Origin of the sequence: Streptomyces sp. NPDC059900, assembly GCF_050270335.1 — a bacterium.
GTDB lineage: Bacteria > Actinomycetota > Actinomycetes > Streptomycetales > Streptomycetaceae > Streptomyces.
Genome location: NZ_JBNNJZ010000019.1, coordinates 1 through 42,531 on the forward strand (window position 1 = coordinate 1; position 42,531 = coordinate 42,531).

General features: G+C 70.8%; 33 protein-coding genes and 2 pseudogenes. 11 read left to right on the plus strand and 24 right to left on the minus strand.

From position 1 onward, the window contains the following. Positions 1–252: 252 nt before the first annotated feature. The 3 genes and pseudogenes from ACQKIP_RS05465 to ACQKIP_RS05475 all read left to right on the plus strand — a co-directional run. A complete protein-coding gene (locus ACQKIP_RS05465) occupies positions 253–489 on the plus strand; it encodes a type II toxin-antitoxin system prevent-host-death family antitoxin (protein ID WP_365866935.1) in 237 nt (78 codons plus the stop codon). A 196-nt stretch (positions 490–685) separates the two neighbouring features. Then, positions 686–1,057, plus strand: a complete 372-nt coding sequence (locus tag ACQKIP_RS05470) for a hypothetical protein (protein ID WP_365866937.1) — start codon at positions 686–688, stop codon at positions 1,055–1,057. Continuing rightward, positions 1,048–1,519, plus strand: a pseudogene (locus ACQKIP_RS05475) (nucleotidyl transferase AbiEii/AbiGii toxin family protein); the annotation flags it as partial. The gene ACQKIP_RS05470 and the pseudogene ACQKIP_RS05475, both read left to right, overlap by 10 nt. Before the next feature lie 451 nt (positions 1,520–1,970). Here ACQKIP_RS05475 and ACQKIP_RS05480 read toward each other — a convergent pair. Continuing rightward, positions 1,971–2,483, minus strand: coding sequence for an ATP-binding protein (locus tag ACQKIP_RS05480; protein WP_365866939.1), 513 nt, complete (start codon positions 2,481–2,483; stop codon positions 1,971–1,973). Then, positions 2,480–2,851 carry a hypothetical protein gene (locus tag ACQKIP_RS05485; protein ID WP_365866941.1) on the minus strand — a complete coding sequence of 124 codons (372 nt, stop codon included), beginning with the start codon at positions 2,849–2,851 and terminating at the stop codon, positions 2,480–2,482. Before ACQKIP_RS05485 ends, ACQKIP_RS05480 begins: the two co-directional genes overlap by 4 nt. 534 nt (positions 2,852–3,385) lie before the next feature. Between ACQKIP_RS05485 and ACQKIP_RS05490 the strand changes: the two genes are divergently transcribed. Both ACQKIP_RS05490 and ACQKIP_RS05495 read left to right on the plus strand, forming a co-directional pair. Next, the gene (locus ACQKIP_RS05490; protein ID WP_365866951.1) at positions 3,386–4,219 is read left to right on the plus strand and encodes a helix-turn-helix domain-containing protein; all 834 of its coding nucleotides are present in this window, start codon (positions 3,386–3,388) and stop codon (positions 4,217–4,219) included. Then, positions 4,216–4,440, plus strand: a complete 225-nt coding sequence (locus tag ACQKIP_RS05495) for a DUF397 domain-containing protein (protein ID WP_365866943.1) — start codon at positions 4,216–4,218, stop codon at positions 4,438–4,440. The genes ACQKIP_RS05490 and ACQKIP_RS05495 overlap by 4 nt, the downstream gene beginning before the upstream one ends. A 648-nt stretch (positions 4,441–5,088) precedes the next feature. Here the strand turns inward: ACQKIP_RS05495 and ACQKIP_RS05500 are convergent. After that, a complete protein-coding gene (locus ACQKIP_RS05500; RefSeq protein ID WP_365866945.1) occupies positions 5,089–5,931 on the minus strand; it encodes a SpdA protein in 843 nt (280 codons plus the stop codon). Between the two features lie 852 nt (positions 5,932–6,783). Between ACQKIP_RS05500 and ACQKIP_RS05505 the strand changes: the two genes are divergently transcribed. Then, a complete protein-coding gene (locus ACQKIP_RS05505) occupies positions 6,784–7,638 on the plus strand; it encodes a hypothetical protein (protein ID WP_365866947.1) in 855 nt (284 codons plus the stop codon). On the opposite strand, the gene ACQKIP_RS05510 is transcribed toward ACQKIP_RS05505, so the two are convergent. The 5 genes from ACQKIP_RS05510 to ACQKIP_RS05530 form a co-directional block, all read right to left on the minus strand. Next, positions 7,568–7,954, minus strand: a complete 387-nt coding sequence (locus tag ACQKIP_RS05510) for a hypothetical protein (RefSeq protein WP_427742239.1) — start codon at positions 7,952–7,954, stop codon at positions 7,568–7,570. The genes ACQKIP_RS05505 and ACQKIP_RS05510 overlap by 71 nt on opposite strands. 171 nt (positions 7,955–8,125) lie before the next feature. After that, on the minus strand, positions 8,126–8,320 hold the full coding sequence (locus tag ACQKIP_RS05515) for a hypothetical protein (RefSeq protein ID WP_365866393.1): 195 nt from the start codon (positions 8,318–8,320) through the stop codon (positions 8,126–8,128). A gap of 173 nt (positions 8,321–8,493) precedes the next feature. Next, positions 8,494–9,282, minus strand: coding sequence for a hypothetical protein (locus tag ACQKIP_RS05520; RefSeq protein ID WP_365866395.1), 789 nt, complete (start codon positions 9,280–9,282; stop codon positions 8,494–8,496). Positions 9,283–10,008: 726 nt separating this feature from the next. Beyond that, positions 10,009–10,155 carry a hypothetical protein gene (locus ACQKIP_RS05525; RefSeq protein WP_365866396.1) on the minus strand — a complete coding sequence of 49 codons (147 nt, stop codon included), beginning with the start codon at positions 10,153–10,155 and terminating at the stop codon, positions 10,009–10,011. A gap of 129 nt (positions 10,156–10,284) precedes the next feature. Further along, positions 10,285–11,637, minus strand: coding sequence for an erythromycin esterase family protein (locus ACQKIP_RS05530; RefSeq protein WP_365866398.1), 1,353 nt, complete (start codon positions 11,635–11,637; stop codon positions 10,285–10,287). Between the two features lie 122 nt (positions 11,638–11,759). On the opposite strand from ACQKIP_RS05530, the gene ACQKIP_RS05535 reads away from it, so the two are divergent. Continuing rightward, complete coding sequence (locus ACQKIP_RS05535; protein WP_365866400.1) at positions 11,760–12,350, plus strand: TetR/AcrR family transcriptional regulator; 591 nt, start codon at positions 11,760–11,762, stop codon at positions 12,348–12,350. Positions 12,351–12,560: 210 nt separating this feature from the next. On the opposite strand, the gene ACQKIP_RS05540 is transcribed toward ACQKIP_RS05535, so the two are convergent. Beyond that, a complete protein-coding gene (locus ACQKIP_RS05540; protein ID WP_365866401.1) occupies positions 12,561–13,226 on the minus strand; it encodes an ankyrin repeat domain-containing protein in 666 nt (221 codons plus the stop codon). Between the two features lie 225 nt (positions 13,227–13,451). Continuing rightward, positions 13,452–14,225 carry a hypothetical protein gene (locus ACQKIP_RS05545; protein WP_365866402.1) on the minus strand — a complete coding sequence of 258 codons (774 nt, stop codon included), beginning with the start codon at positions 14,223–14,225 and terminating at the stop codon, positions 13,452–13,454. Positions 14,226–14,754: 529 nt separating this feature from the next. Between ACQKIP_RS05545 and ACQKIP_RS05550 the strand changes: the two genes are divergently transcribed. Both ACQKIP_RS05550 and ACQKIP_RS05555 read left to right on the plus strand, forming a co-directional pair. Next, complete coding sequence (locus ACQKIP_RS05550; protein WP_365866404.1) at positions 14,755–15,135, plus strand: hypothetical protein; 381 nt, start codon at positions 14,755–14,757, stop codon at positions 15,133–15,135. A 664-nt stretch (positions 15,136–15,799) separates the two neighbouring features. After that, positions 15,800–16,864 carry a helix-turn-helix transcriptional regulator gene (locus ACQKIP_RS05555; RefSeq protein ID WP_365866406.1) on the plus strand — a complete coding sequence of 355 codons (1,065 nt, stop codon included), beginning with the start codon at positions 15,800–15,802 and terminating at the stop codon, positions 16,862–16,864. A gap of 56 nt (positions 16,865–16,920) precedes the next feature. Here the strand turns inward: ACQKIP_RS05555 and ACQKIP_RS05560 are convergent, their stop codons facing one another. The 11 genes from ACQKIP_RS05560 to ACQKIP_RS05610 form a co-directional block, all read right to left on the minus strand. Then, positions 16,921–17,475, minus strand: coding sequence for a hypothetical protein (locus tag ACQKIP_RS05560; protein WP_365866408.1), 555 nt, complete (start codon positions 17,473–17,475; stop codon positions 16,921–16,923). Positions 17,476–17,639: 164 nt separating this feature from the next. Next, a complete protein-coding gene (locus ACQKIP_RS05565; RefSeq protein WP_365866410.1) occupies positions 17,640–17,933 on the minus strand; it encodes a response regulator transcription factor in 294 nt (97 codons plus the stop codon). 47 nt (positions 17,934–17,980) lie between these two features. Further along, the gene (locus tag ACQKIP_RS05570) at positions 17,981–18,142 is read right to left on the minus strand and encodes a hypothetical protein (RefSeq protein ID WP_365866412.1); all 162 of its coding nucleotides are present in this window, start codon (positions 18,140–18,142) and stop codon (positions 17,981–17,983) included. A 188-nt stretch (positions 18,143–18,330) separates the two neighbouring features. After that, positions 18,331–19,833: an AMP-binding protein gene (locus ACQKIP_RS05575; RefSeq protein ID WP_365866413.1), complete on the minus strand. Its 1,503-nt coding sequence runs from the start codon at positions 19,831–19,833 to the stop codon at positions 18,331–18,333. Beyond that, entirely contained in the window at positions 19,830–20,630 is an 801-nt protein-coding gene (locus tag ACQKIP_RS05580; RefSeq protein WP_365866414.1) for a phytanoyl-CoA dioxygenase family protein, read from the minus strand. The genes ACQKIP_RS05575 and ACQKIP_RS05580 overlap by 4 nt, the downstream gene beginning before the upstream one ends. A 103-nt stretch (positions 20,631–20,733) precedes the next feature. Continuing rightward, complete coding sequence (locus tag ACQKIP_RS05585; protein WP_365866416.1) at positions 20,734–21,510, minus strand: 2OG-Fe dioxygenase family protein; 777 nt, start codon at positions 21,508–21,510, stop codon at positions 20,734–20,736. A 92-nt stretch (positions 21,511–21,602) separates the two neighbouring features. Then, positions 21,603–22,592, minus strand: coding sequence for an aspartyl/asparaginyl beta-hydroxylase domain-containing protein (locus ACQKIP_RS05590; protein ID WP_365866418.1), 990 nt, complete (start codon positions 22,590–22,592; stop codon positions 21,603–21,605). A 118-nt stretch (positions 22,593–22,710) separates the two neighbouring features. After that, on the minus strand, positions 22,711–24,045 hold the full coding sequence (locus ACQKIP_RS05595; RefSeq protein ID WP_365866420.1) for an MFS transporter: 1,335 nt from the start codon (positions 24,043–24,045) through the stop codon (positions 22,711–22,713). After that, positions 24,042–28,079 (minus strand): non-ribosomal peptide synthetase, encoded by a 4,038-nt coding sequence (locus ACQKIP_RS05600; RefSeq protein WP_365866421.1) that lies wholly within the window; start codon positions 28,077–28,079, stop codon positions 24,042–24,044. The genes ACQKIP_RS05595 and ACQKIP_RS05600 overlap by 4 nt, the downstream gene beginning before the upstream one ends. 22 nt (positions 28,080–28,101) lie before the next feature. Next, positions 28,102–28,875 (minus strand): thioesterase II family protein, encoded by a 774-nt coding sequence (locus ACQKIP_RS05605; RefSeq protein WP_365866422.1) that lies wholly within the window; start codon positions 28,873–28,875, stop codon positions 28,102–28,104. Positions 28,876–28,878: 3 nt separating this feature from the next. After that, complete coding sequence (locus ACQKIP_RS05610; protein WP_427742245.1) at positions 28,879–29,094, minus strand: MbtH family protein; 216 nt, start codon at positions 29,092–29,094, stop codon at positions 28,879–28,881. Positions 29,095–29,225: 131 nt separating this feature from the next. On the opposite strand from ACQKIP_RS05610, the pseudogene ACQKIP_RS05615 reads away from it, so the two are divergent. After that, a pseudogene (locus tag ACQKIP_RS05615) lies at positions 29,226–30,340 on the plus strand (RNA-guided endonuclease InsQ/TnpB family protein). Between the two features lie 104 nt (positions 30,341–30,444). On the opposite strand, the gene ACQKIP_RS05620 reads toward ACQKIP_RS05615, so the two are convergent. From ACQKIP_RS05620 to ACQKIP_RS05630, 3 genes are read right to left on the minus strand one after another with little or no spacing between them, the layout of a single operon-like run. Continuing rightward, positions 30,445–30,903, minus strand: coding sequence for a response regulator transcription factor (locus tag ACQKIP_RS05620; RefSeq protein ID WP_427742247.1), 459 nt, complete (start codon positions 30,901–30,903; stop codon positions 30,445–30,447). Between the two features lie 58 nt (positions 30,904–30,961). Continuing rightward, the gene (locus tag ACQKIP_RS05625) at positions 30,962–39,013 is read right to left on the minus strand and encodes an amino acid adenylation domain-containing protein (protein WP_365866424.1); all 8,052 of its coding nucleotides are present in this window, start codon (positions 39,011–39,013) and stop codon (positions 30,962–30,964) included. A 2-nt stretch (positions 39,014–39,015) separates the two neighbouring features. Next, positions 39,016–40,839, minus strand: coding sequence for a condensation domain-containing protein (locus tag ACQKIP_RS05630; RefSeq protein WP_365866426.1), 1,824 nt, complete (start codon positions 40,837–40,839; stop codon positions 39,016–39,018). Between the two features lie 233 nt (positions 40,840–41,072). On the opposite strand from ACQKIP_RS05630, the gene ACQKIP_RS05635 reads away from it, so the two are divergent. After that, positions 41,073–42,488, plus strand: coding sequence for a DegT/DnrJ/EryC1/StrS family aminotransferase (locus ACQKIP_RS05635; RefSeq protein ID WP_365866428.1), 1,416 nt, complete (start codon positions 41,073–41,075; stop codon positions 42,486–42,488). Positions 42,489–42,531 lie beyond the last annotated feature (43 nt).

Below are 42,531 nucleotides of genomic sequence, written 5' to 3' on the forward strand. Positions count from 1 at the left end.
CCCGCCGCCGGGGGGGCCACCGTTGGCGGTATCAACGTGCTTTACCTTCTTCTGATGCTGGCCATGAAACCCGGCGGACCCGCACGCCGAGGCACCCGTCACTCCTGACGGGGGCCTCGGCGACGCGCCGGTACCGGGCCCCTGCGCTGCAGGGCAGGGGCCCCTCGAATTCGCCCTTCCGACGGGGCCCTGCTGCGCTCGTTCCATGGGTGTCGAACTTGATCGGATAGGGCACGGTCGGGGACGGCTCCTGTGGCTTCTCCTGGTCGGGGAAGCGCACCGGGTACTCGGGGCGGCCTCGCACGCGGGCAACCGTGCCGGACCGACCACGGCACGCCCGCGGCCGTACTGATCAGCCCCCGGGAACTCGCCGACCTCGAGGACGCCCTCGCGCTCGCCGAATACCGCGCCCGCCAGGCCGCGGGAGAGGTCACCGGGGTCCCCCACGCCGAGGTCCGCGCCCGGCTCGGGCTGGAGCGCACCGCTTGAGCCACACCGTCATCTGGGACGAGCTCACCCTCACGCGGCGGCCTGATGTGGGGACAGCGCGGCTCACGCATGCTCAACACGGGCCGTGCGCCCTTGTCCGCTCCGCCTCGATGGACTGCCCCCGAGCCGGCTGCACGCGCAGCTGAGGCGTGAGGGTGACCGCACCAGGCCTCGCGGGGGGGGGGCACTGAGAGGCATGGCTGCTGCGTCCTCGTCATTTCCGGTTCCCGACGCCTTCGAGCTGCTCTGCGAGCAGTACGCGAAGCGTCTCCCGGCCCGGTTGGCGGACCTGGCGGGCCCCCGGCGCGGCACCGTCGAATTGCCGCTGCACGTGGTCTGGTCGGGCCGCCGCTCCTACACCTTGGACCAGCCCCGGTCGCGGATGGGCATGTACCGCGCCGTCCTGGCCGAAGGACAGCACCAGGACCTGATCAGCCTCCTGAACCGGGACCTGCTGACCGCTCAGTGGCCCACGTTGCGGACACTGATCAGCCGCCCGCTGCGCCACACATGGGAATCGGCCTTCCCGGAACTGGCTGCCGCCGGAACCTCGGCCGCGTGCACCTGAGCGGCCTGCACCGCCGACTCCTGGCCGACGTCGTGGCCATCGGCACGCCCTACCCCTGGTCCTCACCGGCGGCTACGCGGTACAGGCCCACGGCCTGGTCGACCGCCTCAGCCAGGACCTGGACGTGGCGACCGAGAACCCCGCTCTCCCATGGAGGAGATCGCCCGCACGGTCAGCGACGGCCTCATCCGGCGCGGCTGGAGTGTCCGGCAGATCGAGACCAGCCCGCTCTCCGGCCGGCTCATCGCCGCCGACCCGCATACGGGCGAGGAGTGCGAGGTCGACATCCTCAAAGAGGCCTTCTGGTCCCCGCCCGCCATGACCGATCACGGACCGGTCCTCGCCCTCGACGACGTGATCGGCACCGCGGTCCGCGCGCTCGCCGAGCGCGGTGCGGTCCGTGATCTCATCGACGTGCACGCCGCCTCCCACCACCGCACCACCGCCGATCTCGAGACGCTCACGGCCGGGAACACCACCGACGGGAGGCCGCGTCGGCCCGTCCTCGCGGTGCAGCCCCGCGTCGCCTCGAGCACGCCGGGATCCTCGGGCGCCTTGATCTCTGCTGTGTTTTGGCGACCGGTGAGACAGTCCACGCCCGTGATCGTCCAGCCGCCGCCGAGGGCCGGCGTGACGAACTGGCGGGGACCGGGGAACGCGGCGGCGAACGGGCTCAGAAGGACCGCCTGATTGCAGAGTTCGTCCGTCACCGCCGGCGACGAGCTCCATGCTGCAGCAGTGAGGCCCATGTGCTTAAAGGGTCTGCGGGTCGCGAGCAGGCAGCGTCCAGGTCATCTGTTGGAGGGGCGTCCTAACACGCGGCCGCCCGTGCACGGGCATCGTTTCCAGTTCCAGCCGTGAGAAGGGCCGCGCGCAGGCGGACACCAGCTCCGCACAAGGGGTTCTGGCATGGTCAGGGGTGATCTCGGGGAACATTCGTTTCGTCCTGGCTGCTCAGGGCGGCGGGAGGCGCGGGGCTGCCGGGCAGGTCGATGCCTGCTCGCACGGTGGTGCCGCCGGCGTCGTCCCTGCGCTGCTCCCACCGGCTCGCCAGGGCCTCGACGATCAGCAGGCCGCGGCCGTGCTCGGCATCGGGCGCAGCCTGCTGGGCGCGGAGTTGGCGGTGAGGGCCGTGGTCGCCGACGCTGACGGCGGCCTCGTCGTCGGTGAGGATGATCTCGACCGTGATCTCCGGACTCTGCGTGTAGATGACCGCATTGGTGGCCAGCTCGCTGACGATCAACTGCAGATCCGCGCGGACAGCCTCGGCCACGCCCCAGTCGGCGAGGGTCAGGCCGACGTACGCGCGGGCCTGGCCCGGGGCATGCTCGGAGTCTCCGGACAGCCGCAGGCAAGTGGCCAACGCCTGCGAGCGGTCGGCGGGCGGCTCGGCCGCCCGGTCTCCGGGGGCTGCGGAATACCTCACGGGCGCGCCCCCTGTGGCCTCATCGGTACACAGCTGTCCCGGCGGAAGCAGTCCTGCCGATAGAGGGCACAGACCGATCCATCGCGCAGCCACGCCCGCAGCGCGATGCGCTCGGCAGGTGTCCGGGCAATCTCCCGCTCCGCCGGGGCGATGACGCAGTTCACGTCGCCGCGCAGCACCAGCTGCTCCACTGTGCACCAGCCGATCCGCCGACAGCACGGGACAGCGGGCGGAGCCAGGTCGTACACCTCGTCAAGGACCGGCCAGCCGTGCGCCTCGGCCCAGCCGCGGAGATCCATCAGCGTCCGGGCCACTGCCTGCGAGTTGGTGCGGCAGGTGTAGAGCACGCCGCGGGGACGGTCAGGCACCGGAGGCGCCGCTCCCACCAGGGTGGTGACCGGCATCGTGGGCGCAGGTGCGGGGGTTTGGGGCATCGTGCTCAGCTCCAAAGGAGGTGCGGGGTAGGGCCGTTGGGCACAAGCCCCCGGACCGCGTTACCGGGGTGCTGTGCACGGGTGGTTTGCCGCCGTCAGTCGGGCGAGGTACGGCGCAGGTCGTAGCAGAGCCGGTATGCGGACCGCGCTTTCATCGCACTGCACCGGGCCTCAACTACTGTCTTGCATGGCACAGTTGGCCTGCAATGCTGTGTGCAATTTTCACGACGAATGGCATATGCATTCAACGGAGCTCTTGGCTGTGCAAGCTGCACTAGGGGTGGCACACTCTCAACACAGGCAGAGCCACAGGGCACTTGGGGAGGCGCGCACCGCACCCGGGGAGGCTTGAACCCGGCTCCGGGCGGCAAGCGCCCAACTCGATCGGCGCGTGCCTTGGCACGCCGGAGAGGATGAAGCGTGGCCGCACCGAAGGGGCCGACGAGTCGGCGGGTACATCTGGGCAAGGTGCTCGAGAGAATGAGGGAGGACCTTGGCATGCGACGCGACGACGTCGCGGGTGCTTTGGGCTTCTCCCACGAAAAGCTGTGGCGCGTCGAGAGGGGCAGGACCAGCCTCCCCAATCCCACCGACCTGAAGAACCTCCTGGGGCACTACGGGGTAGAGGAACCCGAGGTCGTCGACAGCCTGCTCGTCATTCACCGGGAGTCTCTGCAGGAGGGATGGTGGGTGCCGTACTCCGCCCACCTGCCAAAGGGCATGCGCGAGTACGTCGGCATGGAGACCGATGCCGAATCCATCGCGGCCTGGCAGCCTTCACTCGTCTTCGGGCTGCTCCAGACGGAGGCCTACGCGCGCGAGCTCCTGCTGTCCGCGAAGGGTGTCGACGAGACGACCACCGAGTTCATCGACGCAAACGTCGAGGTCCGGCTGGCTCGCAAGGCCCTGATCACGAAGGATGAGCCGCGCGCGCTGTGGGTCATCCTGGGAGAGGACAGCCTGCGCAGCACGATCGGCAGCCCCGAGGTCATGGCCGACCAGTTCCAGGAGATCAAGCGCCTCGCCGCCCTCGACACGGTCACCGTGCAGATACTGCCCGCCGCGTCCACCGGATACCGCGCCAGCCAGAACTTCGCGCTGCTGGACATGGGCGAGCCGCTCGGAAAGATCGTCCAGGCCGACCAGCCCGGCGGCCAGGCCAGCATCACCGACAAGAAACCAGACGTCGGCAGATACACCCGCAGGTTCGAGGCACTGCGAGCCTCGGCCCTCGCACCCAACGAGACACCGAAATTCATCGATGAGATCCACCGGGACCTGAAACGAAAGTTGGCAACATGAACGGAATCCGCAAGTCCTCTGAACTGGCGCCGGACGACGCCTGGTTCAAGTCCTCCTACAGCAGCGGTGCCGAAGGCAACTGCATAGAGGCCGCCGACATCGCACCCGCAGTGGCCGTCCGCGACTCCAAGGACAAAGGCCCCGCCCTCGTCTTCCAAAAGACGTCCTGGTCCGCCTTCGTCGGCGGCATCCGCGAAGGCAACTTCTGCACTCGCGCGTGACCTTACGCACACGCCGGAAAGCACAGTGGCCCCTTTCAGCGCCGTCGTTGAGGGGGCCACCATCGTCCTACGACCAATCAGTGGGCACAGGTGGCCGCGAGCAGCATGATCCGTCTGGTGACTGCCGAACTGTGGTCCCACCACGGCCGACGGCGCCCGCGCCGTGGGCTTTCCCTCGCGAGCACTCCGCGACCTGCAATTCCACCTCCGCACCGAGCAACAGACGCCCGTATGGAACGCTCCTGGTCGACCAGGGACGCCCAAAGGTGCGGGCTCTGTACGAAAGCTGGGGATGGAAGGTACTCGGTGACCTGCGCCCCCACTTCCCCGACGCGCCCCTCTTCCACGCCATGGTGCTAGACCTCCTCGCACGCTGACCACCTGGTGTTGAGCGTCAGGCAGGGCTCTGGCCCGCTTCCCTCCGGCCTCGGCAAGCCGTAGCCGTCACCCGACTCGAACGATGACGAGGTGCTCGCGAGGCCAGCGCCTGTTCCGGGACAGGGGCCAGGATCGCCGAGACCGCTGTTGCCACCCACCAGAACACCGGCCGCCTCCTCCACGCGACCGGGCTCTCGCAGCCCCATCTGGTCGCAGGAGTCGAGGGGGTGGAGGGGAGCTGTGCACACGCACCCGTCCTGTTGAGCGCGTTCACGACGCTGCTGTGGTCGCGTCTGACGTATGGCGCCAGGATGCCCCGGACGTCTCGGCGCGCACCATGGCCACCAGCATCCGGGACCTGGCGGCGCCGACGTGCAGCCGTTTGCGGAGCGTGTCCGCCGAGATCGGCCGTTGGAATGCTTCCCAGTGCCGGGCATCTTCGCGCCGGGCCCGGTCGAGCAAGTCGTCCCCGCACGCCTCCGGCTCAGCAATGTTCTCTGCGCCCGCGCCCGGGGCGTTGGCAGCCGGAGGGCGGCTGTCGACGGCCATCGTGCCCTGGTCAGCGGTAGCAACTAGCTTCGGCACGCGCTGGATTCCGCCGAGGGTCTGCAGCAGTCCGGGGCCCACCTCGGCCCAGCCGATCAGCAGCAGAGGCCCGACCGCGTCGAAGGCCGCTTTGCCGAACTGGCCCGTAATGAGCGGGTCGGCCACGTTCAGCGCCAGGGTCATCGCGCCGGAGAAGATCAGCAGACGCCGGGCGGGGCGCATTTGTTCGCGTCCGGCGCCGTGCAGCGCCATATGGCGGATGGCCAGCAGCAGGCCCAGCACCGACAGGTCCACGGCCGGAGCCACCAGCGGCGCCACCCAGGGCGGCACGCCCAGGCTCAGGGCCAGGGTCCATACATTGCCGAAGCCAAAAAGGAAGGTCAGTCCTACTACGGTGCCGGCCATGGCGGTCACCGTGCGCACGGTGACGCGCTGCTGGAAAGACCCAGCGTCAGCTGCGGCGAGTGCCATCGCGAGAGGCTCGGTGCGCACGGCAGTGCAGTCGTCGGTGACGGCGGCCGTGTGCACGCCGGCGCGCGGCGCGGGGCGGCGGTGCTCAGACATCATCAGCGGGCGTCCTCTCATCTCGGTCAGTCACGCGCTTGGTCAGGACCAGGTCGGGGCGGAGACTGCGGCGCCGTTCTCGTGCGGCTGTGCGGTTGCCGCCGTGTCGAAGCGGTCGGGGCCGGGCCAGCCGCGTCGCAGTCGGCTCGGTCCGTGCGAGTCCGGGTCCGGACCGGTAGCAGACCGGCCGGCGTGCGCGCCGGTCCGGTCCGGGACTCTGATACCGGGCCCGCACTCGGCTGGTGCCGCGGGATGCGGACCGTGTGAGAGGGAGCAGCCGGCCCGCGGCAGTCCTGCTCGGTCCGGAAGAGGACCCGGCTGTCGCTGCCGGGTCCGTGCCCTGCTCGTTGCCGGGCTGCTCCCCGCTGGGCCGTGCGCACGCGTGCCCTCTCGCGGAGCGGCCCGTTGTGGGTGCCGGCGTCGAGCGTGGCGCATGCCGGCCGGCCCGGTGTCGTCGTGCTCGTGCGCCGAGTGATACGGCTGTGCCATCTGTGGCCTCCACCCTTTTTCTGGTCGGTGCTTCCTCATCTGAAGAGGCCGGAATCGACGCGCATTTTCGACACGGGCCGCAGAAGTCGCGCACTGCCGGCTGTCGTTCGTCCGGTACGCGCCTGCAGCGGATCTCAGAGCGCTCCTGAATGAGCTGCTCAGCCCTGCTACGGCCCGGCCGGGGCAGAGGTCGTGGTCCTCCTCCCCGTCCTCGGCTCCAAGAGCGCCGGCCGGGCAGTTCGCCCTGCCGCAACAGCGGTCTGACAGCCCCTCGGCGGTCGGCCTTAGGTGCCCGCTGGCCCGTGCTTGTCGGCCATGCGGCTTGGTGGAGGGGGCATCGCTTCGGTTCACGGAGGGAGGCGCCTCATGGCTCACGGCCCTCGGGGGTCCAGCGCCTGCGCGGGTCAGCTGGCGCAGGCCCCGTTGCCGCTGGACACCGCCGCGCAGTGCTTTGCCCTGCTGGTCGCCGGCCCCGCGCCGCTCTCCGTGGACGGGCGGGCCTTTGCCGGGCTGCCCGATCGCCTCATCCCCCTCGATGAGCTGCGCAGCCGGCTGATGCGCGGGCGCTGCCCGCCGCGCACCCGCGACGCGGTGTGGAGGCTGCTGATCGAGCGGGCCCGTGCGCAGGGTGCCGCCTGGACACTGGCGTGTGCCGGCATGGCGCTGCCCGCGCTGGCCGGCATCTGCCGGTGGGCCTCCGCAAAGTTCCCCGGGGAATCGTTCGATCTGCAGGGCGAGGTGCTGACGGGCTTTCTGGGGGCGCTGGCCACCATCGATGTGGAGCGTCCGCGTCCGCATGTCCGGCTGCGCTGGGCCGCCTACCGCCGGGCGCTGGCCGCGCTGTACGAGGCGCTGGATGCGCCCGCGCCGGTGGCGCCCGGTTTCCGTTCCGCTCCGCCCAAGCCGCCGTGGGGCCATCCCGACTTCGTGCTGGCCCGCGCGGTCCGGGTCGGAGTCCTGACCCGGACCGAGGCCGACCTGATCGGCCGTACCCGTCTGGAAACGGACTCGGTGGCCGGCTGGGCACGGACCCACGCCAAGCCCGCGGCCACCGTCTACCAGGCCCGCCGCCGCGCCGAACTGCGCCTGCGGGCCTACCTCACCCAGGGCGAACAGCCCGCAGAGCGGGCGGTGTCGGCCCGCACCTCGATCACACGGACAGCCGCCCGCCCACGCAATCGGCACCGAATTTCGGCCCCCGTGTCAAAAAGAGCCGCCTGATGCGGCCTCTTCCCATAGGCGGGCTGCGCATATAGCGGGGCTGCAGCACAGACCCGAGGTTCTGGTACTCCGTGATCTGGAAGTTCTCCTCGAACCCCCGCAGGCCGCGATAGGTCGCGCAGCACGTGCGCACGGTGGCCGTCGGGTAGGCGCAGAAGAGCAGGAACAGCACGCCCCGGTAGGCGTGCCAGCAGGCATAGGGTCCGTACCGCCCCGACGCGGCCGTCCGCGCGCCAAAGCCGCGGCTGTCCGCCACGCGCAGGCGCGCCACGGTGGCGCGGTTGCGGGCGACGTGCGCGCCCGGGGCGACGATCACATTGACTTCGTAGTGATCGCTGGAGGAGTCGGCGGTCAGTTCGCGGAAGTCGGTCAGGGGGACTCCCTGTATGGACGTGACGTCGTGCGCCTCCTCGGCAGGCAGGAAAGAGCTCCTCCCCCCGCGCGTCGGCGAGGGAGGGGCTGTGAGTCGATGGGAGCGGCCCGTCTGTCAGCGGCCGGGCCGGGCAGCGGTACGCCAGTCACCCGGCAGGAAGCCGCCACGGCTGATCCACTCGTCGAGTGCCGCGATGTGTTCCAGGACGTCGATCAGTTCGCCGCTCCAGTCCCGTGCGGGATGCGCGGCGATGGAATCGAGTCCGCCAACGGCACGGCGTAACTGAGCGAGTGCGGCACCGGGATCCATGGAAAATCTCCCTTCACTGGAATCCCGCAAGGGGAACGGAATATTTTCCCGGCGTCACATAAATACGGGGCGCAGAGCGCCCCGAATACCGACCACAGGAGATATTCCCTCATGATTTTCGGCAACAAATAAAGGGCTCCGGATAAGGTTTTCCGGAGCCCTTTGCGCGGCTGCTATGCGGCTTGGCTCACGCGGGCGCCGCGGTAGACAAGCTCATCGCGTGCCGCATCCAGCCGACCGCTCAGGTCGCGCCATTCCAGGACCGCGGCATCCCGCGCGCGCTGCACTTTGGACGAGGAGGTCCGCGGACCGCCGTACAGCGCCTGTGCCACCGTTCCGAACACAGCCGCCAGCCCCAGGTCGTCGGCCCGGCCGGCGACCTGGAGGAGCAGCGCAAGGGTCCGGTAGCCGCTCCCGCTCCCCCAGGCCGCCCGGAAGATCGCGCCGCTGTGGGCGGCCAGACAGGGCGCCAGGGCCAGGGTCTGCAGCGTGTCGGCGTGCGGGAGGCCGCGCAAGACCTGGACCCCATGCCGCGCGTCGACGGCGTCGGGCTTGCCATCCAGCCGGTAGCCGTTGGCTGCGGCAGCGTCCCGAACTGCCCAGTAGCGGATGGCGGTACGGCTGACGACGATGGTTCCCCCGTCGCGTCGCACGTACTGCCAGGCGGCCGGCGCGCGCGAGGCGATCCATTGTGCGGCGACCGCGCAGCGCTGTGTGATCTCCCCGAGTCGTTTGGCAAACCGCAGGACGGCATCCTGCGCCACGTCATCGCCCACGTCGTCGGTTCCGTACGGTGCGTATCCCGCGCGCGTTACGCTCGCGCTGCCGTCCATCCGTTTGCGGGAGCGGGTGCCGTCCACGGCGCGGCAGTATCCGCGAGATGTGCGCTGGATGTCCTCGAAATCTTCCTCCGTCACCTGCGACATCTGTTCCGCTGTGACGCTGGGGTTCGAATTGCCCACGACCGTTCTCCGATCGTCCGCCGCGCGCCTTTTCGCTGCGCCTCGACAATTCAATTGCCCCGCATTTCCGGCGCAATTCAATAGCCCTGGTCGAGAAAATGCAGCGCCACGGTTCCACCCGAGCAATCAGCCTTGCAATATCAATCCCCATACCACTATCCAGGAGGTCTTGCAGCAACTCGCTAATAAGACGGTTCCAAGTTGTCCAACGAAATGCATTCTCGGGATTAACGGGAAGAAATAGTATTGGCGCGGCCTGAATTATCTGCCACCCCGGGGTGCTCCCGGCATCATGTCTGTCCGAGTGCCCTTGCGGACATTGAGTTGCAGGACACGCAGGAAACGGTGACGGCCCGGATGGCCTGCAACAAGGCCCGGGAAGGGGGTTACCGCTCTAGCAGGCATACGGACAGGCAGCCCGTGTGGTCAGTGGATCGGCAGGGCCTGGGGCCGCTCGCCTCCGCGCCGCCCCAGGCCTGAAGCCGCAACCTCGCATTCAGAGTGTCCTCGTCCGAACCGCCGTAGAGCATGTGGGGTGGAGCTACCAGAGCCGACCGCGGAAACGACGGTGGATCACCACCCCGTCCCTCCTCCTCGACCGGGCCGGACAACCGATGGTCCACGACACTTCCAGCGCGCGAAACGCGCCGAGTCCGGCGCCCTCATCTGCCAGCTCCGGTGCCCACCGTCAGATAGCCGTAGACCGGGTGCGGCATCGCGAGGCGTTCAGCGGCCGAAGCGGCCCTTCTTGGCAGGATCGGCAGGGATCAGCTCCCGGACATGGACGAGTTCGGCCACCCGGATATCCAGAAGAGTGGTGGACGTATTCGGCGCATTCTCGCCCTTCCGCCTGTACGACTCGGTCAGCTCCACCAACCAGCTCGTCGGCGAAGTCCGGAACACCAGGCGGCCGTACGAGTCGGATTCAAGGCTGCCCCGTGGACGACGGGTGCGAGCACTCTTATCTCCCCGAACCAGAGCCTCCTGCTCCCGCCTGTCGAGTCACCCGAGAAGGTGGGCGGCTTGGACCTGGTGGAGGTGGATGAGGATGTCGTACGAGCGGCCGAGGGCGGTTTCCGGGTCGTCGCTCGACCAGTACAAGCCGTAGGAGCGGGTGGGGCGGGCTGCGGCGAGCCAGGCGCGGGCCGCCGCGGGTGCGGTGCGCATGTCGATGGTGAAGTCGCGGTGGCGGAGCTTGTCGAGGGTGTGCTCGTTGTAGCCCTCGGGGGCCGGGTCGACGGGGTACTCCAGGGGCTGCTGGGCGGTGGGTTCGGGCAGGGCGTTGACGGTGCCCTGGTTGAAGGTCAGGCCGATGCTGACGTAGTCCGGGCCGAGTCGGTCGCGCAGGAAGGCGCCGGTGGGCTCGGGGAACTCGTCCGGGTTGTCGCTGGTGTAGGCGACGTGGCCGTTGTTGGAGGCGAGCAGGATGCGGCCGCCCTCGTGCCGCAGCCACCAGGCGGTGTTGGCGGCCATGGCCCGGTCGCGGTAGCGCATGCGCTCGGGGAACTGCTCGTTGGGGAAGGCGTATCCGGTGAAGCTCTGCGTGATGGCGGTGGCGTTCTGCAGGGCCCGGGTGTACGCACGCTGGGTGTCGCGGCCGGCCACGTGGGGGCGGCCGTGGTCACGCAGCAGTGCCAGGGCTGCGACGGCCCGGTCGGCCTCGGCCTGGCGTGCCGACAGTTCCTTGGTCAGCTGAGTGAACATCCATGGCCCTGACTGTGTCCCGGCCGCCGGCTTCAGTTCCGCGTAGAGGTCTTTCATGCGCCCGGCCAGGTCTGGGCGGTGCGTGGTGAGGTAGTCGGTGACGCGTTCGAAGGCGTCGGGTCCCGCGTAGCCGAGGTCGTTGCCCACGAACCGCAGCTGCGGCCGGTCGGGGTGGGTGGTGTTGTAGCGGCGCATCCACCGGATCAGGTCGAGGTACTCCCGGGTGTTCCAGAAGACGTACTGGCCCTGGAACTCCTCCCGCATGATCTGCGCGGGATCGCCGGTGCCGCGGGTGACGTAGGCGTCCAGGCGCAGGCCGGTGCTCCAACTCGCTTCCAGGACGAAGGTGGTGAAGCCCCTGGTGGTGACGAGATGACGGAAGAGCCGCTGCTTGAGCACGAAGAACTCGTGGGCGCTGTGGCTGGCCTCGCCCAGGCCCACGACGCGGGCGTCACCGATCATGCGGCCGAGCCCGTCCAGGTCGTTCAGAGGCAGCGCGCTGCGGTTCAGGGCGCCTATCGGCTCGCCAGCCGAGGGGGCCGATGCTGCGGCGGTGCCGGTGCCGAGGGCCCCCGCGGCGAGGACGGCGGTGGCCGAGCCGAGCAGACGGCGGCGGCTGACGGGGCGGTTGGCGGGGCGGCAGTGGTTCATGACATCTCCCTCGACTGGTGGGTACGGCACGACAGTACTCAGGAGTTGGGCGCTCGCGCAATACGCTTGTATAAGACGACCGTCTCATTCGTTCGCGCAATGCACCGGGTAGCGTTCCGGGCATGGGAAATCGCGAGGATCTGCTGGCGGGGGCCAGGCGCTGCCTGGAGGACAAGGGCTGGGCCCGGACCACGGTGCGTGACATCGTGACCGCGGCCGGCGGCGTGAGCATGGCCGCCATCGGCTACCACTTCGGCTCCCGCGAGGCGCTCCTGAACGCCGCGCTCGTCGAGGCGATCGACGAGTGGGGCACCCGGATCGGCCGCACCCTGGCCTCCTTCGGCTCAGCCGGAAGCAGCCCGGCCGCGCGCTACGAAGCGATGTGGGCGCAGATCATCCAGTCCTTCCAGGACGACCGGACGCTATGGCTGGCCACACTCGAAGCGCTGCTCCAGGCGGAACACTCCGACGATCTGCGCCGCTACCTCGCCGGAAGCCAGGCCCAGGGGCGCCGGGGCCTGGCCGCACTGCTGCTCGGCACACCCGAGGACGAGGTCGGCGACACCGCCACCCGCACCCTGGGCGCTGCGCAGATGGCCCTGTTCACCGGCCTGATGACCCAATGGCTCACCGACCCCGACCAGGCCCCCGACGCCGCCGAAATCGTCGCGGGCCTACGCACCCTCACCGGCATCGTTGACGCCCCTGAGTAGCCGAGACAGCGTCCCGAACACCCCACCACCCGACAACCGCACCGCCGGGCTGGGGTCCCACCCGATCGCACGTGTGTGCACCGCCCCTGCATACGACCCGAACGCCGCCCGGCCCACCTCCGTAGCCAGACGGCCGGTGTTTTCGTGACAGCGAATTGAGCCGTGCTGAAGCCCCCCGGCTCACAGCGCCGTCGGGATGCTCAGCAACTGCTACGTCAGATGCCCGCCTTCCGTCCCGGGCTGCTGTTTCGTGCGGGATGCGACATTCAGGGCAAAAATGGCCGCAGCGATGCGCTCAGCCTTCCGCCGGTGCTCCGTCTTTGGTCGTTGCTCCGGATGATGCTCGAGGTGTTCGCGCGCGGCGGCCCGGGTGCCGGCCGAGAGGATGGCTCCGCGGCCGAGCAGGTGGTGCACCATCTCTTCCTGTCCGAGCCGGACCGCCCAGTCCAGTGCGGTCCGGTGCTTCATCACCGCGTTGATGTCCGCCCCGCGGTCCAGCAGCAGGTCCACCGTTTCCGGGTGCCCCTCATCACTGGCGGTGGCTGCCAGCACCAGCGGGATGTAACGCAGCCTGCCCTGGACACCGGTACGGGCACCGGCATCGAGAAGAACGTCGACAACGGCCGTGTGCCCGCGGCCGGCCGCCAGGCACAGAGGCGTCAACTCCTGGTACTCACCCGCCGGCTGCCCCACATCGGCGCCTGCTGCGAGCAGTTGGCGCACGACATCGGCGTGCCCCTGCTCCGCCGCCCGGTCCAGCGCCGTACGCCCGCCACAACCCGGCACATCCACCACAGCCCCCTGCCGCAACAGCCGGGCTACCTCGATCACGTCGCCGTCGCCCGCCGACCGCACCAGTTGATCCGCGATATCCATGCCCCGATCATGCCGGGCGCCCTCATCCTCCCCCGGGGCCCGGGTATGAGGCCCCTCTCGCGCGGCGCAGAGAGACCGGCAACAGGAGTGTGTGGCGATCCCGCACGGCGAGAACCGCTCAGAGGCCACCTTTGAACCCGTCTGCGCACCGACCGTCGCCGGGCCCGGACTCTGATCGCAGGAAGAGGATCGGCCCAGGCCCGTCTCAGCAGGCAGGAGGGGTTCTCAGCGCACCACGACGTTGTCCGCGGCCGACGTCGACGGCCCGGTGGTGGTGTTGCCGTAGTACACCCAGCGCCATGCGCCCGTCTTGGACGCCTTCACGGTCGTTTTGAGAGCGCCCGAGCCATTGGCGTGCACCTTCTTCACGGTGGTGTAGTAGGTGGCTCCGCTCGGCTTGAACTGCAGGCTCACCAGGCGGCTTCCGTAGGAGGCGTACTTCCGCGTCTCCCAGTTGGCCCGCGTGACCTTGCCGGTCACGGTGATGGTCTTGCCCTTGGCCACCGGCTCGGGCGCGGCGTTCACGCTCAGGCGGGAGTTGCGCTTGACGTAGGCGGTCAGGCCCTTGTCGTCGGTGTCACCGCCGCCGCCCTTGAAGGACACCTCGGCCGCGACCTTCCAGGCTCCGGCCTCGCTGTTGCGCATGTCCCACTCGCTGGGGTCGAAGTACATCGTCTCGTTGAAGTCGCAGACGCCCGAGCTCACCTGATGGCAGTCGCTCGTTTCGATGGCGTGCCACAGCCGCTCCCCCGAATTCCCCGTACTGCTGCGGTACAGGAACACCGCCGGCCACTTCCACTTCTTGGTGGTCGTCATCCGGAAGGAGGTGGGCGCCGCGACCTCCTTGGAAACCCCGATCACGATCGGCTTGCCGCCGTTGACCTGGACGCGGGTGAAGGAGACCCCGCCCTCGGCCGCCCCGGCCGGCACCGCGGCCACGCCCGTGAACACCGCCGCCGCGCCACCGAGTACGGCAACTCTCCAGACTTTCCTGCCCACCTGATCTCCGATCTCTGTACCGAAAGGCGCCGGAGAACCCTCCTCCGGCGCCATACAGACCGCCGGGGTCCATACGGGGTTGCGCACCCGTGGATCACGATCGGGCATCAGAGGATCTTCGATTCGGGCGTCTGGCGGCGAGGTGCATCCAACCGTCGAAGCCGCCGATGCCGCCGCCCCCGGTGGGCCTGTGAGATCACAGCACTCACAGGGCTATTGCGCAGCCCTGCCGCCCGGAGCGATCTCGCGCGAGGACCCCGATCGAGGCGGAGGCACCCCCGGCCGTCACTATGTCCGCGCGGCGGCGGCCGGCCACCTCTCAGCCTCCCGCCAGCGGCCGAGCCTGTCCCTGAAGCGGGCATATTCGCTGATGGAACCAGCCACCCCGGACGTTGGCCACGGGTTGCCACCGCTCCCCCTCCCCCAGGAAGCTCAGTAGAAGCCCCGGAGAGCACAGCCAGGTAGAACCCGGCGCGCGCAGCACGGACCGGGTGCTCCGCCTCCTGCCCGTACCGAAAGGACGCCCCCGATGGCCAAGCGGCCGCCCGTCTACATCCTCATCACCCCCGACGGACAGGCCCGGTGGGGTCACCAGCTCGCCGTCGCCGAAGAAGCGATGGGACCGCACGGCATCGGCCGCTCCTTCCTCACCCCCCAGGCACGCCTGCGCATCGCCGCACCGAACTCCGCCCACGCCCGCCCCGACCAGTACGCGCCCAACCCCTACGCCGCCCAGGTCCTCGCCCACCTCGTCGGCCTCCCGCCGCACAGCACCCCGGAAACCCGCGGCCCCGTCGCCCTCTACGGCTTCGACCCCACCAACGAACGGGACCGCACCCGGCCGCTGACCACCCCCGAACGCAACACCATCAACCGGGCCCTCACCGCGGCCGGATGCACCACCACCTGAGAGTCCCCACCCTGCTGCGCGCCTCCTCAGGAGTGTCCGGTGGATCAGGGGCAGACCGGAACCCGCCGGCGGGCCGCGGGCGTGTCATCGGCAGGCGCCATACTGCTGGTATCGAGACCCTCCCCGGTGTCGTCGAACTCCCAGCGATGTGCCGAACGGGCGGCCGCGGCGGGCCATTCGGCACGTACGACAGGGCGGCGCAACGCGCTCTCGAACCAGTCGGCGCACGGCTTTGTGGTTGAGGACCCGGCGGAGTGTGGCGAGGATCCCCGGGATTTCGACGAGGCTGAACTCGCCTTCTTTGCGCCTGTGCGTGCCCGTGCTGCCGCGTGGCGGGTGTCGTGGGCTCCCAGTGACGTCGCCAGGGCCTAGTTCCGGCGGTCGCCGCACATACGAGCACGTCCAGCCTCCTCCTAGAGGTCCCGGGGCGGTGACCACGGTCTTGGCCGGGGTGTCCCGGAATGTTGCCCGGATGTCGCTTGTCGTGTGGTGGGTGTTGCCCGCAAGTGCACTGTGTGGTTGCCCTCTTTGGTGGCTTGGTTGTGTGGTGTGGGCAGCGTGTGGGGGGCTTCCGCATGTTCTGTGCGGAGGTCAGGGGCCCTGCGTGTGATGCTGAGGCCGCGGGGGTTCGTGTCGGCAATGTCGGCATCCGAGCGGAGGATTTATGGTTGATCAGGGGATCGGCGACAACGTTATCGGCGTGGGGGACACACTCAGTGCCGAGAACGTCGCCGTCTATCGGTGGTTGGCCCTGCACGGTCAGTTCGATCCGGTCCGAATAGCCGAGGAGACCGGGCTCGACGAGGCGGTCGTCAGCGATGCGGTGAGCTATCTGCTGCGGATCGGTCTGGTGGAGAGGGGCGGGGTGGGTGATGGGCAGCTGCGGGCTGTGAACCCGGCGCGTGTTGCCGCCGTGGCTACCGCGCCGATGGAGCGGGCCATCGCTCAGCAGGAGGCGCGGCTGCATGTGTTGCGCGATCAGTTTGCCCAGTTGGCCGCCGATTACGAGGACGGTCGGCACAGTGTCGCCACTGACGTGGAGCGCATTCCCGGGCTCACTCAGGTGCGGGACGCGTTGACGCGGGCTGCGGCGAACTGCCGTGAGGACATGGTCACCGTGCAGCCCGGCGGCACCCGTCCCCCCGAGGTGCTCCAGGACGCGTTGCATCGGGACAGTCAGATGCTGGCCAGGGGGGTGCGGATGCGGACGCTCTACCATCACACCGCCCGGTTCAACGGTCCCAGTCAGGCCTACGTGGCCCGGATGAGCGCGCTTGGCGGGGAGTACCGGACCGCCCACCAACTGGCCGGTCGGTTGATCATGTTCGACCGGGAGCTGGCGTTCATGACCGACCATGACAACCGGCTCGGGGCGGTGGTCGTCCGGGAGCCGTCGGTCGTGCACTACCTCTACGAGGTCTTCGAGCAGACCTGGTCGCAGGCGCAGCCCTTCTCCGACGCGGCCGCCGACGGCCTGGAGGCGGTCGCCAAGGATCTGGACCGCACCATCCTGCGGCTGCTCGCGACCGGGTTGAAGGACGAGACGATCGCCCGGCGGCTCGGCATGTCGCTGCGCACCACCCGCAAGCACATCTCCGACATGATGCAGGCTCTCGGCGCCGAGAGCCGCTTCCAGGCCGGGGTGGCGGTCGGCACGGGCGGGTTGTTGGATGACGACGATGACGGGGGCGGGGAGGCGGGCTCTTCCGCCTCTGCCGGTCAGGCCTGATCCGGGCGGCGATGCCACCGCGGCACGCGAACGGGGGCCGTCCGGTGCGCGGGAGATCAGTCAGCTTCCTCCAAGTGAAGTTCCAGCAGCGTCGTCGGTGCGTGGATCTCCGACAGGAGGTAGGTGTGGTCCGGGGGGACGAACAGCGTGCCGCCGGAGCGCAGGCGCATGCCCAGGGGGTGCGAGGGTCCGGGGGCCGGGTCTTCGCCGGCGCGCGTCAGATCGCAGCGGCAGGCGCCCTCCAGGACCGTGACGGTGGAACCGCTGCCGCTCGGTTCGCCCTTCGTGGCGGGAGAATCGGCGGACAGGAAGCGGTAGAAGGGGTGCACCCGCCGCCGCAGTCTGCGGCCGAGTTCCGCCGCCAGTGGCTCGGTGTCCGGTCCGCCCGGCACGGGAGCGGCGGCGTCGACCGGCTCCGGGGGATCCGGCCGGGGCAGCTTGACGAGGGCCGGGAGGGTGGTGGGCTCCTCGGGCCACAGCAGGGCGGGGCCCTTGGTGCCGTTCGCCTCTACGCACAGGGCCAGCTCTTCTACGTAGGACTGGATCGGCCGGCTCAGGGCTCCCTCTTCTTTGCCCTTTTCTTTCCCCTGTTCTTGTCCTTGTCCGGGCATGCTGCTTCTCCGATCTGCCGCATGTCCGGTCGATGCGGGGGTGGATGGGGTGGGTCAGGGCGCTGCGGCTCCGTGGCCGCGGCGAGCATTCTGCCTCTCTGACGTCAGGACCAACAGTCACGTGCACGCGTGACAGGCGGGGTTCTTGCGTTCGTGGAGCGCGGTCAGGCCGTGGTCCGGTGCGGGTGGTCGGAGAGCTCCGGCGCCGTCATGGGGTCCGTGTCCTGGATCGCGCCGGTCAGCGAGCCCTCGGCCGACAGGGCGAGGAGCAGCAGGTGCATGCGATTGCGGGCTCCTGTCTTCGCGCGTATCCGGCGCATGTAGGTGTCGACGGTGTGCGGACTTACGTCCATGCGCCGGGCGATCTCGCGGTAGGTGTCCCCGCGTGCGACGTGTCCCAGAACTTCTCTCTCCCGGTGGCTGATCTTGCCGACTGCTTCCCCGAGTTCATTGCTCACGACTCCGGCCCCTTTTCTCTTCGGGTCCACGCAGGTCATTCAGATCATTAGGGAAGGCGGCCCCAGCCGCTGTCGCCGTTGTCCCACGCGGCCGAGGACACCGTCGTCCGGGCGCGGGGGTGGTCGGTCTCAGCGGCGGCGGTTCCGGCCGCCGCGCCAAGGGTCAGCAGGCACAGGACGCTGAGCACGAACACTCGGGCAGACTTCATGGTTTCTCCTGTTGTTCCTGGAATCGAGGGGGGGTGGCAACGCTGGGGACGTCCCTGCCGCTGGTGGTGCGGCCGTTCCCTTTCGCTCTTCCAGGATGCTGCGCGGCCCGCCCCGAATCCATGGACCGGCCCGTTCACCAAGTTGCCCCGTGCGGAAGGGGAAGGGTGCACGAGTCACCCATTGCGCCTCAATCGGCGGAAAACGTCTCGCGGAGCTTCGCCCGGTCGATCTTTCCGTTCCGTGTCGAGGGCAGTGCGGTCAGTTCGGTGAAGTGCCGTGGAACCATGAAACGGGGCAGGCGGGTTGCGCAAGCGTCCCTCAGATCCTGCTCGTTGACCGTTGCTCCGGTCACGCTCGTGTAGAACGCGGCCAGTTGAGTGGAGGCGGCCACCTTGACCCCCACGACCGCGGCGCGGCGCACTCCGGGCACCCCGGCGAGCACGGACTCCACCTCGCCCGGCTCGACCCGGTAGCCATTGACCTTGAGCTGGTCGTCGAGGCGGGAGACGAAGTGGAACTGGGTGCCGTCGAAGGTGACCAGGTCTCCGCTGAAGTAGCAGCGGCGCGGCCGGCCGTCCTGGTGAGGGACCTCCCGGAATTTGTGCGCGGTGAGCTCCTCGTCTCCGGCGTATCCCACCCCGACGCAGTTCCCGGCGATGACCAGCTCTCGGGTCTCGCCGGAGGTGAACGGGCGCAATACCCCGTCCACTTGGCACAGCAGCTCCGCGTCGACCACCGCCGTTCCGATGGGCGGGCGGTCGGGCCAGTCGGTGACTTCGCCGGAGAGGCGGTACTGGGTGACGACGTGGGTTTCGCTGGGCCCGTACTGGTTGACCAGGGTCAGATCACCGGCGGCGCAGAACTTGCGTACCTCGTCGTTGATGACCAGCTGCTCGCCCGCGACCGAGATCTCCCGCAGGCTCGGTGTCTCGACGCCCGCGACGCACGCGGCGGCGGCCAGGCCGTGCAGGCCGACGACGGGCTGGAAGAGGCGGGCGGCCTGGTGCTCGCTGATGATGTCGAGCAGCGTGAAGGGATCGAGGCGGTCGTGGTCGTTCACCATGATCAGGGTCGCGCCGGCCAGCCAGGTCGCCACCGTGTCCTCGTAGACCATGTCGAAGCCTATGGACGACATGTGCAGAGTGTGCGGGGCGCGGTCGTGGCTCCAGCGGGCGACGTGCCAGTTGCCCAGGTCCGCGAGGACCACCGGGGGTACCGCGACGGCCTTGGGGTCGCCGGTGGAGCCTGAGGTGGGGATGACGTAGCAGATCGGTCCGGTGGCCACTTCGTCGCGCCGCGTGCCGCGGATCGAGGTGAAGGTGTGCTGCGGGACGTGCGAGTCGACCGGTGGGCACGCCTCGTCGCGCAGGATCATGGCGCAGCCGGCGCTGCGTACGAGTTTGGTGGTCCAGGCGGGCGGCATGGCCGGGTCGATGGACAGCACCCCGGCGCCGACGCGCCAGACGCCCAGGACCGCCGCGCTGCGGGACCAGGAGCGTGTGGCGTGTACGTCGACGACGTCGCCGGGGCCGATGCCCTGTGCGGCCAGGCCGCCGGCGATCTCGGCCGACAGGGCGTCGAGTTCGGCGTAGGTGTGCCGGACGCCGCCGTCGATGACCGCGACCGCGTCCCGGTGCCGGGCGATGGCCTCGACCAGCTGCTGGATCAGTGAACCGTCGACGTCGCTCATGCGATCAGGCCTCCGTCGACGAGTTCCAGCGGCCGGTAGTCGCGCGAGGCGACGAACTCCGGGCGCGGGTGGGGTACGTCGCGCAGTTCGTTGTCGACGCTGTTGTAGCTGACGAACGCCATGGTGCGGCTGGTCGGCGACATGTTGGCGCCCGAACCGTGCGCGATGCAGGGGTCGAAGAACAGCAGGCTTCCGGCGCGGCCGACGACGGAGCGGATCTCCGAGTCGGCGGTCACCTTGGCCATCTGCTCGGCGTCCAGGGCGAACTTCAGCTTCGACGACAGGTCGGCCTCCCACTGCGAGGTGCCCGCGGTCTCGGGGTGCCAGGGGGCGATCTCGCCGTTGCGGTGCGAACCGGGCACGACCAGGAGCGGGCCGTTGTGCTCGGTCGCGTCGTCCAGGAGGACGGCGACGTTGACGGCGCGCGGCTCGGGCATGCCGTCCTTGTTGCCCCAGACGCTGTAGTCCTGGTGCCACTGCCACACCTCGCCGCGCAGCGCCTGCTTGGCGTTGACCTTGCACTGGAAGACGTGCACCTTGCTCTCCAGGAGTGCCTCTGCCGCACAGAGCAGCTGGGGCAGCCGCACCAGGCGGGAGAACAGGGCGCCGGTGGTGTGGCAGCCGTGGATGCCGCGCACCGTGGTGCCGTCCTCCTCGAAGATGCGGCCGGGGTGCTCGGTCGCGTAGAGGTCGGTCACCTCGCGTCGCAGTGCGGCGATGTCGTCGGCGTCGAAGACGTCGTCGAGGAGCAGGAATCCCTCGGACCGGTATTGCGATATCTGACTTTCGGTGAGCATGGCTCGCTGACCTCTCTGCGATGTCGCGGGGTGGTGGGGTGGTGGGGTGGTGGGGTGGGTCACGGCGGGCGGAGGGTGCGGGGAGCACCCGGCCGCGGCGACCTCAGATGTGCTGCCGCATCGGGGTGAAGTCCGTGAGGATGACCGCGCGTTCGCCCGGCTCGGTGCCGGCGCCGCGCTTGATGGGCGACACGTAGTGGCTGACCTTCACGTCGGTCACGCCGTACGACTCCAGCGGCTTGGTCAGCTCGAACTCGGCGAGCACCTCGTCGGCCGGGACGTCCTCGGGCTGCTTGCCCCGGTACTGCGGCGGGGCGATGACGTTCAGGCCGCCGTCGACGTTGCTGCGGTAGACCAGGTGCGCGAAGACGAACGGCTCGCCGTCCTGGTGGAGCTCGTTGGGCGAGGAGATGGCCTCGTTGCCGTCGTCGTCGACCGCCAGCTTGATGAGGTGGACGCCGACGTGCAGCGGAAACGCCAGGTCGCTGCGCGACCAGCGGGTCTGCTCGAAGTCGAAGTCGACGATCTCGCGGATGATCGGGTTGTTGCGGGCGGACTCGCTCATGGCGGGCAGCTTGCGCAGCACGCCGACGTACTCGGGGTTGTGGTCGGCCTGCCAGTAGCCGTTCATCCAGCCCTCGTCGCCGAAGTGCGAATCGGGGATCCAGCTGAACTCCCGCGACCACGGCAGGAAGATGCCGCGGGCGTAGCGGCGGTTGCGCCCCGCCTCGGTCGCGTAGGGGTCCGGCGGGAGGTCGACGAATTCGGCGCGCAGGTTCTGGAAGGCCGGGTCGGATTCGGTGATGCCGAATATCTCGGCGAGGTCCCAGCGGGCGAATCCGTGCTCGACGAGTGCGGGCGTTTCGGTCAGCGTCTGCATGATTGTCCCAAGCGGTAGAAGAGAAATTGGCGGATGGGGATGGGCGGCGGCTGGAGCCGTCAGGCCGTGGCGAGGGTGCGCGGCTGGAGCCGTTACGCCGTGGCGAGCGTGCGTGCCTTGCGTACGACCACCTGGCGGCGGCGTCCGCGCCGGGTGGACAGCTCGACGCGGGGGCTTTCGTCGAAGAGGTCGAAGCGCAGCAGGCGTTCCTCGCTCCAGCCGAGCAGCCGGAACTCGCCGGCGCCCAGGTGCAGCAGTTCCACCGGCCCGCGCCCCTCGACGCGCAGGACGAGTACGTCGTCCTCGGCACTCACCTCGGCGGCGAGGTCGCTGTCCGGGTCGTCGGCCACGGGCTCGCCCCACTCCATGAAGGAGAACGGCACCGCGAAGCCGCAGCTGAACTCGGCGAGTTCGCGCGCGGTGAGCGGCAGGACGGGGCGGTAGTACGCGATGTCGCTGGCCGGCAGCTCGGCGCGGAAGCTGTCCGGGAACAGGGCGAGCAGGCTGTCGTTGGTGGCGACGTCGGCGACCAGGTGGATCCTGGTGCGCTGCCCGGTGTTGCGCAGGGAGTGCGGGCGCTCGAAGTCGGCGTACCAGAGGGTGCCCGGCTGCCACCGCTGCTCGACCCCGTCGAGGACCATGACCGCGTCGGGGTTGGTGACCAGCGGGATGTGCAGGCGTACGTAGCCGTAGGGCAGGCCGAGCGGGGTGTCGGAGTGCTCCTCGACACAGACGCCGGGGGCCAGCGCCATCAGGCGGACACTGCGCAGTTCGGTACCGAGCTCGGACAGGACCTGGCGCAGGTACGGCGCCTTCGCCAGCAGCGGCGTGTCGGCGAATCCTTGGCGTCCGGGGCCGCCGGGGTCGGTGCGCGTGAGGTCTCCGCCCGGCGCGCGCAGGGAGAGGACCTTCCAGTCCACGTCGGACTCCTCTCCGACGGCGCCGTCCTCGAAGGACCGCTGCAGGGCCCAGAATTCGGAACCGCTCAGTTCCGCGAGATCCGCGGCGAGCCGGTCGACGTCCAGGTCGTTGCGCAGCATGACGGTGGCCGGAAGGTTTTCCAGGGAGTTGCTCTCGTGCATGAAGACCTCGCTTCAGCTTTATTTGGAGCTTTTCTTGCTTTTCCCTTGCCATTTAATTCTTACGCTTTCGGCACACCGGGAAAAGCTTCGGACAGGGGGCAGAAACGGCCAGGACGCTTTAGGACAAGGCCTTTTCGGTATTCTCCGCCGTAATGGCGCGCGCGGATTCCGGGAAATCTCGCATACGTCGTATCGGGCCGCAGAGCAGAATGGTTGTCGCCATTACCTGGAGGCCGCTGAGCATCCACATCGTTTCCCGGACGCCGGACAAGGCGCCGAGCGTGCCGCCGAGCAGTCCGCCGACGGCGATGGCACCGAAGCTGATGACGGCCGCGCTGGCGCTGACGCGCCCGATCAGGTCCGGCGGGCAGTAGCGCTGGCGGAAGGTGTCGGTGATGACGGACGCCGCGACCACGCCGGCGCTGCAGCCGACACCGCCCAGCACGAAGAACGCGAGGCCGGATCCGGAGCCGGTCAGCGGGAACAGCAGCGTGAAGGGTGCCGCGCCCAGGTGGCAGAGCAGCACGGCCCGCGCGGTTCCGTGGCGCGCCGATACCCGTGGGGACAACAGGACGCCGAGGATTCCGCCGAGACCGCACAGCGTAAGGACCGCGCCGACCGCCGCCTCGCCCGCTCCGACCGTCCGGACCAGGAATGCCACTTCGATGGAACTCATGCCGGTCAACGCGATGTTGGACACCGCGCTGAAGACGGCCAGCGAGCGCAGTACCGGGTCCCGGAAGAGGAAACTCAGGCCGTCGCCGACTTCGGTGCGCAGCCGGCGCCGCTCGACGGCCGGGGGTGTGGGTTCGGGCGTGCGGATCGTGCGCAGACACAGCCAGGACACCAGGAAGCTCAGCGCGTTGGCGACCAGGCCGGTGACCGCGCCGAAGGCCTGGACGAGCATGCCGGCCAGGCCGGGGCCGATCACCTCGGTGGTCGACTCGCTGCCCTGCAACCGCGCGTTGCCCGCCAGGAGTTCTTCGTCGCGGACCAGGACCGGCAGGAACGCGCGTTGCGCGGTGGTGAAGAAGACGTTGGCGCACCCGCCGACGAACGCGGCCGCGAGCAGCTGCGCGATGGTCAGGACGCCTGCCCAGGCCGCGACCGGAACACTCACGAACGCGACGAAGGCGACGACGTCGGCGACCAGCATCACCGGGCGGCGGGGCAGTCGGTCCACCCAGGCGCCCGCGGGCAGGCCCAGGATCAGCCACGGCAGATACGCGACGGAGGTCAGCAGGCCGACGACCAAGGTGCTCGCGTGCAGGGTCAGGACGGCGACCAGCGGCAGCGCCACCACGGCGATCGAGTTGCCGAGCAGACTGGTCGTCTCCCCGAACCAGAACAACCGGAAGTCACGCCCGGACACCGAGCCCTGGTTGGCCGCTGAGCCTTGGCCGGGCGGCTCGCCCTGGCGGGACGACGGGTCCGGGCGCGTCAGCTCGCTCATCGCTCACCCACCGCAGGCATCGCAGACACCGCAGGCCGCGAGGCGTCGAGTTCGGCGAGCTTCCCGGCGAGGACCGAGCCGATCCGCTCGATCGGCTCCCGCTGGGTTATCTCACCGTGCCCGCAGGCGATCTCGTGCACCTCGAACCGTCCGGTCACGTGCGCGCGCCAGGACTCCGGTACGGGCGCGTCCTGCGATTTGCCCTCCGTGGCGGAGAAGAACACCGCGTCACCCTCGTACGTGCGGGGCCGCAAGTCCTCGTAGATCCGGTCGTTGTCGGCGAACACCCTGGCCAAGGCCGCCGCCTCCTCCCGCGTCAGCCATTCGAGGGTGCTGCCCGGCCGGCGGACCGCCCGCTCGTAGGCGTCGAAGTCCATCGGCTGTCCGCCGGACATCGGTTGCCCTCCGGACGCGGACAGGTCGTATCCCAGGGAGTCCAGGAGCTCGGCGAACGTCTCCGGGCTTCCTTCGTCCAGGGGGCGGTAGTCGGGGACCGACTCGGGTGGGTAGCCGTCGAGCAGGGCCAGCAGGTCGACCTCGGCTCCGGCGGCCTGGAGGTCGGTGGCCAGGAGGTGGGCGATGACGGCGCCGAAGGACCAGCCGATCAGCCGGTAGGGGCCTTCGGGCTGTACGGAGCGGATCTGCCGCGCGTAGTCCTCGACCATGGCGCGCCAGGAACCCCCGCACGCCGCCGCGTCGGTGAGCCCTCGGGCCTGCAACCCGTACACGGGATAGTCGGCGTCGATGTGGCCGAGCAGGCCCGCGTAGCTCCAGCTGATCCCGGCGGCCGGGTGCACGCAGAACAGCGGCGGGCGGTCGCCGCCCGTGCGCAGGGGCAGCAGGGGCGCCAGCGGGTCGCGGCGCGCGCCCTCGGTCAGGCGGTCCGCGAGGCCGGCGGCGGTCGGCGCCTGGAACAGGTCCAGGATGGTCAGCTTGCCGCCGAGCACCGTGCGTACCCGGGAGAGCAGCCGGGTGGCCAGCAGGGAGTGGCCGCCCAGGTCGAAGAAGCTCTCCTCGGCTCCGACCCGGCTCAGCCCCAGGACCTGCGCGAACAGGTCGCACAGGACCTCCTCGTAGGGTCCGCGCGGGCCGCGCGAGGTGGGGCGGTGGGCGAGGTCGGGGTCCGGCAGCGCGTCCCGGTCGAGTTTGCCGTTGGGCGTCATCGGCAGCCGCTCCACCGTCTGGAAGAACGACGGGATCATGTGGTCGGGCAGTACCGAGGCGAGGTGGCCGCGCAGCTCGCGCGCGTCCGGGGCCTGGCCGTCCGTGGCCGGCTGGACGTACCCCACCAGGCGCTTATCGCCCCCGGCTGCCGCGCGCACGGCCACGGCGGCCTGCGCCACGCCCTCGCAGCGGGCCAGCGCGGCCTCCACCTCGCCGAGTTCGATACGGAAACCCCGCAGCTTGACCTGGTCGTCGACGCGGCCCAGGTAGTCGAGCCTGCCCCGGCGGTCCCAGCGGACCAGGTCACCGGTGCGGTACATGCGGGTCCCCGGCTGCCCGGCCGTGGGCCAGGGGCAGGCGACGAACCGTTCGGCGGTGACGGTCGGGCGGCCCAGGTAGCCGCGGGCGACGCCGGGTCCCGCCACGTACAGCTCGCCCGGCACACCCGGCGCGACAGGGCGCAGCCGCTCGTCGAGGACGAAGACCCGGGTGTTGCCGATCGGCCGGCCGATGAGCGGCTGCGGGCTGTCCGCGGCGTCCCACCACAGCGCGTCCAGGGTGCATTCGGTGGGGCCGTAGAGGTTGTAGCAGAGGGTGTCGGGCGCCGCCTGGCGTACGCGGGTCCACAGCTGCTGTCCTGCGGCTTCCCCGCCGAGCAGCAGTACCCGGGGCGCGCCCGGCGCGGTCAGCAGGCCCTCGTCGAGCAGGTGCTCCGCGTAGGTGGGGGTGACGTCCAGGACATCGATCCCGGCGGCCTTGACGTAGGCGGTCAGCGCGGCGGCGTCGCGGCGGATCTCGTCGCCGATGACGTGGAGTTCATGGCCCGCCAGCATCCAGAACAGGGCCTCCCACGAGGTGTCGAACGACAGCGAGGCAGTGACGGCGGACCGCAGGCGACGGTCCGCCGTGGCTGCCTCGGTGCGCGCGATGAGGCCCGCGCGGTGGAAGGCGTACAGGTTGCTCAGGGCGGTGTGCGGGGTCACCACGCCCTTGGGGCGGCCGGTGGATCCGGAGGTGTAGATGACGTACGCGGCGCTGTCCGGGCGTATGGGCCCTGTCAGGTCGGGCAGAGGGCCGGGTGGTGGTGTCTCGTCCCGGCGGTCTGTGAACACCGCGGGCAGCTCGCCGAATTGGCGTGTGGCCGCGGTCGCGGTGTCCGTGACGACGGCGACCGGTGCGGCGTCGCGCAGCATGTGTGCGATCCGCTCCGGCGGATATTCCAGGTCGAGGTGCAGATACGCCGCACCCGTCCTGAGGACCGCCAGCATCGCGACGACGGATTCGGCCGTGCGGGGCAGGGCGAGCGCGACCACCCGCTCCGCCTCGGCGCCCCGGGCGCGCAGGCGGCGGGCGAGCAGGTCGGCGCGCGTGTCGAGTTCGGCGAAGGTGAGCCGCGTGTCCCCGCACACCAGGGCCGTCGCCTGCGGGGTGCGCGCGGCCTGTGCCGCGAACAGCTGGGGCACGGTGTCCGTTTTGGTGGGCGTCGCGGTGTCGTTCCAGGCGACCAGGGCCTGGTGGCGGTGCTCGGCGGAGAGCGGGTCGGCCGCGCTGATGGGCCGCTCCGGGTCCGTCACGAGCTGTCGGAGCAGCCGGGGCAGGGCGTCGGCGATGTGGTCGGCGGTGGCCCGGTCGAACAGGCCGGTGGCGTACTCCAGGGTGCCCTCGATCCCGGCGGCCTCGCCGTCGGGCGTGCGCTGCTCGCGGAAGTCGGCGGTCAGGTCGAACTTGGCTATGCCGTGGTCCAGTTCTTCCTCGGTACAGGTCAGGCCCGGCAGCGCGAGCGTCCCCTGCTCTCCCCTGGACAGGGTCAGCATGACCTGGAAGAGCGGATGCCGGGCCAGGGACCGCTCGGGGTTCAGGTCCTCGACAAGCCGCTCGAAGGGGACGTCCTGGTGGTCGTAGGCGGCGAGGTCGGTGTCCCGTACCCGGTGCAGCAGCTCACCGAAAGCCGGATCACCCGATACGTCGCTGCGCAGGACCAGGGTGTTCACGAAGAAGCCGACCACGCCGTCCAGCGCGTCGTCCAGGCGCCCGGCCACCGCGGTGCCGATCGGGATGTCCGTACCCGCCCCGAGGCGCGAGAGGAGCACCGCGAGACCGGCTTGCAGCACCATGAAGGTGGTGCAGCCGTGGTCGGCGGCGACCACGAGCAGACGGCGGTGCAGTTCGCCGTCGAGCTTCACGGGTACGCAGTCGCCGCGGTGGTCGGCGATCGCGGGGCGCGGCCGGTCGAACGGCAGCTCCAACTCGGCCGGTAATCCGGCCAGTTGATCCCGCCAGAACGACAGTTGCGTGGCGAGCAGGCCCGACGGCTGGTCCGCCTCGCCCAGCAGGTCCCGCTGCCACACCGCATAGTCCGCGTAACTCACCGGCAGCGGCTGCCACTGCGGTGCCTGCCCCGCTGTCCTGGCCCCGTACGCCGTCGCCAGGTCGGTGAGCAGCGGCTGCCAGGATCCCTCGTCGCAGGCGATGTGGTGGAGCACCAGCGCCAGCACGTGCTCCTGCGGTGCGAGGGCGAACACCGTTGCCCGGAGCGGGAGTTCGTCCGTCAGGTCGAACCCGCGGTCGAGGGCGGCGGTCAGCGCGCCGGCGAGTTCGCCCTCCTCGCACGCGACCACGTCGAGCCCGGGCCGCCGGTCGACCAGGTGCGGTACGGGTTCGCCCTCGACGCCCGGGTACACCGTGCGCAGCACGTCATGCCGGTCGGCCAGGTCGGCGAGCGCCGCCGCCAGGGCGGCGCGGTCGAGGTCGCCGCGCACCCGGATCACGAGCGGGCAGTTGTAGACCGCCGATGCGCCGTTGACGCGGTTCAGGAACCACAGCCTGCGCTGGGCGTAGGACACGGGGGACGCAGGGGGCACGGGGGACACGGGTCACTCCTCAGGGGGCAGATCAGAAGGCAGAGCCGGTTGCGGCGGCGTGGAGCGGTGCGATGCGGCTCGGGAGGGTCCGCCAGATCTCCGGGGTGTAGAAGTGGCCGCCGTCGAGCACGTCGTGCCGGTACAGGCCGTGGGCCAGGCGCCGCCACCGGTCGGTCACGTCGGCGCTGATCAGCGGGTCGTCGGCGCCGGTGAGCACCTGTAGCGGCATGCTCAGCGCGGCGCCGTCGTAGGCGTAGGTGTCCCGGACGGCGATGTCGGCGTGCATCAGCTCCAGGGCCAGTTCGGTCAGGCCGGGGTTCTCGCGCACGTGCGGGGGCAGCAGGCCGTGGGTCTCCAGCCACCGCAGCATGCGTTCGTCCGCGTCGCCGGGCAGGGGGCGGCGTTCGTTGTCGGTGAGGCCGCGGTCGGGGGCGTTGCAGGAGGACAGGACGAGCGCTTCGGGCCCGTGCGCCGTGTCGCCGTCGAGCCGGGCGGCCACGTCGAAGGCCATCCAGCCGCTCATGCTGTGCCCGAACAGGACGTACGGGCCGAGGTCGTCCGCGGCCTCGCGCAGGGCGCGTGTGACGTCGGCGGCCAGTTCGGCCCAGTCGCGGGCGAAGGGCTCGGCGAACCTGCCCTCCCGGCCGGGGTAGCAGAGCACGGCCAGGTCCGTCCCGGCGGGCAGGGCGGCGGCCCAGGGTTGGTAGGGGGCCGTGCCGCCGCCGAAGAAGCTCAGGCCGACCAGGGTCCGCCGGGCGTCGGGCGTGCGGTGCAGGGGCACCAGCGTGGTGTTGCGCATCGCCATCGCTCAGGCCCCGTCCATCGCGGCGACGAGAGAGGCGGGGCGCAGGTCCGTCCAGTGCTTCTCGACGTAGTCGAGGCAGGCGGTGCGCGTGTCCGCGCCGAACACGGCGGACCATCCGGCGGGTACGTCGATGAACGCGGGCCACAGCGAGTGCTGGTGCTCGGCGTTGGCCAGGACGAGGTAGGAGCCTTCTGCGTCGTCGAGGGGGTTGTTCACCATGTCTCCTTCGTGGATGTCCCTGCCTTCGGGCGGGGGAGGAATCGAAGCTCCCGCGTATGCGGGGCAGAGGTATGCCGGTTCGCCTTCTGTGCGAACCCGGCATTGTCAGTGGCGGCGGTTAGGTTGCTGGGATGACGGCATCGACGACGAACCAGGAGTCCGCGCACGCGCGGTACACCTACCGTCTGCGCGTGTCGTCGACGGCCGGCACCGGGCTGGAGGCGGAGTGGGCGCGCTGCCGGTGGATCTGGAACGAGTGCGTGGCGCGCTCGAAGAAGGCCCGCGCCGACGGCGAGGAGTGCGGTCCGACGCGGCTGGACAAGATGCTGACCGACGCCCGGCGGGCCATGACGTGGTTGCGGGAAGGATCGTCGGTCGTCCAGCAGCAACTGGTCCGGGACTTCGCCAAGTCGCGGTCCAAGGCGCTGGGGGACATCAAGGCCGGTCTGCCGATGGCACGCCGGGCCGGGATGCCGCGGGATTGTGGTGCGGCCGGTGTGGTCGCGCGAGTTGCCCGGGGCGCCGTCCTCGGTGCGGGTGTACCGGGATGCGGTGGGGCACTGGTGGGCTAGCTTCGTGGTGCCCGCCCCGACCGAGGCGCTGCCCGCCACCGGGCGGGTGATCGGCATCGACTGGGGCGTGAAGGAGACCGCGACCACCACATCCGACGCACACGATCTGCCGCACGCCCGGCACGGGCGGTCGGCCGCGCAGAAGCTGGCGCGCTACCAGCGGATGATGGCCCGCAGGAAGCCCGCGCAGGGGCAGCCCGCCTCGAAGGGCTACCAGACGGCGAAACGGCAGACCGCCAAACTCCACCGCAAGATCGCCGCGCAGCGGCAGGACACCGCCCGCAAGTGGGCCAAGCGCGTCGTCCGCGACCATGACGCGCTCGCCGTGGAGGACTTCAGGCCGCGCTTCCTGGCGAAGTCGACCATGGCCCGCACGGCCGCCGACGCGGCGATCGGCGCCACCAAGAAAGCCCTGCTCGAACAGGCCCGCAAACACGGGCGTGTCCTGTATCTGGTGGATCCGAAGCATACGACGATGGACTGTGCTGCGTGTGGTGCAAGAGCCAAGCACCGCCTACCTCTTTCCGAGAGAACGTATACGTGCACCGCCTGCGGAACCGTGTCCCCCAGGGACAAAAACTCCGCCCGCGTGATGCTCGTCCGGGCTGGTCTCGCACCCGGCTAGCGCCGATCGCGTAAGACTCGCCTCCTCGCCGAGGAGGCAAGCAGCGTGAGCTAGGAATCCCTCCGCATCAACCGGGGGGGGGAGGAGTCAAGGGGCTGTCCTTTCGGGGTGATCGACCGGGGTGATCGATGCGTGCGGAGGGGGCCGGGTCGGTCACAGCCAGCCGAGGCGGGCGGCCTTCACGCCGGCCTCGAAGCGGCTGCGGGCCCCGAGGCGCTCCATGAGGGCGGCCATCATGCGGCGGGCGGTGCGGTGCGAGACGTGCAGCCGGCTCGCGGCGGCGGCGTCGGTGCAGCCCTCGGCGGCCAGCCTGAGCAGCGCCCGTTCGGTGCTGCTCAGGTCCGTGCTGCTGAGCTCCGTACTGCTCAGGTCCGTATTGCTCAGGGTGTCGTCGCCGGTCGGCAGCTCGGCCTGGAGGGCCTGGTCCGAGGGGCCCGCGGCGCCGGACCTGAGCAGCCGCAGGGCCTCGGCGTGGGTCTCGGCGAGCCGCCGCTGACGGCGCAGCAACTCCTCGTGCTGGCCGGCCAGCTGGTCGGCGATCTCCTCGATGGCCGATGCGGCTTCGACGGCCGATGCGGGTGCGGCGGCTTCCAGTCCGGACAAGGTCAGCATGAGGTCCGTCTCCCGGGTGTGGTGGTCGGGGATGGTCGGGGCCCGTGCAGGCCCCCTGTCAGCGGGCCGCGGCAGGGCGCAGGGCGGGCCGCGCGGGTGCCGCCGTCTCCAGGTACGCGGCGACTCCGGCGACGGTCGGGGCGGTGAAGAACGCGCGGACCGGCAGTTCGAGCCGCAGGGCCGATCGCACACGGGAGATCAGCTGCGTCGCGAGCAGCGAATGCCCGCCCAGAGCAAAGAAGTTGTCGTCGACGCCGACCGTCTCCCGGCCGAGCAGCTCGGCGAACAGCTCGCTCAGCAGCTCCTCGTTCGCCGTGCGCGGGCCGGCGGCGGCCGCTGTTTCGTCCTGCGCCTGAGCCGGAGCCGGGGCCGGGGCCGCGGGGCTCGCGACGGGCTGCCGCTCGCCGACCGGTCGTACGTCGCCAGGTCGTCGTACATCGACAGGTTGTACGTCGAAGTCGGCGATCCGCCGGTCCGGGTTCTCGGCCGCCTGTGTGAGCAGCCGGTGCAGGCCCTCGGCTAGTCGCTTGCCCGTCGCCTCGTCGAACAGCGCGGTCGAGTACGTCAGGGCTCCGGCCAGACCGGCCGGTGCTCCCCCGGCATCGAGCCGCTCCTCGACATCGATGACCAGGTCACACTTGGCGGCCGTCGAGGCGACCTCCAGTTCCGTCGTCCGCAGACCGGTCAACTGCGTCCCGCCACTTGCTGCGTGCTGGAGCTGGACCATGACCTGGAAGAGGGGATGGCGGCCGGGCGAGCGCGGTGGGTTGACCTCTTCGACGATGCGCTCGAAGGGCACCTCCTGGTGCTCGTAGGCGGCCAGGTCGGTGGCCCGGACGCGGCCCAGCAGCTCCGCGAAGGTGGGGTCCGCCGAGACGTCGGTCCGCAGGACCACCGTGTTGACGAAGAACCCGACGACGTCGTCGACCGCGTCGTCCGTCCGGCCGGCCACCGGGGTGCCGATGGGGATGTCCGTGCCCGCGCCCAGTCTGCTGAGCAGTGCGGCACAGGCGGCCTGGAGCACCATGAATACGGTGCAGCCGTGCTCCCTGGCGATGGCCAGCAGGCTTCGGTGCAGGTCGGCGTCCCAGTCGAGGTCCACCGCTCCGCCCGCGTAGTCGCTGGTAGCGGGTCGTGGCCGGTCGGTGGGCAGGGGCAGTTCCACCGGCAGGTCGGCGAGGCGGTCGCGCCAGTGGTCCAGTTGGCGGGAGAGCACGCTGGTCGGGTCGTCCTCGCCGCCCAGCAGGTCGCGTTGCCACAGGGCGTAGTCGGCGTACTGCACGGGCAGTTCGTCGAAGGCCGGGGCGGCGCCGCTGGTGCGGGCGGCGTAGGCGGTGGACAGGTCGCGCAGGAGCGGTCCGAGCGACCAGCCGTCGCAGACGATGTGGTGGAACACGAGCAGCAGGACGTGCTCGTGCTCCTTCTCGTCCGTGCGGAACAGGTGGGCGAGCAGGGGAGGGTGCGCGGACAGGTCGAAGCGGTGGTCGGCCTCCGCCCGGATCGCGGCGTCGAGCTCGGCCTCGGGTACTTCGCGGTACACCAGTTGGGGTCGGGCGTCCTCGGGTGCGAGGACCGACTGCACGGGCTGGTCGTCGCGTTCGGCGAAGACCGTGCGCAGGCTCTCGTGCCGGTCGGTGAGATCGGACAGCGCCTGTTCCAGGGCGGCCCGGTCCAGCGGTCCGGACAGGCTCAGCGCGAGGGGCAGGTTGTAGCTGGCGCCGGTCTCCTCCCACCTGCTGATGAACCACAGCCGCTGCTGGGCGTACGACAGCGGCAGCACGTCCGGGCGCGGCGCGGCCCGCAGCGGCGGCCGACCGGGCAGGGTGTCGTCGAGGCTGTCGGCGAGTCCGGCCACGGTCGGGGTGCTGAACAGCAGGCGGGCGGGCAGTTCCACACCCAGGACGGAGCGCGCCCTGCCGCTGAGCCGCACGGCGAGCAGGGAATGGCCGCCGAGATCGAAGAAGCTGTCGTCGATGCCGACCGAGTCACGGCCGAGGATCTCCGCGAACAGCTCGCACAGCAGCTCCTCGCGCAGTGTGCGCGGCGCGCGCCGGTCGCCGGTGGTGGGGTAGGCCGGCTTGGGCAGTGCGGCGGTGTCGAGTTTGCCGTTCGGGGTCAGCGGCAGCTCGTCGAGCACCACGATCGCGGCGGGCACCATGTAGTCGGGCAGGTTCTGCCGCGCGTACTCGCGCAGCCGCTTCGCGTCGAGTCGGGTGTCCCGCGCGAGGACGTAGCCGACGAGGCGTTTGTCGCCGGGCCGGTCCTCGCGCAGGACCGCCGCCGCGTGGGCGACGTCTTCGTGGCGGGCCAAAGCCGCCTCCACCTCGCCGAGTTCGACCCGGAATCCGCGGATCTTGACCTGGTCGTCGGCGCGGCCGAGGAATTCCAGGGCGCCGTCGTCGGTCCACCGCACCAGGTCACCGGTGCGGTACATGCGCTGTCCCGGCCGGTAGGGGTTGGCGACGAACCGCTCGGCGGTCAGGCCGGGACGGTTCACGTAGCCGCGCGCCAACTGGGCTCCTGCCACGTACAGTTCGCCGACGACGCGGGAGGGGACGGGGTGCAGGGCCGGGTCGAGGACGAACACCTCGACGCCGTCGATCGGCCTGCCGACCAGGGGGCGGTCGCTCTCGTCGGAGGACCAGAAGAGCGTGTCCACGGTGGTCTCGGTCTGGCCGTAGATGTTGTAGACGGTGCTGCCCGGGGTCTCCCTGATCCGCGCCCACAGCTTCTCGCCGACCGTTTCCGCGCCGGTCATCACCACCGCGGGCGGGGTGCGGTCGGGATCGAGCATCCCCTGGTGGATCAGCTCCTCGACGTAGCTGGGCATCACGTCGAGGGCGTCGATGCCGCAGCGGTCCATGTAGCGGGCCATGGCGGCGGGGTCGCGGCGGGTGTCGTCGCCGATCAGATGGAGTTCGTGGCCGACGGCCTGCCACAGCAGGGCGACGACCGAGGTGTCGAAGGCGAGGGACGCCGTCAGCGCCATGCGGCAGCGCTGCCCGTCGCGGTTGCGCTCGGCGGTGGCGATGACCTCGGTGCGGTAGAAGGCGAGGAGGTTGGCGAGGCCGCCGTGGGTGACCATCACGCCCTTGGGCCGGCCGGTCGACCCCGAGGTGTAGACGACGTAGGCGGGGTGGTCGGCGGTGACCGCGATCCCGGGCGCGTATGTCGGTTCGTCGTCGAGCGCGGGGTCGTCTACGAGGACCGGTTCGCCTACTACAGGCATCGACGCGGCGGTCTTGCTGTCGGTGACGAGCAGGGCCGGGGCGGAGTCCTCCAGGAGGTAGGCGATCCGGCGGGCCGGATAGGCCGGGTCGACGAAGAGGAACGCGGCGCCCGACTTCAGGATGGCCAGGAGCGCGATCACCAGGTTCGTGGACCGGGGCAGGGCCACCGCCACGACCTGGTCGGGGCCCGCGCCCCGGCCTACGAGGCGGTGTGCGAGCCGGGTGGCGCGTTGGTCGAGCTCGGCGTAGGTGAGTGCGGTGTCCTCGAAGACCAGCGCGGTCAGGTCCGGTGTGCGGGCGGCCTGCGCCTGGAAGGCGGCGGGCAGGAACACGGCCGGCGGCGCGGGCAGGGCCTGCTCGGGCCGCTCGGGGAGGTAGCGCTGTCGCTCCGCGTCCGAGAGCACGTCGACCGTGCTGATCGGCCGGTCCGGGGCGGCGATCACCTGTTCCAGGAGTCGGCGCAGGCGGGTCACGAGCTGTTCGGCGGTGCTGCGGTCGAACAGCTCGTCGGCGTACTCGAGATAGCCGGTGAGCCCGGCCGGTGAGCCCTGCGCGTCGCGCTCGTCGACCAGTTCGAGGCTGAGGTCGAACTTCGCGACGTCCCAGGTCACCGGGGCGCGTTCGCTGTCGAGTCCGGCGAAGTCCGGGGTGGTGCCCTCCGCCTGCTGGACTTGCAGCAGGACCTGGAACAGGGGGTTTTGGGACAGTGAGCGTTCGGGGCGTACGTCCTCGACGATGCGCTCGAAGGGGACGTCCTGGTGGGCGAAGGCGTCCAGGTCGGTGGCCCGCACCCGGCGAAGGAGTTCGGCGAATCCGGGGTCTCCCGCGGTGTCGGTGCGCAGGACCAGGGTGTTGACGAAGAATCCGACCAGATCGTCGAGCGCGCTGTCGGAGCGGCCCGCCACCGGGGTGCCGAGGGGGATGTCGCTGCCGGCGCCCATGCGGGTCAGCAGGGCCGCGAGGCCCGCCTGCACCACCATGAACAGGGTGCAGTCGGCGGCCCGGGCGAGTGCGAGCAGCTTGCGGTGCAGCTCGGGCTCCCACCGGACTTCCACGATCCCACCGGACTGCGCGGCCAGCGCGGGGCGCGGCCGGTCCGCGGGCAGCGCCAACTCCGTCGGCAGCCGGTCCAACTGCTGCCTCCAGTAGTCGAGTTGACGTCTCATCAGACTAGCCGGGTCGTCGGCTTCGCCGAGTAGTTCTCGCTGCCACAGCGTGTAGTCGCCGTAGCGCACCGGCTGCTGCGGCCAGTCGGGGGCGCTGCCCGCGCACCGGGCGGTGTACGCGAGGGCGAGGTCGTGCAGCAGCGGGCGCAGGGACCAGCCGTCGGCGGCGATGTGCTGCACGACAAGGAGCAACACCTGCTCCTCGGGGGCGAGTTGGAACAGCGTGGCCTTGACGGGCGCGTCCGCGGTGAGGTCGAAGCGGTGCCCGACCCGCAGCGCCATGGCGTCCGCGAGGTCGGCCGGCGCGATGTCGACGACCTCGATGCCGGGTACGGCGTCCAGGACCACCGGGTGCGGCTCGCCGCCCGCCTCGGGGAAGACGGTGCGCAGGCTCTCGTGCCGGTACGCCACATCGGCGAACGCCGCCTCCAGGGCGCCCCGGTCGACCGCCCCGGTGAGCCGGACCGCGACGGGGATGTTGTACGTTCCCGCGCCGCGCTCCATCCGGTTGAGGAACCACAGGCGTTGCTGGGCGTACGACAACGGCGCGTCCTCGGCGCCTGCCCTGGCGGTGAGCGCGGGGCGGGCGGTGCCGCCGGTGAGACGGGCGAGGCCGGCCACCGTGGGCGCGTCGAACAGGTCCCGGATCTCGAAGCCCTCCCCCAGGGCGGACCGGATGCGGGACAGCAGCCGCAGCGCGAGCAGGGAGTTGCCGCCCAGGTCGAAGAAGTGGTCGTCGATGCCCACGCGGGGCACGCCGAGCGCTTCCGCGAAGAGTTCGCACAGGATTTCCTCGCGCGGGCTGCGCGGCCCCCGTACGGCCGCGGCGATCCGGTCGGGCTCGGGCAGGGCGGCGCGGTCGAGTTTCCCGTTGGCCGTCGTCGGCAGGGCATCGAGCAGGACCACCGCGGCGGGCACCATGGCCTCGGGCACACGGTCTGCCGCGTACGAGCGCAGTTCCCTGCCCGTCAGGCCCGCCGGGCCCGTCAGGCCCGTCAGGCCCGCGGACCGGGCCACGGCATAGGCGACCAGGCGCGGGTCGCCCGGCCGGTCCTCGCGCAGGACGACCGCGCACTGGCGCACCGCGGGGTGGGCCGCGAGCACCGCTTCGATCTCGCCGGGCTCCACGCGCACGCCACGGATCTTGACCTGTGCGTCCGCGCGGCCGACGAACTCCAGCTGGCCGCCCGTGCTCCACCGGACCAGGTCGCCGGTCCGGTACATCCGCTGCCCCGCCGCGAACGGGCAGGCCACGAAGCGCTCGGCGGTCAGTCCGGGGCGCCCGGTGTAGCCCCTGGCGAGCTGGATCCCGCCCAGGTACAGCTCTCCCGTCACGCCCGGCGGCACCGGCCGCAGGCTGCCGTCCAGGACGTACGTCGACACGTTGGCCAGCGGTCTGCCGATCGGCACCGTGCCGGCCCGGTCGTCGCGGCGGCACTGCCAGTAGGTCACGTCGACGGCGGCCTCGGTCGGCCCGTAGAGATTGTGCAGTTCGGTGGTGTCCAGTGTGGCGAACAGGTCGCGCTGGGTGCGGGCGGGCAGGGCTTCGCCGCTGCAGATGATGCGGCGCAGGCCCGTGCAGTCGGCGGCGCCGGGCTCCTGGAGGAAGGCCTGGAGCATGGAGGGCACGAAGTGCGTGACGGTCACCGACTCGCGCCGGATGAGCTCGGCGAGGTAGGCGGGGTCGCGGTGTCCGCCGGGCCGCGCGATCACGAGGGTCGCGCCGCAGATCAGCGGCCAGAAGAACTCCCACACCGACACGTCGAAACCGGCCGGGGTCTTCTGGAGCACCCGGTCATCGGCGGTGAGGCGGTACTGCTCCTGCATCCAGAGGAGCCGGTTGACGACGGCGGCGTGCGGGACCATCACGCCCTTGGGGCGTCCGGTGGACCCGGAGGTGAAGATGACGTACGCCGGGTGCTCGGGACGCGGCGGTACGGGGCGGGCGGCGAGGGGCGCGATCGGCTTGTCGAGCAGCAGCTTCGGCAGCGAATCGGGAAGCACCGCGGCGCTGCTCGTGTCCGTCAGGGCGAGCATCGGAGCGGCGTCCGCGAGCGTCGCGGCGATGCGTCCGGCGGGGTGCTCGGGGTCCACCGGTAGGTAGGCCGCGCCCGCGGTGACGACGGCGAGGATCGCCACGACCAGGTCCGTCGAACGGGGCAGCGCCACGGCCACGACCTGCTCCGGGCCCGCGCCCTCACGGGCGAGTCGCAGCGCCAACCGCCTTACGCGGGTGTCGAGTTGTGCGTAGCTGAGCCGGGTGCCGTCGGGGGCGACCAGGGCCGGCGCGTCGGGCGTGCGCCGCACCTGGCGCGACCACAGCTCGGCGAGCGTCGTCTCGGGCAGCTCGCACGCGGTGTCGTTCCACTGCCGTACGACCTGGTGGTGCTGGGCGGGCGGCATGAGGGCGAGGGTGGCAAGCGGCCGGTCCGGATCCTCGGCCACCTGTTCCAGGAGCAGCGTGAGCCGTTCGGCGAGTTCGGTGGCCGCGGCGGCGGTGAACAGGTCCGGGCGGTAGTGCAGGCGCAGGGCAAGACGCTCGCCGGGTTCGACGGCGAGGGTCAGCGGGAAGTGGGCGCTGTCGCGGAAGGTGACGTGCACCTGGAGGTCGCCGTCGGGCGCGTCGACCTTGTAGTCGTGCATGGGGAAGTTGTCGACGATCACGTTCGTGTCGAAGAGCGCGGTGGAGAGCCCGGTCAGCCGCTGGATGTCCGACAGGCCGAGGTGATCGTGGTCGAGCGCCGCGGCGCGGTCCGCCTGGAGCTGCGCGAACAGTGCGCTCACGGATGCCGCCCGATCCAGGCGCACCCGTACCGGGACGGTGTTGATGAGCATGCCGATCATCGAGTCCGCGCCGGTCAGCTCCGCGGGGCGGCCGCTGACCGTGGTCCCGAACACCACGTCGTCGCGTCCGGTGAGCGAACCGACCAGGACGGCCCAGACGCCCTGGACCTGGGTGCTGAGCAGGACGTGGTCGCGCCGGGCGTGCGCGGTCAGCCGCGCCGTCGTCTCCGGCGACAGGAACACCTCCACCTGCTCGGGCGGCGGCCCGGTGCGGGAGTCGGCGGCAGCGACGAAGGTGGGCTGCTCGACCCCCTCCAGGGCGGCCGCCCAGTGCCGTTCCGCGCCCGCCCGGTCCTGCTGTGCCAGCCAGGCCAGGTAGTCGCGGTAGGGGCGCACCGCGGGCAGTCCCTCGGTGCCGCCCGCCCGGGAGTACACCGCGAACAGCTCCTGGAACAGCAGGGCGAAGGACCAGCCGTCGAGGAGGAGGTGGTGGGCCGTCACCACGAGGCGGTGGCGGCGGGCCGTGTGCCGGGCCAGGGTGAAGCGGATCAGCGGCGTGCCGGCGACGTCGATGCCGTGGTTCCAGTCCTGCGCGGTCAGGTCTTCGAAGCCGGCCCGCGCGTCCTGGCCGGAGAGGTCGGTGAGGTCGGCGAGGTCGGTCTCCCGCCAGTCCAGCGGGGCCTCGCGGTGCACCACCCGTATCGGCTCACCGTTCTTGCGGTACCGGAATCCGGACCGCAGGGTGGCGTGGCGCCGTATGACGGTCTCGGCGGACGACCTCAGGAGCGCGGAGTCCAGCGGGCCTTCGAGATCGACCGCGAATTGCGCGATATAGGAGCCACGCTTCTCCCGGTCGAACTGTGCGTGGAAGAGCAGGCCTTCCTGAAGCGGCGACAGGGGAAGGATGTCCTCGACTGCTGATTGACTCATTTTCAGAGTCCCCTTCCCCGGACGGCCTGCAATTCGGATTCGATTTCTTCGAGTTCGTGCTGGCTGAGCGAGCTCAGGGTCAGGTCGGACGGGGTGAGTCCGCCCGCTCCGGGTTCGCGGACGTGCCTGACCAGCGTCCGCAGCATCGAGAACCAGGTCCGCGCCAGCTCGCGGGTGTCGGCCTCGCTCACGACGCTGTCGGCCCGGCTCCAGGTGGCGTTGAGGACCGGGCCTTCGGCCTGGTCCACCGTGGCCGCGTTGACCTCGATGCTGTGGGCCATGGGCATGCCGGGGCCGGTGCCGTCCAGGCCGGTCCCGTACTCCGGTACGACCGACCAGTCGGCGGCGTCCGACGCCTCGAAGCGGCCCAGGTAGTTGAAGACGAACTCCGGCCGGTCAGCCTGTTCGAGGAGCGGGCCGGTCTCCGGGTTCAGATAGCGCAGGAGGCCGTAGCGGACGCCCTTGTCGGGGACGGCGCGCACTTGCTCCTTGATCCGCTTGACGGCGCTGCCCACCGCGGGTCCCGCGGCGCGCACCTCGGCCCAGTCGAGCTCGCCCGGGTCGAGCCGGACGGGGAAGAGGCTGGTGAACCAGCCGACGGTCCGGGCGAGGTCCAGGTCCGCGAGGGCGCTTTCCCTGCCGTGGCCTTCCAGGTGCAGCAGGGTGGTGCCGTCGCCCTCCGTGCCGCGTGCGCGGTGCCAGTCGCCGAGGGCAAGGGCGAGCGCGGCGAGCAGGACGTCGTTGACGCCGGCGTTGAACGCCGCCGGCACGCTGGTGAGCAGCTCCCTCGTGAACTCGGCGGGCAGGGACTCCGTGAAACGCCGGCCCGGGTCCTCCAGGTCCTGGCCGGGGACCCTGGGCCGGTCGCCGAAGCGGGCGGCGCCGGGGCGCAACCGGTCGAGCCAGCCGGGGAGTTCGGCGACGGCGGCCGGTGCAAGCGCCTGCTCGCCGAGCAGGCGGGACCAGCGGCGGAAGGAGGTCGGCACCGGTTCGAGCGCGATCGCAGCACCCTTGTCGAGCGCCTGCCAGGCTGTGGCGAGGTCGGCGGCCAGGACGCGCCAGGAGATCGAGTCGACGGCCAGATGGTGGACGACCAGCGCGAGCAGGCCCTGGCGATCGGGTCCGGCGTCGAACCACACAGCCTGCAAGACCTTGCCCTCGCGCGGGCGGAGCCGGTCGCGCGCGGCGTCCGAATCCCGTCGTACGAGGGTGGTCCAGTCGGCATTGGGGAGCCCGGTCACGTCGATCCGCCGGACAGCCGATGCCGCGTCGATGGCCCCGGTGGGCAGCACGTCCAGCGCCCAGTCCTGCCCGCCGTCCCCGCCGTCCCCGCCGTCGGGAACGGACAGGCGCAGCCGCAGCACGTCGTGGTGGTCGAGCAGCGCCTGTGTCATCGCGTGCAGGTGCTCCTGCGTCAGCGTGGACGGCGTACGCAGGACCGCGAGCTGGTGGTAGGTGTCGACGCCGCCGCCGCGCTCGCGGAACCAGCGCGTGATCGGCGTGGTGGCGACAGGGCCGACCCCGCTGTCCGCGACGGGGGCCGGGCCCCGGCGCACCTCGGTGGCGCTCTCCGCCAGGGCCGCGATGTCCCGGTGGGCCAGTACGTCGCCGACGGTGATCCGCAGACCGGCCTTGCGTGCCCGGCTGACGAGTTGCATGGCGATGATGCTGTCGCCGCCGAGCGCCACGAAGCCGTCGTCGGCCCCGACGTCGCTCACTTTGAGCACGTCGGCGACCAGAGCGCACAGGACGCTTTGGCGCCGGGCGACCGGATCTGGCCCGGCCGCACCCGCATCCGTATTCGCTTCATCGAAAGGGCTGGTCACGTCATCCCTCATTCCGCGTCCGGTCTGGAATCGGGAACGAAGTTAGCCAGCGGCGGCGGCCGCCAGCGGCAGTCGCAGCGGCAATTCGAGCGGCGTCCGCGAGGCCCGCAGGGCAACTGCCGGTGCGATTGCCGCAGGGCGTATCGGCGCGCGCCGACACTGGCAGGCGCGACGTCCGGACGCATCCCTTCATGCGGGCGCGTCCCATCGGGAAATCGAGAAGAGGCCCAGCGATGACAATCAAGCCAGCGGTCAAGCCATCAGTCACGCCGGCGGTCAGGCCATCGGTCGACCTCGCGATGTTCGGCGGTGGCCGGGCCGTGCCCCGCGATCTGCGGATCAGGGCGTGGCCGACGGTGACCGAGCAGGACGAGCAGGCCGTCCAACGGGTGCTGCGCTCGGGCCGGTTCACCTCCGCCTCCGCGGGCGAGGAGGAGATCGCGGGCCTGGAGCGGGAGTGGGCGCGGCACGTGGGCACCGAGCACTGCGTGGCGGTGAGCAACGGCACCGCCGCCCTGTCGGTCGCGCTGAGCGCCGCGGGCGTGGAGCCCGGCGACGAGGTGATCGTGCCCGCCCTGAGCTTCATCGGCAGCGCCACCGCCCCGCTGCACCTCATGGCGGTGCCGGTCTTCGTCGACATCGACCCCGTCACGTTCAACCTGGACCCCGCGGCGCTCGAAGCCGCGATCACCGGCCGGACCAAGGCGATCGTCGTGGTGCACCTGCACGGCCTGCCCGCCGACCTGGACGAGATCACCGCGATCGCCGACCGGCACGGGATCACCGTCGTCGAGGACGCCGCGCAGGCGCACGGCGCCCGCTACCGGGGCCGCGCGGTGGGCTCGATCGGCGCGGTGAACACCTTCAGCCTCAACGTCAGCAAGAACCTCGCCACGTGCGGCGAGGGCGGCCTGATCACCACCGACGACCCGGACATCGCCACGCGGGCCACCATGCTGCGCCAGTTCGGCGAACTCATCCCGGCGAGCGGCGAACGCAGCTACGTCGCGCATCTCCTGGGCTGGAACTGCAAGCCGAACGCGATCCAGGCCGCCTTCACCCGCAGCCGCCTCACGCACTTCGACGCGGAGGCGGCCGTACGCGACCAGAACGTCCGCCGGCTCCTGGGACGGCTCGCGGACCTGCCGGGCTTCCTGGTGCCCGACGTGCCGAGTGACCGTACGCACGCCTGGCACATCCTGCGCTTCCGGGTGCGGCCCGCCGCCTTCGGCCTGGCCGACGCGTTCGCGGGCCCGCTGCGCGCCGTCGTCCAGCGGGCACTGCGCGCCGAGGGGGTGCCCGCCGCGCCCTACCAGCTCCAACCGCTGCCCGCGCAGCGGGTGTTCGCCGAGCGGCGCGGGTTCGGCGGCTACCCGTGGGCGCTGCCCGGCGTGGTGGAGCGCCCCTACCGCGCCGAGGACTATCCGGCCACGCTGCGGGTCCTCGACGACTCCTTCACCGTGCAGAAGGCCCACCTGCACCCGGATTCGGGGCCGTTGCTCGACCGGTACGCCGACGCGTTCGAAAAGGTCTGGGAGCACCGCGAGGCCCTGGCCGCCGTCGCCGCGCGCACCGCTCACACGCCGCACTGGGAGCGGGCGGCGGAGATCGGCGACGCCGAGTGGGAGGCGGCGTTCGGTACGCGGTGACCGGCCCGGGCCGCGGCGAAGGGGCCGCGGACCGCCCTGGTGG

What these genes read in the sequence shown, in the direction of transcription:
- ACQKIP_RS05515 (WP_365866393.1), bottom strand. Translation starts at nt 8,320, where the DNA reads ATGGATCCCGGTGCCGCACTCGCTCAGTTACGCCGTGCCGTTGGCGGA.
- ACQKIP_RS05535 (WP_365866400.1), top strand. Translation starts at nt 11,760, where the DNA reads ATGGGAAATCGCGAGGATCTGCTGGCGGGGGCCAGGCGCTGCCTGGAG.
- ACQKIP_RS05625 (WP_365866424.1), bottom strand. Translation starts at nt 39,013, where the DNA reads ATGAGTCAATCAGCAGTCGAGGACATCCTTCCCCTGTCGCCGCTTCAG.
- ACQKIP_RS05610 (WP_427742245.1), bottom strand. Translation starts at nt 29,094, where the DNA reads ATGGTGAACAACCCCCTCGACGACGCAGAAGGCTCCTACCTCGTCCTG.
- ACQKIP_RS05555 (WP_365866406.1), top strand. Translation starts at nt 15,800, where the DNA reads ATGGTTGATCAGGGGATCGGCGACAACGTTATCGGCGTGGGGGACACA.
- ACQKIP_RS05635 (WP_365866428.1), top strand. Translation starts at nt 41,073, where the DNA reads ATGACAATCAAGCCAGCGGTCAAGCCATCAGTCACGCCGGCGGTCAGG.
- ACQKIP_RS05495 (WP_365866943.1), top strand. Translation starts at nt 4,216, where the DNA reads ATGAACGGAATCCGCAAGTCCTCTGAACTGGCGCCGGACGACGCCTGG.
- ACQKIP_RS05530 (WP_365866398.1), bottom strand. Translation starts at nt 11,637, where the DNA reads ATGAACCACTGCCGCCCCGCCAACCGCCCCGTCAGCCGCCGCCGTCTG.
- ACQKIP_RS05550 (WP_365866404.1), top strand. Translation starts at nt 14,755, where the DNA reads ATGGCCAAGCGGCCGCCCGTCTACATCCTCATCACCCCCGACGGACAG.
- ACQKIP_RS05620 (WP_427742247.1), bottom strand. Translation starts at nt 30,903, where the DNA reads ATGCTGACCTTGTCCGGACTGGAAGCCGCCGCACCCGCATCGGCCGTC.
- ACQKIP_RS05590 (WP_365866418.1), bottom strand. Translation starts at nt 22,592, where the DNA reads ATGCACGAGAGCAACTCCCTGGAAAACCTTCCGGCCACCGTCATGCTG.
- ACQKIP_RS05595 (WP_365866420.1), bottom strand. Translation starts at nt 24,045, where the DNA reads ATGAGCGAGCTGACGCGCCCGGACCCGTCGTCCCGCCAGGGCGAGCCG.
- ACQKIP_RS05505 (WP_365866947.1), top strand. Translation starts at nt 6,784, where the DNA reads ATGGCTCACGGCCCTCGGGGGTCCAGCGCCTGCGCGGGTCAGCTGGCG.
- ACQKIP_RS05560 (WP_365866408.1), bottom strand. Translation starts at nt 17,475, where the DNA reads ATGCCCGGACAAGGACAAGAACAGGGGAAAGAAAAGGGCAAAGAAGAG.
- ACQKIP_RS05605 (WP_365866422.1), bottom strand. Translation starts at nt 28,875, where the DNA reads ATGGCGATGCGCAACACCACGCTGGTGCCCCTGCACCGCACGCCCGAC.
- ACQKIP_RS05570 (WP_365866412.1), bottom strand. Translation starts at nt 18,142, where the DNA reads ATGAAGTCTGCCCGAGTGTTCGTGCTCAGCGTCCTGTGCCTGCTGACC.
- ACQKIP_RS05470 (WP_365866937.1), top strand. Translation starts at nt 686, where the DNA reads ATGGCTGCTGCGTCCTCGTCATTTCCGGTTCCCGACGCCTTCGAGCTG.
- ACQKIP_RS05585 (WP_365866416.1), bottom strand. Translation starts at nt 21,510, where the DNA reads ATGCAGACGCTGACCGAAACGCCCGCACTCGTCGAGCACGGATTCGCC.
- ACQKIP_RS05540 (WP_365866401.1), bottom strand. Translation starts at nt 13,226, where the DNA reads ATGGATATCGCGGATCAACTGGTGCGGTCGGCGGGCGACGGCGACGTG.
- ACQKIP_RS05500 (WP_365866945.1), bottom strand. Translation starts at nt 5,931, where the DNA reads ATGATGTCTGAGCACCGCCGCCCCGCGCCGCGCGCCGGCGTGCACACG.
- ACQKIP_RS05580 (WP_365866414.1), bottom strand. Translation starts at nt 20,630, where the DNA reads ATGCTCACCGAAAGTCAGATATCGCAATACCGGTCCGAGGGATTCCTG.
- ACQKIP_RS05575 (WP_365866413.1), bottom strand. Translation starts at nt 19,833, where the DNA reads ATGAGCGACGTCGACGGTTCACTGATCCAGCAGCTGGTCGAGGCCATC.